The organism is Saccharothrix sp. NRRL B-16314, from assembly GCF_000716595.1.
Classification (GTDB): Bacteria; Actinomycetota; Actinomycetes; order Mycobacteriales; family Pseudonocardiaceae; genus Actinosynnema.
The window spans coordinates 624,366-679,679 of sequence record NZ_JNXC01000001.1 but is presented as its reverse complement, the minus strand read 5'-3'; the positions used below and the strand labels follow the sequence as shown (position 1 = coordinate 679,679).

Annotated in this window: 63 protein-coding genes (2 of these 63 running past the window's edge); 15 read left to right on the top strand and 48 right to left on the bottom strand. The window is 71.9% G+C overall.

Translation table 11 applies throughout. The features are described 5' to 3' along the window. Positions 1-291 carry the 3' portion of a PadR family transcriptional regulator gene (locus tag OQ02_RS03370; RefSeq protein ID WP_033436627.1) on the top strand. It extends 18 nt beyond the left edge of the window, so only the last 291 of its 309 coding nucleotides appear in the window; its start codon lies beyond the left edge, outside the window; it ends in the stop codon at positions 289-291. Then, a complete protein-coding gene (locus OQ02_RS03365) occupies positions 288-587 on the top strand; it encodes a hypothetical protein (RefSeq protein ID WP_033436626.1) in 300 nt (99 codons plus the stop codon). Before OQ02_RS03370 ends, OQ02_RS03365 begins: the two co-directional genes overlap by 4 nt. Positions 588-600: 13 nt before the next feature. Here the strand turns inward: OQ02_RS03365 and OQ02_RS03360 are convergent, their stop codons facing one another. After that, entirely contained in the window at positions 601-861 is a 261-nt protein-coding gene (locus tag OQ02_RS03360) for a DUF4229 domain-containing protein (protein WP_033436625.1), read from the bottom strand. Between the two features lie 11 nt (positions 862-872). Then, positions 873-1,340 carry an Lrp/AsnC family transcriptional regulator gene (locus tag OQ02_RS03355; protein WP_033436624.1) on the bottom strand — a complete coding sequence of 156 codons (468 nt, stop codon included), beginning with the start codon at positions 1,338-1,340 and terminating at the stop codon, positions 873-875. 169 nt (positions 1,341-1,509) lie between these two features. On the opposite strand from OQ02_RS03355, the gene OQ02_RS03350 reads away from it, so the two are divergent. Continuing rightward, complete coding sequence (locus tag OQ02_RS03350) at positions 1,510-1,728, top strand: BldC family transcriptional regulator (protein ID WP_442973567.1); 219 nt, start codon at positions 1,510-1,512, stop codon at positions 1,726-1,728. Between the two features lie 52 nt (positions 1,729-1,780). Next, positions 1,781-1,963, top strand: a complete 183-nt coding sequence (locus OQ02_RS03345; RefSeq protein WP_033436992.1) for a hypothetical protein — start codon at positions 1,781-1,783, stop codon at positions 1,961-1,963. Between the two features lie 61 nt (positions 1,964-2,024). Here OQ02_RS03345 and OQ02_RS39995 read toward each other — a convergent pair whose 3' ends face one another. From OQ02_RS39995 to OQ02_RS03325, 4 genes are all read right to left on the bottom strand, one after another. Then, positions 2,025-3,572, bottom strand: coding sequence for a nucleotide-binding protein (locus tag OQ02_RS39995; RefSeq protein WP_037329517.1), 1,548 nt, complete (start codon positions 3,570-3,572; stop codon positions 2,025-2,027). A 146-nt stretch (positions 3,573-3,718) separates the two neighbouring features. Further along, positions 3,719-4,660 carry a c-type cytochrome biogenesis protein CcsB gene (gene ccsB, locus OQ02_RS03335; protein ID WP_033436622.1) on the bottom strand — a complete coding sequence of 314 codons (942 nt, stop codon included), beginning with the start codon at positions 4,658-4,660 and terminating at the stop codon, positions 3,719-3,721. Then, positions 4,660-6,153, bottom strand: a complete 1,494-nt coding sequence (gene resB, locus OQ02_RS03330; protein WP_081915395.1) for a cytochrome c biogenesis protein ResB — start codon at positions 6,151-6,153, stop codon at positions 4,660-4,662. Before resB ends, ccsB begins: the two co-directional genes overlap by 1 nt. A 50-nt stretch (positions 6,154-6,203) precedes the next feature. Continuing rightward, positions 6,204-7,025, bottom strand: a complete 822-nt coding sequence (locus OQ02_RS03325; protein ID WP_442973566.1) for a cytochrome c biogenesis CcdA family protein — start codon at positions 7,023-7,025, stop codon at positions 6,204-6,206. 150 nt (positions 7,026-7,175) lie between these two features. Between OQ02_RS03325 and OQ02_RS03320 the strand changes: the two genes are divergently transcribed. Then, positions 7,176-8,171, top strand: a complete 996-nt coding sequence (locus OQ02_RS03320; protein ID WP_051771609.1) for a M64 family metallopeptidase — start codon at positions 7,176-7,178, stop codon at positions 8,169-8,171. Here the strand turns inward: OQ02_RS03320 and OQ02_RS03315 are convergent. The 18 genes from OQ02_RS03315 to OQ02_RS03230 form a co-directional block, all read right to left on the bottom strand. Next, complete coding sequence (locus tag OQ02_RS03315; RefSeq protein WP_033436619.1) at positions 8,146-8,724, bottom strand: TlpA disulfide reductase family protein; 579 nt, start codon at positions 8,722-8,724, stop codon at positions 8,146-8,148. The genes OQ02_RS03320 and OQ02_RS03315 overlap by 26 nt on opposite strands. Continuing rightward, entirely contained in the window at positions 8,721-9,329 is a 609-nt protein-coding gene (locus OQ02_RS03310) for a histidine phosphatase family protein (protein ID WP_033436989.1), read from the bottom strand. The genes OQ02_RS03315 and OQ02_RS03310 overlap by 4 nt, the downstream gene beginning before the upstream one ends. Positions 9,330-9,346: 17 nt before the next feature. Further along, positions 9,347-10,636 (bottom strand): glutamate-1-semialdehyde 2,1-aminomutase, encoded by a 1,290-nt coding sequence (hemL, locus tag OQ02_RS03305; RefSeq protein ID WP_033436988.1) that lies wholly within the window; start codon positions 10,634-10,636, stop codon positions 9,347-9,349. A gap of 11 nt (positions 10,637-10,647) precedes the next feature. After that, on the bottom strand, positions 10,648-10,983 hold the full coding sequence (locus tag OQ02_RS03300; protein WP_063747006.1) for a hypothetical protein: 336 nt from the start codon (positions 10,981-10,983) through the stop codon (positions 10,648-10,650). Between the two features lie 233 nt (positions 10,984-11,216). Next, positions 11,217-11,666 (bottom strand): hypothetical protein, encoded by a 450-nt coding sequence (locus tag OQ02_RS03295; protein WP_033436618.1) that lies wholly within the window; start codon positions 11,664-11,666, stop codon positions 11,217-11,219. Beyond that, positions 11,666-12,262 carry a hypothetical protein gene (locus OQ02_RS03290; RefSeq protein WP_033436617.1) on the bottom strand — a complete coding sequence of 199 codons (597 nt, stop codon included), beginning with the start codon at positions 12,260-12,262 and terminating at the stop codon, positions 11,666-11,668. The genes OQ02_RS03295 and OQ02_RS03290 overlap by 1 nt, the downstream gene beginning before the upstream one ends. A gap of 82 nt (positions 12,263-12,344) precedes the next feature. Next, positions 12,345-12,746 (bottom strand): hypothetical protein, encoded by a 402-nt coding sequence (locus OQ02_RS03285; protein WP_033436616.1) that lies wholly within the window; start codon positions 12,744-12,746, stop codon positions 12,345-12,347. Then, positions 12,743-13,243: a hypothetical protein gene (locus OQ02_RS03280; RefSeq protein ID WP_033436615.1), complete on the bottom strand. Its 501-nt coding sequence runs from the start codon at positions 13,241-13,243 to the stop codon at positions 12,743-12,745. Before OQ02_RS03280 ends, OQ02_RS03285 begins: the two co-directional genes overlap by 4 nt. A 75-nt stretch (positions 13,244-13,318) precedes the next feature. Continuing rightward, positions 13,319-13,936 (bottom strand): hypothetical protein, encoded by a 618-nt coding sequence (locus OQ02_RS03275; RefSeq protein ID WP_033436614.1) that lies wholly within the window; start codon positions 13,934-13,936, stop codon positions 13,319-13,321. 43 nt (positions 13,937-13,979) lie between these two features. Further along, positions 13,980-14,552, bottom strand: a complete 573-nt coding sequence (locus OQ02_RS03270; protein ID WP_033436613.1) for a hypothetical protein — start codon at positions 14,550-14,552, stop codon at positions 13,980-13,982. Continuing rightward, on the bottom strand, positions 14,549-15,526 hold the full coding sequence (gene hemB / locus OQ02_RS03265) for a porphobilinogen synthase (protein ID WP_081915343.1): 978 nt from the start codon (positions 15,524-15,526) through the stop codon (positions 14,549-14,551). Before hemB ends, OQ02_RS03270 begins: the two co-directional genes overlap by 4 nt. 63 nt (positions 15,527-15,589) lie before the next feature. Next, a complete protein-coding gene (locus OQ02_RS03260; protein WP_033436611.1) occupies positions 15,590-17,122 on the bottom strand; it encodes a uroporphyrinogen-III synthase in 1,533 nt (510 codons plus the stop codon). Positions 17,123-17,136: 14 nt separating this feature from the next. Continuing rightward, on the bottom strand, positions 17,137-18,090 hold the full coding sequence (hemC, locus tag OQ02_RS03255; RefSeq protein WP_033436610.1) for a hydroxymethylbilane synthase: 954 nt from the start codon (positions 18,088-18,090) through the stop codon (positions 17,137-17,139). Next, positions 18,087-19,430: a glutamyl-tRNA reductase gene (locus OQ02_RS03250; RefSeq protein WP_033436609.1), complete on the bottom strand. Its 1,344-nt coding sequence runs from the start codon at positions 19,428-19,430 to the stop codon at positions 18,087-18,089. The genes hemC and OQ02_RS03250 overlap by 4 nt, the downstream gene beginning before the upstream one ends. Before the next feature lie 34 nt (positions 19,431-19,464). Then, positions 19,465-20,235, bottom strand: a complete 771-nt coding sequence (locus OQ02_RS03245; RefSeq protein ID WP_033436608.1) for a redox-sensing transcriptional repressor Rex — start codon at positions 20,233-20,235, stop codon at positions 19,465-19,467. A gap of 190 nt (positions 20,236-20,425) precedes the next feature. Further along, on the bottom strand, positions 20,426-21,925 hold the full coding sequence (locus tag OQ02_RS03240; RefSeq protein ID WP_033436607.1) for a molybdopterin-dependent oxidoreductase: 1,500 nt from the start codon (positions 21,923-21,925) through the stop codon (positions 20,426-20,428). 72 nt (positions 21,926-21,997) lie between these two features. Next, the gene (locus OQ02_RS03235; protein WP_063746991.1) at positions 21,998-22,234 is read right to left on the bottom strand and encodes a glutaredoxin family protein; all 237 of its coding nucleotides are present in this window, start codon (positions 22,232-22,234) and stop codon (positions 21,998-22,000) included. A 5-nt stretch (positions 22,235-22,239) separates the two neighbouring features. Then, positions 22,240-23,742 (bottom strand): AMP-binding protein, encoded by a 1,503-nt coding sequence (locus OQ02_RS03230; RefSeq protein ID WP_033436985.1) that lies wholly within the window; start codon positions 23,740-23,742, stop codon positions 22,240-22,242. Between the two features lie 168 nt (positions 23,743-23,910). On the opposite strand from OQ02_RS03230, the gene OQ02_RS03225 reads away from it, so the two are divergent. The 3 genes from OQ02_RS03225 (at position 23,911) to OQ02_RS03215 (ending at position 26,724) form a co-directional block, all read left to right on the top strand. Continuing rightward, positions 23,911-24,564, top strand: a complete 654-nt coding sequence (locus tag OQ02_RS03225; protein ID WP_033436606.1) for a sigma-70 family RNA polymerase sigma factor — start codon at positions 23,911-23,913, stop codon at positions 24,562-24,564. A gap of 111 nt (positions 24,565-24,675) precedes the next feature. Continuing rightward, positions 24,676-25,794, top strand: a complete 1,119-nt coding sequence (locus OQ02_RS03220) for a DUF5667 domain-containing protein (protein ID WP_051771596.1) — start codon at positions 24,676-24,678, stop codon at positions 25,792-25,794. A gap of 39 nt (positions 25,795-25,833) precedes the next feature. Next, positions 25,834-26,724, top strand: coding sequence for an HAD family hydrolase (locus OQ02_RS03215; protein ID WP_033436605.1), 891 nt, complete (start codon positions 25,834-25,836; stop codon positions 26,722-26,724). A 198-nt stretch (positions 26,725-26,922) separates the two neighbouring features. Here OQ02_RS03215 and OQ02_RS03210 read toward each other — a convergent pair whose 3' ends face one another. From OQ02_RS03210 to OQ02_RS03155, 13 genes are all read right to left on the bottom strand, one after another. Continuing rightward, positions 26,923-27,918 (bottom strand): lysophospholipid acyltransferase family protein, encoded by a 996-nt coding sequence (locus OQ02_RS03210; RefSeq protein ID WP_033436983.1) that lies wholly within the window; start codon positions 27,916-27,918, stop codon positions 26,923-26,925. Between the two features lie 30 nt (positions 27,919-27,948). Beyond that, positions 27,949-28,986, bottom strand: coding sequence for an NAD-dependent epimerase/dehydratase family protein (locus tag OQ02_RS03205; RefSeq protein ID WP_033436604.1), 1,038 nt, complete (start codon positions 28,984-28,986; stop codon positions 27,949-27,951). Between the two features lie 267 nt (positions 28,987-29,253). Beyond that, a complete protein-coding gene (locus OQ02_RS42135; protein WP_015105422.1) occupies positions 29,254-29,355 on the bottom strand; it encodes a 30S ribosomal protein bS22 in 102 nt (33 codons plus the stop codon). Between the two features lie 122 nt (positions 29,356-29,477). Further along, positions 29,478-29,681: a helix-turn-helix domain-containing protein gene (locus OQ02_RS03200; protein ID WP_033436603.1), complete on the bottom strand. Its 204-nt coding sequence runs from the start codon at positions 29,679-29,681 to the stop codon at positions 29,478-29,480. Positions 29,682-29,801: 120 nt separating this feature from the next. Further along, on the bottom strand, positions 29,802-30,614 hold the full coding sequence (gene proC / locus OQ02_RS03195) for a pyrroline-5-carboxylate reductase (RefSeq protein ID WP_033436602.1): 813 nt from the start codon (positions 30,612-30,614) through the stop codon (positions 29,802-29,804). Positions 30,615-30,804: 190 nt separating this feature from the next. Continuing rightward, on the bottom strand, positions 30,805-31,611 hold the full coding sequence (locus tag OQ02_RS03190) for a thioesterase family protein (protein WP_081915342.1): 807 nt from the start codon (positions 31,609-31,611) through the stop codon (positions 30,805-30,807). Between the two features lie 8 nt (positions 31,612-31,619). After that, on the bottom strand, positions 31,620-32,543 hold the full coding sequence (locus OQ02_RS03185; RefSeq protein ID WP_033436982.1) for a proline dehydrogenase family protein: 924 nt from the start codon (positions 32,541-32,543) through the stop codon (positions 31,620-31,622). 248 nt (positions 32,544-32,791) lie between these two features. After that, a complete protein-coding gene (locus tag OQ02_RS03180; protein WP_033436600.1) occupies positions 32,792-33,577 on the bottom strand; it encodes a sugar phosphate isomerase/epimerase family protein in 786 nt (261 codons plus the stop codon). Then, entirely contained in the window at positions 33,574-34,803 is a 1,230-nt protein-coding gene (locus OQ02_RS42130; RefSeq protein WP_051771594.1) for a hypothetical protein, read from the bottom strand. The genes OQ02_RS03180 and OQ02_RS42130 overlap by 4 nt, the downstream gene beginning before the upstream one ends. Then, a complete protein-coding gene (locus tag OQ02_RS03170) occupies positions 34,803-35,813 on the bottom strand; it encodes a Ppx/GppA phosphatase family protein (RefSeq protein ID WP_033436980.1) in 1,011 nt (336 codons plus the stop codon). The genes OQ02_RS42130 and OQ02_RS03170 overlap by 1 nt, the downstream gene beginning before the upstream one ends. A 27-nt stretch (positions 35,814-35,840) precedes the next feature. Next, positions 35,841-36,521 carry a response regulator transcription factor gene (locus OQ02_RS03165; protein WP_033436599.1) on the bottom strand — a complete coding sequence of 227 codons (681 nt, stop codon included), beginning with the start codon at positions 36,519-36,521 and terminating at the stop codon, positions 35,841-35,843. Further along, on the bottom strand, positions 36,518-37,747 hold the full coding sequence (locus OQ02_RS03160) for an ATP-binding protein (RefSeq protein ID WP_033436598.1): 1,230 nt from the start codon (positions 37,745-37,747) through the stop codon (positions 36,518-36,520). Before OQ02_RS03160 ends, OQ02_RS03165 begins: the two co-directional genes overlap by 4 nt. Before the next feature lie 107 nt (positions 37,748-37,854). Next, complete coding sequence (locus tag OQ02_RS03155; RefSeq protein ID WP_033436597.1) at positions 37,855-38,670, bottom strand: oxidoreductase; 816 nt, start codon at positions 38,668-38,670, stop codon at positions 37,855-37,857. A 67-nt stretch (positions 38,671-38,737) separates the two neighbouring features. Between OQ02_RS03155 and OQ02_RS03150 the strand changes: the two genes are divergently transcribed. Then, the gene (locus OQ02_RS03150) at positions 38,738-39,373 is read left to right on the top strand and encodes a response regulator transcription factor (protein ID WP_033436979.1); all 636 of its coding nucleotides are present in this window, start codon (positions 38,738-38,740) and stop codon (positions 39,371-39,373) included. An 11-nt stretch (positions 39,374-39,384) separates the two neighbouring features. Here the strand turns inward: OQ02_RS03150 and OQ02_RS03145 are convergent, their stop codons facing one another. The 8 genes from OQ02_RS03145 to OQ02_RS03110 form a co-directional block, all read right to left on the bottom strand. Next, a complete protein-coding gene (locus OQ02_RS03145) occupies positions 39,385-40,131 on the bottom strand; it encodes a phosphoglyceromutase (RefSeq protein ID WP_033436596.1) in 747 nt (248 codons plus the stop codon). A 163-nt stretch (positions 40,132-40,294) separates the two neighbouring features. Beyond that, complete coding sequence (locus OQ02_RS03140; protein WP_033436595.1) at positions 40,295-40,543, bottom strand: hypothetical protein; 249 nt, start codon at positions 40,541-40,543, stop codon at positions 40,295-40,297. Positions 40,544-40,679: 136 nt separating this feature from the next. Continuing rightward, positions 40,680-42,251 carry a 4-coumarate--CoA ligase family protein gene (locus tag OQ02_RS03135; RefSeq protein ID WP_033436594.1) on the bottom strand — a complete coding sequence of 524 codons (1,572 nt, stop codon included), beginning with the start codon at positions 42,249-42,251 and terminating at the stop codon, positions 40,680-40,682. Positions 42,252-42,667: 416 nt separating this feature from the next. Then, on the bottom strand, positions 42,668-43,570 hold the full coding sequence (locus tag OQ02_RS03130) for a DUF4349 domain-containing protein (RefSeq protein WP_231499850.1): 903 nt from the start codon (positions 43,568-43,570) through the stop codon (positions 42,668-42,670). 62 nt (positions 43,571-43,632) lie between these two features. Then, positions 43,633-44,133: a YbjN domain-containing protein gene (locus OQ02_RS03125; protein ID WP_231499849.1), complete on the bottom strand. Its 501-nt coding sequence runs from the start codon at positions 44,131-44,133 to the stop codon at positions 43,633-43,635. Continuing rightward, complete coding sequence (gene mshA / locus OQ02_RS03120) at positions 44,130-45,383, bottom strand: D-inositol-3-phosphate glycosyltransferase (RefSeq protein ID WP_033436593.1); 1,254 nt, start codon at positions 45,381-45,383, stop codon at positions 44,130-44,132. The genes OQ02_RS03125 and mshA overlap by 4 nt, the downstream gene beginning before the upstream one ends. Continuing rightward, positions 45,380-46,177 carry an alpha/beta fold hydrolase gene (locus tag OQ02_RS03115; RefSeq protein WP_033436592.1) on the bottom strand — a complete coding sequence of 266 codons (798 nt, stop codon included), beginning with the start codon at positions 46,175-46,177 and terminating at the stop codon, positions 45,380-45,382. The genes mshA and OQ02_RS03115 overlap by 4 nt, the downstream gene beginning before the upstream one ends. A 68-nt stretch (positions 46,178-46,245) precedes the next feature. Further along, the gene (locus OQ02_RS03110; RefSeq protein ID WP_033436591.1) at positions 46,246-47,391 is read right to left on the bottom strand and encodes a L,D-transpeptidase; all 1,146 of its coding nucleotides are present in this window, start codon (positions 47,389-47,391) and stop codon (positions 46,246-46,248) included. Between the two features lie 79 nt (positions 47,392-47,470). On the opposite strand from OQ02_RS03110, the gene OQ02_RS03105 reads away from it, so the two are divergent. Then, entirely contained in the window at positions 47,471-48,202 is a 732-nt protein-coding gene (locus OQ02_RS03105) for an SDR family NAD(P)-dependent oxidoreductase (RefSeq protein ID WP_033436590.1), read from the top strand. On the opposite strand, the gene OQ02_RS03100 is transcribed toward OQ02_RS03105, so the two are convergent. Together OQ02_RS03100 and OQ02_RS03095 are read right to left on the bottom strand one after the other, a co-directional pair. Next, a complete protein-coding gene (locus OQ02_RS03100; RefSeq protein WP_033436976.1) occupies positions 48,156-49,151 on the bottom strand; it encodes a hypothetical protein in 996 nt (331 codons plus the stop codon). The genes OQ02_RS03105 and OQ02_RS03100 overlap by 47 nt on opposite strands. A 135-nt stretch (positions 49,152-49,286) precedes the next feature. Further along, positions 49,287-50,396: a UDP-N-acetylmuramate dehydrogenase gene (locus OQ02_RS03095; protein ID WP_051771588.1), complete on the bottom strand. Its 1,110-nt coding sequence runs from the start codon at positions 50,394-50,396 to the stop codon at positions 49,287-49,289. Here OQ02_RS03095 and OQ02_RS03090 point away from each other — a divergent pair. The 5 genes from OQ02_RS03090 to OQ02_RS03070 all read left to right on the top strand — a co-directional run bounded on the left by OQ02_RS03090 (position 50,395) and on the right by OQ02_RS03070 (position 54,454). Further along, complete coding sequence (locus OQ02_RS03090; protein WP_033436589.1) at positions 50,395-50,889, top strand: DUF2505 domain-containing protein; 495 nt, start codon at positions 50,395-50,397, stop codon at positions 50,887-50,889. The genes OQ02_RS03095 and OQ02_RS03090 overlap by 2 nt on opposite strands. Then, a complete protein-coding gene (locus OQ02_RS03085; RefSeq protein WP_033436588.1) occupies positions 50,868-51,674 on the top strand; it encodes a methylase in 807 nt (268 codons plus the stop codon). Before OQ02_RS03090 ends, OQ02_RS03085 begins: the two co-directional genes overlap by 22 nt. A 10-nt stretch (positions 51,675-51,684) precedes the next feature. Next, positions 51,685-52,419 (top strand): maleylpyruvate isomerase family mycothiol-dependent enzyme, encoded by a 735-nt coding sequence (locus tag OQ02_RS03080; protein ID WP_231499848.1) that lies wholly within the window; start codon positions 51,685-51,687, stop codon positions 52,417-52,419. Between the two features lie 11 nt (positions 52,420-52,430). After that, entirely contained in the window at positions 52,431-53,309 is an 879-nt protein-coding gene (gene purU, locus OQ02_RS03075; protein WP_033436973.1) for a formyltetrahydrofolate deformylase, read from the top strand. Between the two features lie 62 nt (positions 53,310-53,371). Next, the gene (locus OQ02_RS03070) at positions 53,372-54,454 is read left to right on the top strand and encodes an LOG family protein (RefSeq protein WP_033436587.1); all 1,083 of its coding nucleotides are present in this window, start codon (positions 53,372-53,374) and stop codon (positions 54,452-54,454) included. On the opposite strand, the gene OQ02_RS03065 is transcribed toward OQ02_RS03070, so the two are convergent. Next, positions 54,426-55,314, bottom strand: partial view of an amidase gene (locus OQ02_RS03065; RefSeq protein ID WP_197043200.1) — the 3' portion only. The gene runs 512 nt beyond the window's last position; only the last 889 of its 1,401 coding nucleotides appear in the window; its start codon lies beyond the right edge, outside the window; its stop codon occupies positions 54,426-54,428. The two genes, OQ02_RS03070 and OQ02_RS03065, sit on opposite strands and share 29 nt — an antisense overlap.

The following is a 55,314-nucleotide window of genomic DNA, read 5'->3' as shown; positions in this document are numbered from 1 at the left end:
ATCGGAGGGGCCACGGTCGACGTGCTGGGAGTGCTGCTCGGTAGCGACCAGCCGCGCTGGGGCCTGGAGATCATCAAGCTGACCGGACGCCCGTCCGGCAGCGTGTACCCGCTGCTCGACCGCCTGGAACGGGCCGGGTGGGTCACGTCGTCCTGGGACGACGACAGCGAACGCCGCGGCCCGCGCCGCCGGATGTACGTGCTCACCCCCGGAGGCGCCCGCGAGGCGATCAAGGTGTGCGCGAAGAAGGCCAGGCCCGTGCCCGCGACCCGACCGGAGGCCGCCCGATGACCCGATTCGCCCTGGCCGTGGTCAGAGCGGCGGCCACGCTGCTCCCACAGGCGCAGAGAGACCGTTACCTGGAGCAGTGGCGGGCCGACGTGGAGGGCGCCCGGGAGCTCGGCCTGAGCCCGCTGGGCGTGGCGTTCGGCGCGGTCCGCGTGGCGCACCGGGAACGAGGACCGGTGACGCTGCCGATCGGGGTGCTGGCGCTGGCCCTGCACCTGCGCGGGAGCACGAAGGTCGGCGCGGTGCTGGCCGTGATGGTGCTGGCGAACCTCGGCGGGGCGATCCTGCTGGTCGTCTAGCGGGGAGCCGGGGTCAGGCGGTGGTGTCGCCGCGCAACTGGGCGCGCAGCTTCTCGCGTTCGGCGCGGCGCACGGCCTGCTTCTCCTCCAGCCCCTGCGCGACCCGCGTCCGCAACCCGCGGAACACGAACAGCGACAGCGGCAGCGCCACCACCACACCGACGGCGAGGGCGACCAGGAGCGGCACGTTGGCGAGCACGAGCAGCGCGGTGACCGCGGCGACCATGCCCAGGCGCGCGCCGATGTAGAGCGTCACATCACGACCCAGGTGCACGGTTCACCAGGTTACGCGTCGCCCGCGGGACCGGCCGCCGCGGTGTTGGGACGGCCCTCGAACCGGGTGGACAGCACGACCGTCGTGCGGGTGCGCGCGACGCCCTGGATGCGCCGCAACCGCCCCAGCGCGCGCTCCAGGTCGTCCACCGTGGCGACCCGCACCTTGACGATGAACGACTCGTCACCCGCCACCCGGTAGCACGACTCGACCTCGACCAGCTCGGCCAGCGCGAGTGCCAGCTCGTCGTCGTCCGCCGTGTCCGTCGGGTGGATGCTGACCAGCGCGGTCACGCCGAGACCGACGGCGCTCGGGTCGACCACCGCGTGGTAGCCGACGATCACGCCGGTGGATTCGAGCTTGCCGACCCGCTCGTGCACGGCGGAGGCCGACAGGCCCACCTTGCGGCCCAGGTCGGCGTAGGTGGCCCGACCGTTCTCCCGCAGGGCGGCGATGATCTGGCGATCAAGAGCGTCCACCGGTCACAGGGTAGGCCCATGGGCGTTCGCGCACGCCGCGGGCGGCATGTCCGAACCGCGCGCTTCGTCCCTTACTACCTCTTTACCATCACCCAAGCGTTCGAGTACCCGACGGGTGGGATGCCACGATGCGTCCGGTACGTCTGTTCGCCACCGGGGAGGATTGACTGTGACCTTGACGCAGGGACACCAGGGGGAACGGCTGCTCACACCGGGTGAGGTCGCGACCTTGTTCCGGGTAGACCCGAAGACGGTGACCCGCTGGGCGACCGCGGGCCGCATCGGCTCGATCCGGACCCCGGGCGGCCACCGCCGGTTCCGCGAGTCCGAAGTCCAGCAGCTCCTGACGCAGCTGACCACCGAGGCGACCGAACCGGTCCGGCACTGAGGACGTGCACCTCCGCGACACGGGTAATCTCGTGGCAAAGGAGGTGGCGACCATGATCTACGTGCTCGCGATGATCGGTGCGCTCACCATCGCCGTGCTGCTGTGGCGTGCGTTCGGGCCGAACAGGGTCGAGATCGCCCCCGGCCGTCGTCGCGCGTTGGCACCGGACGACGACCCCGACTTCCTGCGCAAGCTCGGTGAACAGCGCAAGAAGAAGCCGGACGACGAAGAGTGACCGGGAAGGGGCCTCAGCGAGTGAGGCCCCTTGTCGTGCCGAAGCCCAGTCCGGGTAGCAGCTAGTTGTTGGGGAAGTCGTCGGCCACCGTGGCGGCGAGTTCCAGCAGGGCCAGGCGGGTCTCCGGGCCCAGCTTGTCCAGCTCGATCTCCGCGCCCTCTTCGAGGTGCGTGTCGAACGGGATGCGCACCACGGCGCGGCAGCGCTGCGCGAAGTGCGCGGCCAGCTTGTCCAGGTCGACCTTGCCCGAGCCCGGCCGCACCGAGTTGATCACCGCGACCGACTTGGCGACCAGGTCCCGGTAGCCGTGCGCGTCCAGCCAGTCCAGCGTCGCCGCCGACGTCTGCGCGCCGTCCACCGAGCCGGACGAGACGAGCACCAGCGAGTCGGCCTGGTCCAGCACGCCCTTCATGGCCGAGTGCATCAAACCGGTGCCGCAGTCGGTGAGGACGATGTTGTAGAACAGCTCCAGCAACGTGACCGTGCGCAGGTAGTCCTGGTCGCTGAACGCCTCCGACACCGCCGGGTCCTGCTCGGACGCCAGCACTTCGAGGCGGCTGGGCGACTGCGAGGTGTACGCGCGCACGTCGCTGTACCGGGTGATCTTCGAGGCGTCGCGCAGCAGGTGCCGCACGGTGGCCGTGGTCTCCCTCGGCACCTTCAGCGCCAGCGTGCCGCGGTCGGGGTTGGCGTCCACCGCGATCACGCGGTCGCCGCGCAGCGACGAGAACGTCGAGCCGAGCGTGGTCGTCGTCGTGGTCTTGCCGACGCCGCCCTTGAGGCTCAGCATCGCGATCTTGTAGCAGCCGCGCAGGGGCTGGTTGATCCGGGCGATCAGCTCACGCCGGCGCAGGTCGGCCGGGCTCTCGCCGAGGTTGACCAGGCCACCGGTGACCGAGTGCACGGTCTTGCGCCAGCCGGACTGCGGTGGGCGCTTCGCGCGCTTGATCAGCTGCTGCGAGGACATGTCGTTCGCGTTGGCCCGCTGGGGCTGCGGCGCGGCCTGGGGCTGGACGCTCTGCGGGAAGTTGTTGGGGAACCCGCCCTGGTACTGGTGCGGTCCCGACTGGTGCGGTCCCGGCTGGCCCGGCGCGGGGTAGGGGCCGGACTGGCCACCCGAGACCTGGTACGCGCCCGACTGGCCCGAGACCTGGTACGCCCCGGACTGCTGCCCGTGGACCTGGTACGGACCGGACTGCTGGCCCTGCACCTGGTACGGACCGGACTGCTGGCCCTGCACCTGGTACGAGCCGGACTGCTGCCCCTGCACCTGGTACGGACCGGACTGCGCCGGGAACCCGCCGGACGGCGGACCGGTCACCGGGCCGGACTGCGCCGGGTCGATGTAAACGGTGCCCGGGTCCGCGTACTGGGGCTCGGCGTACTGCGGATCGGCGTACTGCGGAGTCGGGTGCTGAGAACTCGGGTTCTGCGGAGTCGGGTGCTGAGGACTCGGGTTCTGAGGACTCTGGTTCTGGGCGTCGACGTAGTGGGCACCCGACCCCGGCTCGACCTGGTAGCCACCGGACTGGCTCGGGTTGGGCTGCTGCCCGTCCGCTCCGGCCGACTGGGGCCACGACGGCTCAGGATTCTCGTAGCGACCGGTCACCGCTGGGGTCCTCCCTGAGCAAAGCGGATCGAGACCTCCCCGACCCCACGCGTCCGACGGTAGTCGGCGACCAGTGGTTCCATCTCACTGGGTGTGTGCGCCCACCCACCCGCGCGGCGGGGCGCACGGCACGCATAAGTGATGGTCTACGGCGAGCCGACGCCCGCGTACGAGTGCAGCCCAGTCGTTACGAGGTTGATGAAGAACAGGTTGAACACGGTCAGCACGAAGCCGAGCGAGTTGATCCAGGCGGCGGGCCGGCCACGCCACCCGGCGGTGGCGCGCGCGTGCAGGTACGCCGCGTAGACGACCCACGACACGAACGCGACCGTCTCCTTCGGGTCCCAGCCCCAGAACCGGCCCCACGCCGCCTCGGCCCAGATCGCGCCGCAGATGATGCCGATGGTGAACAGCGGGAACGCGAACACCGTGCTGCGGTACGCGAGCCGGTCCAGCACGTCGGAATCGGGCAGCTTGCGGAACCGCGCGCGGCCCGAGGACTTCAGCAGGTACAGGACGCTGGCCACACCGGGCACCAGCAGCACGCCGCTGGACACCGAGATCACCGAGACGTGCACCACGAGCCAGTACGACTGGAGCGCGGGCTGCACGGGCGCGGCGTCGGCGTACAGGACGGTGCCGCCGAGGAACATCAGGATCACGATCGGCACCAGCACGAACCCGCCGAGCCGGCGCACCGGGAACATGCGGGACAGCACCAGCCACGTCACCACGGCCGCGAGCGTCAACAGCGAGCCGTACTCGTACATGTTGCCCCACGGCGCGCGTTCGGTCGCCAGGCCGCGCAGCACCAGGGAACCGAGTTGCAGCGCGGCGCCGAGCACGGTCAGCGCCGCACCCATGCCGCCCAGTCGCTCGGCGCGGGACACCTCCGGCTTGGTCACCCGGCCGGGCGTCCACGTGCCGTCGGCCTGGGTGCCGCCCGCCGCGACGAATTCGAGTTCCCTGGCCTTCACGGGCCGGGCGAACGCCGCTTCGCACAGGTACAGGACCGCGGCGAAGAAGTAGATCGCCACAGCGGCGCCGTACGTCCAGTCGCTGTACGTCGCCAAGGTCGCGGTCGGCATCAGCTCTCCTCCTCGTGGGCGAGCAAGTCCCGGGACACCGAGGTGAACTCCTCGCCGTAACCGGCCTGATCAGTGCGTGCGAGGCCGCCGACCTCGACAACGGTACGCCCGTCCCCGCCTGGTGCCGCCCGCACCCAGACGCGGCGGCGCTTGATGCTCAGCGACACACCCAGACCCAGGATGACCAGCACGGAGAACAGCAGCACCCACACCTGGGTCGGGTCGTGCGACACCTGCAGCGACACCCAGTCGCGGACGCCGTCGAAGCGGATCACGGTGCCGTCGTCGAGCGTCAGCTGCTCGCCCTGCCGGAGATTCTCCCGGGCGACCTTGGCCAGCTTGCCGTCCGCCACCATCTTCTGGTCGATGGAGAAGATGGACTGGCCGCGGCCGGAGTCGGTGCCGAGGTCGCCGCGGTAGACGTCGATCGCCACCGCCGGGTCGTTCGCCGCGGGGAAGCCGGAGTCCAGCAGCTCACCGCGGAAGACGGCGGTCGGCGCGAGCAGGCCGGTGATCGCGAGCTGGCTCTTGCGGCGCTGCTCGGCGTCCGGCACGTCCGGCGGGTCGAACTTCGTCGCGCCCTCGGACGCGAGCGTGACCTCGTTGACCGGTCGCCACTGGGTGGTGCCGGTGCGGGTCTGGCCGTTCGGGAAGGTGACCGTGAACAGCGGCGTGTAGCCGTGGCCGAGGAGGTAGACCCGGTCGCCCGCGGTGCGCAGGGGGCTGTTGACCTCCAGCGGGTACGGCCGCCAGGTGCCCGTCTCCAGGTCGGCGCCGGACTGGTACTGGATGTCCGCGCGGAAGCTCTCCGCCTGCCCGCTGTGCAGGTAGGCGGCGTCGAAGTCGTCCACCCGCACGCAGAACTGGTTCAGCTGCGTGCCGTCCACGCGCAGGCCGGGCCGGAACGTGTCGTAGTTGTAGACGCCCGAGTTGCAGAACTGGCCGCCGTTCGCCTGCACGATGACCTGGCCCTCGTAGCCGAGCATCTTGCCCAGCGCGAACGCGATCAGCAGGCCCAGCAGGGAGAAGTGGAAGACCAGGTTGCCGGTCTCGCGCAGGTAGCCGCGTTCGGCGCTGATCGTGCGGACGCCGTCCTCTTCCTCGGCGGTGACCTTGCGCCAGCCCTTGAGCCGCCGTTCGGCGTGCTCGATCACGGCCTGCGGGCTCGCCGTGGTCTCCGCCGTGGCGTGGTGCGGCATGCGGGCCAGGTTGCGCGGGGTGAGCACGGGCTTGGCCCGCATCTGCTTGAAGTACTCCCAGGTGCGCGGCAGCAGGCAGCCGACCAGGGACACGAACAGCAGCACGTAGATCGAGGAGAACCAGATGCTGGCGTAGACGTCGTAGAACTGGAGGTCGTCCAGGAACCGGCCCCACCAGCCGTTGTCCGCGATGTACTCGTCGACGCTGCGCGGGTTCAGCGACCGCTGCGGCAGGAGTGCGCCCGGCATCGCGCCGAGGGCCAGCAGGAACAGCAGGGTCAACGCGGTGCGCATGGCCGTGAGACCGCGCCACGTGTTGCGCAGGAAGGCGAGGACGGCTCTCACTACAACGGCAGTTTCAGGTCGTTGACGACGGCGTCGCGCAGCCAGCCGACGAAATCGCCCCACAGGCCGGTGACCAGGGCGATGCCGACCGCGATCAGCAGCGCGCCGCCGAACACCTGCACCTGGCGGACGTGGGTGCGGAGCCAGCCGGTCACCCGGACCGCCCAGCGCGCGCCCAGCGCGATGAGGATGAACGGCAGGCCGAGGCCGAGGCAGTACGCGAGCACCAGCACCGCGCCGCGGGCGGTGGCCGGACCGACCTCGCTGCTGCGGGCCAGCGCCATGACGCCCATCAGCGTCGGGCCGAGGCACGGGGTCCAGCCGAGCGCGAAGACGCCGCCCAGCAGTGGTGCGCCGATCAGGCCCGCGTTCGGGGTGCGGCGCACGCGGACGTCCCGCTGGAGGGCGGGTACGAGGCCGATGAACACCAGGCCCATGGCGATGGTGATGACGCCGCCGATGCGCTGGAGCAGGTCTTCCTGGAACCAGAACAGGTCGGTCAGGCCGAGCACCACGAACGACGTCAGGGAGAACACGACCGTGAAGCCGAGGACGAACAGCAGCGCCGCGCCCGCGACCCGCCAGCGGCCGGTCTTCCGGTCCTCGCCGTCGGCGACCGCGGGTGCGTCCGCCCCGACCAGGCCCGCGAGGTACGCGAGGTAGCCCGGCACCAGCGGGACGACGCAGGGCGAGGCGAACGAGATCGCCCCGGCGAGCACCGCCACCCCGGTCGCGAGCAGGATCGGGCCCGAGGTGGCCAGATCGGTCGGGTTCACGTCGTCCAGGGTAGGTAGACGTGACTTGACGCCGTCCACCGGCATCCCTTATGGGCGACCCACATCACACGGGGGAAGCGCACCACGGCCAGCAGCGCAGCGTGTGAGACGGCGGCCCTCTTACCCGATCGAGTGGTGCCTTAAACCCGACCATCCACCCTTGTGGGTGATCAGCCCACTTCATAGCGTGACGGCATGCGCGCACACCGGCTCACCCTGCCCGTGCTGGCTGTCGCCTTCGCCGTCGTCGCCGTGCCCCTGCCCGGCGACGCCGCGGAGCCGACGCCGACCGCACCGCCCGAGGTCGAGTGGGTGGAGGTCTTCTCGCCGGACGGCGCGATCTCCCGCACCCCGGTGCCGCGCATCGTCGAATCCGCCGCCGAACCCGCCGACGTGGCGGCCGACGTCGTCCCCGTGCAGCAGACCGGCCCGTCCGACCAGCGGTTCGACCTGGTGTTCGTCGGCGACGGCTACACGGCCGCCGAACTCGACGCCTTCCACACCCACGTGGTGGACAAGTGGACCGAGCTGGCCGCCGTGGAGCCGTTCGAGTCCTACCGCCAGTACTTCAACGTCTGGCAGGTCGACGTCGTGTCGAACGAGTCCGGCGTGGACCACGACCCCGCTCTCGGCAGCGACCGCGACACCGCCCTGGACATGGGCTTCTGGTGCCAGGGCCGGGACGTCCAGACCGAACGCCTGCTGTGCGTGAACCAGACCAAGGCGGCCCAGTTCGCCGCCCTCGCACCGCAGGCCGACCAGGTCATCGCGCTCGGCAACACGGCCAAGTACGGCGGCGCGGGCGGTGGCGTGGCGACCGCGGCCGGTGCGAACGACCAGGCCGGGCAGATCGCGGTGCACGAGCTGGGGCACTCGATCGGCGGGCTGGCCGACGAGTACGACTACCCGTACGACCGGTACAGCGGCGGCGAGCCGACCGAGGTCAACGTCACCGCGGACCCCGCCGGCGCGAAGTGGTCCGCCTACCTGGGGCGGACCTCGCCCGACGGCGGCGTGGTCGGCGCGTTCGAAGGCGCCCGCTACCACCTGACCGGCCTGTACCGGCCCACCGAGAACTCGATCATGCGGACGCTCGGCCGCGAGTTCAACCTCGTCGGCCGGGACGCCATGGTCGAGGCGTTCGAGGAGAAGGTCCCCGAACTCGCTACGCCTCCGCGGCCAGCTCCTTGACCAGCGGCAGCAGGTCGGACGCGATCACGCCGCCGAGGAACGCCGCCGCAACGCGGTGCTGCTTGTCCAGCACGAACGTGGACGGCACGGTGTTCGGCGGCAGCCCGCGGAACGAGAGCATCACCCGCCCGGACTCGTCGTAGATCGACGGGTACGTCAGGCCGCGGTTGGTCATGAAGTCGCGCGGCGACTCGGTCGAGTTCTCCTTGACGTCGATGCCCAGCACCTGCACGCCCAGCGGCCCGGTCTCGTCCTGCACCTTCTGGAGCTCCGGCGCCTCCGTACGGCACGGCGGGCACCAGGCGCCCCAGAGGTTCACCACCACGACCTTGCCCTGGTAGTCGTCCAGGGAGATCGTCTTGTCGTCCTCCATCAGGCTCGGGCCGGTCAGTCCCTTGATGCCCTTGCGCTCGTCGCCGTCGTAGCGGAGCCGCGTCTCGCCGTTCGGCGCGACGAGCTGGAACTCCGACCCGACCACCGGCTCGTCCCCACCGGACGTGCAGGACGTGACCAGCAACAACGCCGCCAGCAGCGCCGCCTTGACCACTCTCATGCCCCGGTCACCCTCGGGTTCGTCGCGCCGACCGGTTCCGTGTAGACCACGCGGACCAGCTGCTCCCCGTCGAACACCAGGCTCGTCAACGACGCCAGCGAGCACTCCCGCCGACGCGGGTCGTGCCACATCCGCTTGCCCTCCAGGAACCGCCGCAGCGTCCAGATCGGCAGCTGGTGGGACACGCACACCGCCTCGTGGCCCTCGGCCTCCGCCCGCGCCCGCTGGACCGCGCCGAGCATCCGGTGCGCGATCTCCAGGTACGGCTCGCCCCACGACGGACGGAACGGGTTCACCAGCTTCGGCCAGTGCTGCGGCGAGCGGAGCGCGCCGTCGCCGACGGCCACCCGCAGGCCCTCGAACTGGTTGTCCGCCTCGATCAGCCGGTCGTCGGTGGCCAGTTCCAGCCGGTGCGAGTCGGCGATCGGTGAGGCGGTCTGCTGCGCCCGGTCCAGCGGTGACGCCACGACGTGCGCGATGTCGTGGTCGGCCAGGTGCTCGGCCACCGTCAGCGCCTGCTTCTGGCCGCGTTCGGACAGCTTGAAGCCCGGCAGGCGGCCGTACAGGATGCCCGTCGGGTTGTGCACCTCGCCGTGCCTGAGCATGTGGATGACGGTCCGTGTCACGTTGTCGCCTCCGCGGCGGCCCGAGCGGCGTGCGGCAGGGCGTCCGCGATCACCTGGAAGTCCTCGTCGGTCATGGCCGCGTTGACGAACCACGCCTCGTAGGCGCTCGGCGGCGGGTACACGCCCCGTTCCAGCAGGGCGTGGAAGAACGGTGGGAAGCGCCACGTCTCGGCCGCCTGCGCGCCCGCGTAGTCGGTCACCTCGTCCTCGGTGAAGAACACGCTGACCAGGTTGCCCGCGAACTGCACCCGGTGCCGCACGCCCGCGTCGGTGAGCGCGGCGGTGAACAGCGCGCCGAGACGGGTCGCGTTGGCGTCGAGGAGGCGGTAGACGTCGTGGGTCGCGGCGCGCAGCGTGGCCAGGCCCGCCGCCACCGCGACGGGGTTGCCGGACAGCGTGCCCGCCTGGTAGACCGGGCCCGCCGGTGCGAGCTTCGCCATCACGTCGGACCGGCCGCCGAACGCCGCCGCGGGCAGGCCGCCGGACATCACCTTGCCGAACGTGTAGAGGTCGCCCTCGACGTTCTCCAGGCCGTACCAGCCGGCGTAGGACACGCGGAAGCCGGTCATGACCTCGTCCATGATCAGCAGCGCGCCGTTGGCCCGGCACAGCTCCTTGAGCTCGGCGTTGTGCTTGGGCGCGATCGCACCCATGTTGCCCGCCGCGGCCTCGGTGATCACGCACGCGATCTCGCCGTCGTTCTCGGCGAACGCCTGCCGGACGGCCTCGATGTCGTTGTACGGCAGCACCAGCGTGTCCGCGGCCTGCGCGCCGGTGACCCCCGGCGAGGTCGGCAGGCCGAGCGTGGCGACGCCGGAGCCCGCCTGGGCGAGCAGCGCGTCCACGTGGCCGTGGTAGCAGCCGGCGAACTTGACGATCTTGCGGCGGCCGGTGAACCCGCGGGCCAGCCGGATCGCGCTCATGGTGGCCTCGGTGCCGGAGTTGACCAGCCGGACCTGGTGCACGGGGTCGACCCGGTCGATGATCTCCTCGGCCAGCTCGATCTCGCCCTCGGTGGGCGTGCCGAACGACAGGCCGTGCACGGCCGCGTCCCGGACCGCCTTCACGACGTCCGGGTGGGCGTGCCCGAGGATCATCGGGCCCCACGACGACACCAGGTCGACGTACCGGTTGCCGTCGGCGTCCCACAGGTGCGGGCCCTCGCCGCGGACCATGAACCTCGGCGTGCCGCCGACCGAGTGGAAGGCCCGGACCGGGGAGTTCACGCCACCTGGGATCACCGCCGCCGCGCGCTCGAACAGTTCCTGGGATCGCGTCGCTGTCACGGGGTCCAGTCTCACACGTCGGGTTCTTCGACCTGCTTCCGACCACGGGTGCGGACCGCGAGCACGGTCTGGCGGACCGCGTCGAGCAGCAGGACGCCGGCCACGGTGACCAGGCCGACCGACGCGCCGATCCAGTTGCCCCTGAACCGGGTCGACTCCAGCGGCGGCTGGTCGGGCACGGGGAAGCTGTAGTGGACGACACCCTGGTGCCAGCACCACACGGCGGCCGGCACGAGCAGCGCCACGAGCACCACCTCGCCCACGGCGATGTACGCGCGCTTCGGCTGGTGCAGCGTGGGCTCGCCGGTTTCCGGCTCGGTCTCGGTGTCGACGGTGGCCGCAGTCACGTCGGTCAGCTTCTCACGTCCCCGACCCTCCTGCTCCGAACCAGCCGGCCGCAGCTCGCCCTGCTCCGAACCACCCTGTCCCGAACCACCACGCTCCGGACCGCTGGGCACTGGGCCACCGCGCTCCGGGCCAACGGGGTCCAGGCCAGCGGGGTCCGGGCCAGCGCGCTCCGGACCATCGCGCTCTGGGCCACCAGGCTCCAGACCGCCGGCCTCCGGGTTCGCCGCGCTCGTCACCGGCCGTCAGCGCCCTTCAGCTCCAGCAGCCTCGCCATCCCGGTCCGCAACGCGTCCGCGTCCCGCGCCCAGCCCATCACCACCGTGCCGTCGACCAGCCGGATCGGCACCGCCTCCGTGCCACGGGGCAGGTCCCAGCCACCGCCCAGCACCTTCACCCCGGCCCGCGGCTCGACGCCGTCGACCGTCTCGACGTCCCCGATCGCCAGCTCCTCCCGCCCCTGGTGCAGCGCGACCGGCGTCAGGCGTACGGCGTAGAGCCGCCGCCGCCCCTGCACCCACAGCACCGTGGGCAGGAACAACCCGAGCGCCACCACGAACCACAACAGCGGCCGGAACGTGCCGGTCAGCCCTTCGACCCCCACCCCGAGCAGGGCGAACACCGGACCCCACAGCAGGGGCCACCAGGACGCGCCCGACTCGACGTACAGCGTGGGCTGGTCCACTAGCCGAGGTTCCCCGCGAAGAACTGCCTGGTACCCGGCAGGAAGCTGCACACCGCCGCCGCCGCGGGCAGCACCAGCCGCGACACGATCACCACCCACGCGACCGTCTCGGTCCCACCGTCCCGGGCCGCGACGATCGCGGCGGCGAGCGCGAAGACACCGATCACCATCGAGCCGCCGACCAGGGCGAGCCGCGCGTGGTAGCTGCCACCCACGAACGCCACCGCGCCCAGCACCCCGCCGATGCCGAGGCACCCGGTGAAGAACAACGTCATGATCGTGCCGAACCCGTCGAACCCGTCCTCGGCCAACGTCCGCAGCACCGTGCCCACGGGCCACGACAACGCCGCCAGCAACCACAGCACGAACGCCACCACGACCGCCCGCGGCCGGACGAGCGCCGTGGTGAACTGGTCGACGTTCCGCATCTGGCCGGGGAACTGCGGGCCGGGGTAGTGCTGACCGGGGAACTGGCCTGGGAACCGGCCGGACGGCTGCGGCCCGGCCTGCGGGTAGTCCACCGGCCGCATGGACTGCCCGTACTGGTCGAAGGGCTGCTGCCCGTGCTGCTCCGGCCCGGAAGGTGGATGGGTCATCCCGTCACCGCCGGGCGGAAGGGGCGTGATCTCGCGGGGCGAGGTGAACGGGTCCGTTCGGACATGGGCATCTCCGCGGGGTTCAGTGCTGCTTCACCCACTGTGCCGTACCGCGCAGCCAGGTGAGGGCCAATCCGACAGCGATCAGCAACAACGTCACCGTGTTCACCGCGCTCGCCCCCGGCAGCACGATCCACAGCACGTGCAGCACGGCCACTCCGGTGAGCACGCCGCGGGCCCACCGCCGGCCCAGCTTCAGCAGCCAGCCGAACAGGCCGTAGCCGAGCGCGAAGCCCACCGCGACGATGGTCAACTGCGCCAGGATGCCGGTCACGTTCGCCGGGTCGTCGCCGGCGCGGACCGCCGACTCCTCCAGCTCGTCGCGCCGCAACCACAGGTAGATGTTCGTCAGCAGGCCGAACGCACCCAGCGCGAACCACACGCCGACCGCACCGCGCACCACCGCCGGCGGCTGCCCGGTCATCCGGCCTCTTTCACGGCGTCGAAGTACGCCTTCGAGGCGGGCAAGTACATCGTCACCACGGCAGCGGCCACCACCAGCGTGATGACCAGGCTGAACTCGGGCATGGCGAGGAACATCCCGTACAGGAACACGACCGGTGCCATCACGGTCAACGCGATCCGCGTCCAACCGCGCCCGGTCCGGCTCTTGATCGCGAAGAACACGATGAGGCCACCCACGACCAGCGCGCCGATCAGGACGATCATCAGCAGACCGGTCGCCCCCGCCTGGAGCTGATCCTCGGTGAAGTCCCGGCCCCGGTTGGCCTGACGGGCGCTTTCGACCAACGCGTCGCGCTGGGTCACCAGGAACAGCGAGGACACGAGGAGCAGCCCGGCGGCCGTCAGCCACAGCCAGAAGGACAGCGTCAACTCCCGGGGCCGCGTCAGGGCGGGCTCGGCGGACGAGTCGGCCCGGCTCCCTGGTGGCGGTTCGTCGGGGTCGTGAGGGGTCGTCACGCCTGGGAACGCTAGGGCGGGCTCGGGGTGCTGTCCACCACGACAGGCGGTGGACAGCACACCTGTTACCTCAGGTCAGCTCGCCTTGAAGTAGTAGTTCGAGTCCGACTTGAACATGAAGACGATGGCGCCGATGATCACAGCCAGCTGTGCCACGCCCAGCAGGCCCTGGATCGCACCCATGGCGCCGATCGCGAACAGCAGGCCGATCGCGAGCAGGCCGATCAGGCCGAAGAGGATGGAGAGGCCGCCGAGCACGGTCAGCAGGATCCGGGCCCAGTTGGCGCCCTTGCGCATCTGCATCACGACCAGGATCCACACCAGCGAGATCGCCAGGCTGAAGATCAGCGAGCCGTAGCTCGGCTCGATCTCGACACCCGAGGCGTCGAGGTTGAGCGACTCCAGGGTCTGCTTGGCCAGCGCCTCGGCGGTGAAGAAGCCGATCAGGTTCGCCAGGATGCCGATGCCCGCGGCGATGAGCCACAGCAGGTACGCCGTGTCGACGGACTTCGGGCGCGCGGGCGCGTTGAGCTCGCTCTGGCTCAGCGGCGGCGCGGCCGGCGGGTAGCCACCCTGCTGGGGGTACCCACCCTGCTGGGGGTAGCCGGGCTGCTGCTGCGGGTAACCGGGCTGCTGGGGCTGCCCGCCCTGGTTGTAGCCGCCCTGGTTGTAAGGGTCGTTCGGATTGGTCATGCGACGGACGGTAGGTGGACTGCGCCACTCCGTCGACCAGAAATCACAATCCGTTAGCTACATGTGGTGGATTGACGCTGACGGAACGCACTGATCTGAAGTACCCGGAAACTGATGGCCGGTACATCAGCACGATGACCGTCGCGTCGATGACCATCGTCACCCCGCTCAGCACCAGCACGACGGGGCTCACCGCGAACTCGGCCAGTGCCAACCCGCCCGCGGCGACCGCGAGCAGCTGCAGCGAACCGAAGGCGACCCCGATGCCCGCGAGCACGGTCACCACGATCCGCGCCCAGTTCAGCCCGGCCGCCATCTTGTTCGCGAACAGGGCGTAGACCAGCACGAACGCGATCGCCAGCAGCAGCCCGAACCCGATGGCGCCGGTCATCGCCGCGTCCAGCTCGTCCTGACCGGCCTTCATCCCGCGCGCCACCAGGTCCTCGCGCAGCATCGCGATCAGCGTCTCGCGGTCGGAGAGCTGGTGCAGGAAGCGGCCCATGCCGACGACGGCGCTGAGGATGAACAGCCACCGCGCCAGGTCGATCGGCTTGGGCGGCGTCGGCTTCGGCGGCTTGGCGCGCTTGCCGGGCTTGGACCGGTTCGGCGCGGTCATTCCCGGTCCAGCCAGGCGGCGGCTTCCACGGCCCAGTACGTGAGCACGATGTCCGCGCCGGCCCGGCGGATCGACGTCAGCGTCTCCAGCACGGTCCGCTCGCGCTCGATCCAGCCGTTGCGGGCCGCGGCCTCGACCATCGCGTACTCGCCGGAGATCTGGTACGCCGCGACCGGCACGTCGGAGATCTCGGCGACGGCCTTGAGCACGTCCAGGTACGGCAGCGCCGGCTTGACCATGACCATGTCGGCGCCCTCGGCCAGGTCGAGCGCGACCTCGCGGAGCGCTTCACGGGCGTTCGCAGGGTCCTGCTGGTAGGTCTTGCGGTCGCCCTGGAGCTGCGACTCGACCGCCTCGCGGAACGGTCCGTAGAGGGCGGACGCGTACTTGGCGCTGTAGGCGAGGATGCCGGTGTCGGTGAGCCCGGCCTCGTCCAGCGCGGTGCGGATGAACCCGATCTGGCCGTCCATCATCCCGCTGGGCCCGACCACGTGGGCCCCGGCCTGCGCCTGGGCCACGGCCATCTCGCCGTAGACCTCCAGCGTGGCGTCGTTGTCGACCGCGCCGTCGGGCGTGAGCACGCCGCAGTGGCCGTGGTCGGTGAACTCGTCCAGGCAGCAGTCGGACATGAGGACGGTGGCGTCGCCGAGTTCGTGGCGGAGGTCGCGCAGGGCGGCGTTCAGGATGCCGTCCGGGTCGGTCGCGCCGGAGCCGACCGCGTCCCGCTCGGCGGGCACGCCGAACAGCATCAGCCCGCCCACACCGGCCTGCACCGCCTCGACCGCGGCCTTGCGCAGCGACTCGCGGGTGTGCTGGACCACACCGGGCATGCTCTTGATCTCGACCGGCGCGTCCGCGCCTTCCTTGACGAACATGGGCAGCACCAGCTGCCTGGGGCGCACGGTCGTCTCGCCGACCAGGCGGCGCATGGCCGGCGTGGTGCGCAGGCGACGGGGGCGGTGGGCTGGGAACACGGTGGTACTCCCTGGAACGAGGTCGGGGCCGCACGAAGGCGACCCCGACTCACTTCGAACTTCTTACGACCGGCGCAAGCGCTTGGTCTTGCGCGGTGGCGGTAGGGCGCCTTCGGCGCGCAGCCTCGCGGCGTGCTGCGCCAGGGCGTCCACCAGGGCCGGGACGTTGGCGTCCTCCGGCTGCACGTCGACCCGGAGGCCGAACTCGCGTGCCGTCTCCGCGGTCTGCGGGCCGATGCACGCCACCAGTGTGCGCGCATGCGGCTTGCCCGCGATGCCGACCAGGTTCCGGACCGTGGACGACGAGGTGAAGCACACCGCGTCGAACCCGCCGGACTTGATCATCTCGCGGGTGTCCGCGGGCGGCGGGGCGGCGCGGACGGTCCGGTAGGCCGTCACGTCGTCGATCTCCCAGCCGCGTTCGCGCAGACCGGCCGCCAGGGTCTCGGTGGCGATGTCCGCTCGCGGGAGCAGGACGCGATCCACCGGGTCCAGTATGTCGTCGTACGGCGGGAAGTCGGCCAGCAAGCCCTCGGACGACTGCTCGCCGGACGGGACCAGCTCCGGGATGATCCCGAACGAGCGCACCTTCGCCGCCGTCGACTCGCCGACGCAGGCGATCTTCACGCCGGAGAACGCGCGGGCGTCCAGGCCGAACTCGCGGAACTTCTCCCACACGGCGCGCACGGCGTTGGTCGAGGTGAAGACGACCCACTGGTAGCGGCCGTCGACCAGGCCCTTCACCGAGCGCTCCATCTGCGCCGGGCTGCGCGGGGGCTCGACCGAGATGGTCGGCACCTCCACCGGGATGGCGCCGTGCGCGTGCAGCCGGTCGCTCATCGCGCCCGCCTGCTCCTTCGTGCGCGGCACCAGGACCCGCCAGCCGTACAGGGCTCGCGACTCCCACCAGGAGAGCTTCGGGCGTCCGGCGACGGCGGCTCCGACCGTGACGACCAGCGGGCCGCCCAGGTCACCGGCGTCGGCGGCCAGGGACGCCAGCGTGGTGTCCACCGTGCGCTGGCCGAAGCCGGTGCCGTCGCAGGTCACCGCGACCGGGGTCTGCGGCGCCAGGCCGTTCTCCACCAGGGAGGACGCGGCCTCGGCCAGGTGACCGCCGGTGGCGTGCAGCACGAGCGTGCCGGGCGCGGACGCCAAGCCGGACCACTCCACCACGCCGCGGACGTCGGCTTCGGTGTGGACGGCGCCGAGGGCGACACCCGCGTAGGCGGGCACCGCGGTGCCGGCGGGCACGCCGGGAACGACGTCGAAGGCGATCGTGGTGCGGGAGACGGCCTGCGCCTCCTTCACCACCGAGTCCTGCGTGAGCGGGTCACCGGCGACCAGTCGGACCACGGCGTGGCCGTTCTTCGCCTCGGCGACCAGGTCCTTCGCCACGTCGGCGGGGTCGCCCACGGCGGGTCGGATCTCGACGCCGTCGGGTACCAGCGCCACCACCTCGGCCGGGACGTCCGGGTCCGTGACCACCAGCTCCGCCTTGTGGAGCAGGTCTCGGGCCCGGACCGTGAGCAGCCCGGTGTCGCCCGGACCTGAGCCGACGAACGCGACTCGGCCGGGGGTCTTGCGTGCGCGGGTCATCAGGGCACTCCCCATCAACTACGCCCCGCCGGCGACGCGGTGGCGTGGCCGGAGAGGTCGAGCAACTCGGCGGCCAGCGCGCGGCCGAGTTCCTCTGCTGCGGTCAAGTCACCGGTGGCGGACGCACGGAGGAGGTCGCCATCCTCCGTCGCCATGACCCCGCGCAGGGACAGTCGGAGAACGACTCGCGTCGACCCGTCCGCGTCTTCAGCGAGGTCTTCCACCACATCGGCCAGTGCGCCGACCGGCGCGCTGCAACCAGCTTCGAGCGCGGCCAACAAGGCGCGCTCGGCGGCGACAGCGGCCCTACTGGCCGAATCGTCCAGAGTGGACTGGAGGAGGTGCTCGGTGTCGACGTCGTCGACCCGGCACTCCACCGCGAGGGCGCCCTGTGCGGGCGCGGGGAGCATCTGGATGGGCTCCAGGGTCTCGGTGATCTCGGCGGTCCGGCCCAGGCGGGCCAGACCGGCGCGGGCGAGGACGACGGCGTCCAGCTCACCGTCGACCACCTTGCGGATCCGGGTGTCGACGTTGCCCCGGAGCGGGACCACCTCGATGCCCAGGCCGAGTGCGTCGAGCTGCGCGGCGCGGCGCGGCGAGCCGGTGCCCACCTTCGAGCCGGTGGGCAGCTCGCCCAGCGTCAGGCCGTCCCGGGCGACCAGCGCGTCGCGCGGGTCCTCGCGGGGCGGCACAGCGGCCAGCGACAGGCGCGGGTCGCGAGCCGTGGGCAGGTCCTTGTACGAGTGGACGGCGACGTCGATCTCACCGTTGGCGAGCGCGTCGCGCAGCGCCGAGGTGAACACCCCGATGCCGATCTCGGCGATGGGGGCGGACGAGCGGTCGCCGGGGGTGGAGATCGTGACGATCTCCACGGCCGCGCCTGCCTCGCGCAGCGCGTCGGCCACGTGGCCGGTCTGCGCGAGCGCCAGGGCGCTGCCGCGGGTGCCGATCCTCAGGGTGCGGTTCACCGCTTCTCACCTTTGGGTTGCGTCGAATGGGGTGTGCTGACGGCGGACGGCGCCTGCGGGTCGAGCCCGAACAGCTCGCGCAGCGCCTCGGCGTAGCCGGCGCCACCGGGCGCCGCGGCCAGCTCCTTCACCCGCACCGTGGGGGCGTGCAGGAGCTTGTCCACCACCCGGCGCACGGTCTTGGTCAGCTCGTCTCGCACCGCGCCGTCCAGCTCGGGCAGCCGCGAGTCGAGCCGCAGCAGCTCGGCGTCCACGACCTCGGCGGCCCGCTTGCGCAGTGCCGTGACGGTCGGCGTGACCTCGGCCGAGCGCTGCCCCGCCAGGTAGGCGCGGACCTCCTCGGCCACGATCTCCGCCGCGCGCAGCGTGTCCTGCCCGGTCGGGGCGTCGGACAGCCTGCGCTGGAGGGTTTCCAGGTCGACCACGCGGACGCCGTCGAGCAGCGTCGCGGCCTGGTCGACGTCCTTGGGCAGGCCGAGGTCGCAGACGACCAGCGGCCGGTGCGGCTCGCGTTCGCCGATCAGCTCGGCGCCGATGACCGTGCCGACCGAGCCGGTGCAGGCGAACAGCACGTCCGCCCCGGCGATCTCGTCGGCCAGGTCGTCGAGGCCGGTCGACCTGGCGTCGACGCCGTCCGCGCGCAGGGCCGTGGCCAGGCGTTCGCCGTTGGCGGCGGTGCGGTTGGCGACGACGACCTCGCCGATGCCGGCGCGGCGCAGGTGCGCGGCGGCCAGGCCGCCCATCGAGCCCGCGCCGACGATCAGCGCCTTGCGCCCGTCGAGGCCCGCCGTGCCGCCCGAGGCACGCCGCAGCACCTCGTCCGCGTCTCTCAGCGCCTCGGAGACGACGGACGCGCCGGCGTGGTCGATGTCGGTGTCGGTGTGCACGCGCTTGCCGACCCGCAACGCGCGCTGGATCAGCTCGTGCAGCGTGCGGCCGACCACGCCCGCCTCGTCGGCGGCGTTGTACGAGTTGCGCAGCTGACCGAGGATCTGGGCCTCGCCGACCACCATCGAGTCCAGGCCGCCGGCCACCGAGAACAGGTGCTCGACCGCGGCGGCCGAGTAGTGCACGTACAGGTGTTCGAACAGCTCGACGGGCTCGGCGCCGGCCTGGCGGGCCAGCACCTCGACAACCTCGTTCATGCCGCCGTGGAACGTCTCGACGACCGCGTACACCTCGACCCGGTTGCAGGTCGACAGGAGCACGGCCTCGGACACGCTCGGCGCCTTCAGCAGCTGGTCGAGGACCTTGAGGCGGTCGGCGTCGGCCACGGCGACGCGCTCCAGCACGGGAACCGGGGTGGTCCGGTGGGAAAGCCCGACGACAAGGATGCTCATGCCGTCACCACCGATCGGCTCACTACCCGCACGATCACGGGCGAATCACCACCCCGTCCACACCGATGCCGTTGACCACGTCGCCGGCGGCCTCGTCAGCCCGTCGCGCCACGTGGAACGACAGGATCTGCATTTCGACCGCCAGGTCGACCTTGCGCACTTCGACGTAGTCCGGCACTTGGAGCACGACGGGTGCGAAGTTCAGGATGCACTGGACTCCGGCGGATACCAAACGGTCGCAGACCGCCTGAGCTGCCTGCGGCGGTGTCGCGATGACGCCGATCGACACCTCGCGTTCCGCGCAGACCGTCGTGATGTCGTCGATGTGGTTGACCGGTATGCCGCCTACCGGCACTCCCGTCAGATCCGGGTCGACGTCGAACAGCGCGCCGACCGGGAAACCGCGGCTCGGAAAGCCGCCGTAATTCGCGAGCGCGTGACCAAGATTACCGATCCCGACGACCGCGACCGAGTGCTTGCGGGTGAGGCCGAGGATCCGCTCGATGTGACCCACCAGCACCTCGACGTCGTAGCCGACGCCGCGCGTGCCGTACGAGCCGATGTAGGAGAGGTCCTTGCGGAGCTTCGCCGAGTTGACCCCGGCCGCACCCGCCAGTTCCTCGCTGGAGATCGTCGTCACGCCCTGCTCGACCATGCCGGACAGGACGCGGAGGTAGACCGCGAGCCGCGCCACCGCCGCCTCGGGGATCGCGCGGGCCCGCTCCCGGACGTCGGCGGGCGCTTCCGCTCCGGCCACCCCCGGGCGGGTCACGACACCGTCACCCTCGCCCCGCTGAGCCGCCACGCTGGTACTCCTCGACATCCGTCGCACTGACCCGCCGGGCACCTTCACCAGCGGTGTGATGCACCCACCGTACCGCTTGTGAACGCTTGCACAAAGTTGACGGTCCGGACCCCTGCCTGCGTCGTCGGCTCCCGGAACGCCTTTGCGCTCCCCGTCTCACGTTGGGGTGAACCCCGCAGGTCCGGGCGTGTCATTCGACGGTGAAGAAGACCGAGTGCCAGCCGGTCGCGCCGTCCGGCAGGGGGTCGAGGCGGGCCTGGGGCTGGGTGGCACCGGCCTTGTCGGTGGCGCGTGACTCGATCGTGTGGCCGCCGCGCGGCAGGTCGAGTTCGACCCGCCACATCCGCCAGGTCGAGTCGCTGACGTCGGCGGACAGCGCCGCGGTCCGCCACGGGCCGTTGTCGACCCGGACCTCCACCCGGGCCACGCCGGTGGGCTGGGCCCACGCCACGCCGGTCGCCACGACCCGGCCGGACACCTTCGACTGGCGCCGGGGGCTGTCGATCCGGGACATCACCTTCACCGGCGCCTCCCGCGCCCACCGGCGCTCCAGCCAGTACGCCTGCCGGTCGGCGAACGTGGTCAGCTCCAGGTCGACCACCCACTTCGTGGCCGAGACGTAGCCGTACAGGCCGGGCACGACCAGCCGGGCCGGGAAGCCGTGCTCCACCGGCAGCGGCTCGCCGTTCATGCCCAGCGCGATCAGCGCGCCCCGGTCCGGCTCCAGCACCACGGCGGTCGGCGTGCCCGCCGTCCAGCCGTCCACGCTGGTGGAGAACAGCTGGTCGGCGTCCAGGTGCACGCCCGCCTCCAGCAGCACGTCGCGCAGCGGCACGCCGACGAAGTTCGCGGTGGAGATGTACGGCCCGCCGACCTCGTTGGACACGCAGACCAGGGTGACGGCGCGTTCCACCAGGTCACGCCGCCGCAGGTCGTCGTAGCGGAGGGTCAGCTCGCGGTCGACCATGCCGTGCACCCGCAGCACCCAGTCCTCGGCGCGCACCCTCGGCACGCTCAGGGCCGTGTCGATCCGGTAGAAGTCCTCGTTCGGGGTGATGAACGTCGGCGTGCCTTCGGCGGCGAAGTCCGCGTCCGCCGGGATCGCCGGCGCTGGTGCGCTGGGCGTGAGGTCGCCGACGGCACGACGGGACGCTTCGACGTCCACCCGGCCGCCGATCAGCTGCCCCGTGAGGCCGACCAGCCCGGTGCCGACCACCGTCGCGCCCGACGCGATGAGGAACGTGCGCCTGCCCTCGACGGTCGAGGTCTCCGACGCCTTGCCGTGCAGCCACCGGAAGACCGCGACCCCGGCGGCGAGGCTCGCGATCGGGGCGAGGACGCCGAGTTGTCCCAGGTCGGGCCGGTAGAGCACGGCGACGACGCCGAGCAGGCCGATCACCACCGCCAGGACCGTGCCGGGCGTAGGGGAACGGCGCGAGAGCAGCCCGGCGACCGCGGCCAGAACGACGAGCACCACCGCCATGCCGAGCAGCAGCACGAGCTTGTCGGAGGTGCCGAAGGCGCGGACCGCGAAGTCCTTCACCGCGCTCGGGGTGAAGTCGATCGCGGTGTTGCCCACGGCGAGGAACGGCGAGGCCGACGGCCCGACCAGCCCCGCGACGAGGTGCCCGGCGGCGAGGGCGGCGGCCACGCCGACGATTCCGATGAGGGCGGCGGTCCAGCGGTTCATGAGTCGATTCGACACCCGATGGCGGCCGGTGCGCCGATTTCGTAAGCGCCCGGTAATCGCCCGCCGGCGGCGTCAGCGCAGGGCGGCCCGCAGCCGGTCCTCCTCGACGGACCAGTACCCGTGCTCCTCGCCGTCGACCAGGATCACCGGCACCCGGTCGCCGTACTCGGCGCGCAGCTCGCGGTCCGCGTCGACGTCCTGGACGTCCCACGGCACGCCCAGCTCGCCGCAGATCCGCTCCAGGTCGGCTTTGGCCTGCTCACAGGCGTGGCAGTCGACCCGGCTCATCAAGGTGACGTGGTGGCTCACGCCGTTCAGGCTAGGGGTTGCCGCAGCCGGGACCGCGCCAGCTTCCCCGTCGGCGAGTGCGGCAGGGTGTTGGCGAACTCGACCACCGTCGGCACCTTGAACTTCGCCAGCCGCCCGGCGCAGTGGTCCCGCACCGCGTCCTCGGTCAGCTCGGCGCCCTCGGCCGGCACCACCACGACCTTGACCGCCTCGCCGGTCCGCTCGTCCGGCACGCCGACCGCCGCCGCCTCGGCCACCCCGTCCAGCTCGGCCAAAACGTGCTCGACCTCGTGCGGGTAGACGTTGAAGCCGTTGACGATGATCAGGTCGTTGGCCCGGTCGACCAGGTGCAGGTCGCCCTCCTCGTCCAGGTAGCCGACGTCGCCGGTGCGGAACCAGCCGTCGGCGTCCGGGCCGTGCGCGCCGTCCGGCCAGTACCCGCTGAACAGGTTGTCGCCCCTGGCCGCGACCAGGCCGGTGCCGGGCTCGTCCTCGTCCTGGTCGAGCGGACGGCCGTCGGTGTCGACGAGGCGCACCTCCACGCCCGGCAGCGCCCGGCCGACCGAACCGCCCTTCGGCACGCCGCCGGCCAGCGTCGTGGTCAGCACCGGGCCCGTCTCGGTGAGCCCGTAGCCCTCGTAGACGGGCAGGCCGACCGCCTCGCGCATGGCGTCCAGCAGGCCGGGCGCCAGCGGCGCGGCACCGGACGTGAAGAGGCGGACCGTGGCCAGGTCCTCGCGCAGCCGGTCCACCGGCCGGGTCAGGATCGCCGCGTACATCGGGGGCACGCCGACCACCGTGGTCACCCGGTGCTCGCGGATCGCGGTCAGCGCCGCGTCCGGGTCGAACCGCTCCAGCAGCACGGCCGTCGCGCCCGCGCCCGCGACCTGGAGCAGCCCCGGGCCGAGCCCGTAGACGTGGAACAGCGGCAGCGCCAGCAGCACCCGGTCGCCCGGCGTCACGGGGGCGGGACGCAGGGACGCGCACTGCCGGACGTTCGCCAGCAGCGCCCGGTGCGAGAGCATCGCGCCGCGCGGTGCGCCGGACGTGCCGGAGGTGTAGCCGAGCACCGCCAGGTCCTCGCCCGAGCCGATGGCGGCGAACTCCTCGCCGGGCTCCGCGGTCGGGTCCGCGGTCGGGGCGGGCAGCACCTCGACGTCCGCGCCGCCGCCGTCACCGACGAGCAGCTTCGCGCCGCTGTCCGCGACCAGTCTTTGCAGCTCACGGGCCGGTTGTCCCGGTCCGGCCGGAACGAGGACACCTCCGGCGCGCAGCACGCCGAACACCGCGACGCAGTACGCGACACCGGCCGGCAGCCGCACGACCACCCGGTCGCCCGGCTCCACGCCCGCACGCGCCAGGCGGTGCGCCTCGGCGTCGACGGCGGCGTCGAGTTCGGCCCAGGTGTGGCTGGTCGGGGCACTCCGATCGCCGGAGGCCGTGACATCGACCAGTGCGACGTGCTTGGGTCCACGGTGCGCGGAAGCGCGAACCAGGTCGGCGATGTTGCTTGCGGAAGTGGTCAACATGACCTCCTGGTGAACCACAGCGGATCTCCGCGCAGTCTGTCACGCGGGAGCGGCGTCACGCAGTGGCTCCGCCCCCGTCCCCGATTCGACCCCACTTGCCGCTACCTACTACGGAGTAACAACACGTATGCTGCCGGCACGGCGACCCTGTGGAGGTGCCGCGAGCCGATGACCGCACGGGCACGCGAGAACTCCGTCCGAACGATCCGGACGCTGCGCTCCAGGTGGAGCGCGGGAGGGCAGTCCAGCACGATCGAGAGCGTGGAGAGCAACGCGGCGACCGAGCCGTGGAACCTGGTCCGCGCCGCTCAGGGCGGCGACACGGACGCGTTCGGCGCGCTCTACGACCGGTACGTCGACGTGGTGTACCGGTACGTGCTGTTCCGGGTCGGCGACCGCACGCTCGCGGAGGACGTCACCAGTGAGACGTTCCTGCGCGCGCTCCGCAGCATCGGGTCGATCAGCTACCAGGGCCGCGACGTCGGCGCCTGGTTCGTCACGATCGCGCGGAACATCGTCTTCGACCACGTGAAATCCAGCCGGTACCGGTTGGAGGTCACGACGGCCGAACTCGCGGACAACCGCGAGGTCACCGACGGCCCCGAGCAGGAAGTCCTCACCGACGCCACGAACGCCGAACTGCTCCGCTGCGTCGCCCAACTGGGCGACGACCAGCGCGAATGCATCACCCTTCGGTTCATCCAGGGGTTGTCCGTGGCGGAGACGGCGGCCAGGATGGGCCGCAACGAGGGTGCGATCAAGGCCCTCCAGCACCGAGCGGTGCGCCGGTTGGCCCAACTGCTGCCCACGTGGCTGCGGTGACCGCCGTCGCACCGCTCGTGCCCGCGTAACCCCGGGCCGTCCCGGGTCGTTACTCGGGCAGGATCCTCGGCGCACGGTCGTCGGGACGGTGCGGGACGGTTGGCCAGCGGGATGGTGGGCAGAGGTATCACGCCGCTATGGCGTCACAGGCAGCGCGAGCAGTTCGCCCGCGCCATCGACGCACGCCCCGATCCGGCCCGCCCCGGTGCCGTCGAGCCCGACCCGGCGGGCGGTGAGTTCGCCGAAGAGCTGGCCGTGGTCGCACTGCTGCGGAAAGCCGCAGTCACGAGCGGACCGGACGAGGCCGCGAAGGCCCGGATGCGGGCCAGGGTGCTCGGCGCGACCGCACCGCCGCCCACCAAGTTCGACCAGCCCAAGGAAGAGCTGCGCCGGCACCGCACGGGAGCCCGCGGCCGATTAGCGGTGGCCCTCGCCGCCGCGCTGTGCCTGCTGCTGTCGCTGACCGGGATGAGCCTGCTGCTCAGCCAGGACGCGCTGCCGGGTGACGCGCTGTACGGCGTCAAGCGCACCGCCGAGACGGCTTCGCTCGGCCTCACCTTCGGCGAGGAGTCGAAGGGCTACAAGCGCCTGGAGTTCGCCGCCGCGCGCGTCGCGGAGCTGGAGACGCTGGTCGACCGGTACCGCGAGCCCGCCGGCGGACCGCTCGGCGGCTACCTGACCGCGCTGACCGACTTCGACGCCGACGCCGCGGCCGGTTCCCGCGTGCTGGCCGCGTTCGGGTCGAACTCGGATCAGCGCGCCCTAGCGGAGCTGCGCGATTGGGCTCTCGCGCAGGAGACCCGGCTGGCCGGGCTGCGGGCCGCGCTGCCCGCCGAGGCCGCCGATCGGGCCGGGACGTCGCTGGATCTGCTCGACCGGATCGCCCAGCGCGCGTCCGCGTTGCAGGCCCGGACGGACTGCGTGTCCGTGACCTCGGGGCAGGTCGACCAGGTCGGCCCGGTGCCGGCCGAGGACGAGTGCGTGCCCCAGCCGGTGGTGCCCGGCACGGCACCGGAACACCGGCCGTCCGCACCCGACGCCACGTCCGCCGTCGCGCCGACCACGTCCGGCGGTGTGCCCGGCGGCACGTCGACCGGCGTGCCGAGCGTCGGGGTGCCGCCTTCGACGCTGACGACGCCGTCCGCGCCGTCGATCTCCACGAGCGGTCCGGCGCTGCCCGTACCCACGTTGCCGCTCCCGTCGCTGCCCCTGCCCGGCCTCGGCGGCTGATCGCTACCCTGTCCCCATCGGACCGCGGGAGGCGCTGACGTGGTGAAAAGGCGTGTGGTGGAGGGCTCGGCCGAGCGGGAGAGACTCGCCGCGCTGGCCGGTGAGGCTTCGGCCGCTGCCGCGCTGGCGGTGGTCGGCCCGCCTGGGAGCGCGTCCACCGACCTCACCGCGGCGGCTTTCTTCGACGTCGACAACACGATGATGATGGGCGCGTCGATCTTCCACTTCGCCCGCGGGCTCGCCGCGCGCAAGTACTTCAAGAACTCCGACCTGGCCGGGTTCGCGTGGCAGCAGCTCAAGTTCCGGGTCGGTGGGCGGGAGGACCCGCAGAGCGTCGCCGCGTCCCGCGAGCAGGCGTTGTCGTTCGTGGCCGGCCGGTCGGTGGCGGAGTTGGTCTCGCTCGGCGAGGAGATCTACGACGAGCTGATGGCGGACCGGATCTGGACCGGCACGCAGGCGTTGGCGCAGATGCACCTGGACGCCGGGCAGCGGGTGTGGCTGGTGACGGCGACGCCGGTGGAGCTGGCGCAGATCATCGCCAAGCGGCTGGGGCTGACGGGTGCGCTGGGGACGGTGTCGGAGAACACCGACGGCATCTACACCGGTCGGCTGGTCGGCGACCTGCTGCACGGTCGGGCGAAGGCGCACGCGGTGCGGGCGCTGGCGGCGAAGGAAGGGCTCGACCTGCGGCGGTGCACGGCGTACTCGGACTCGGTGAACGACGTGCCGATGCTGTCGGTGGTCGGCACGGCGGTCGCGGTGAACCCGGACTCGGGACTCCGCGAGACCGCCCGCAAGCGGGGCTGGGAGATCCGCGACTTCCGCACCGGCCGCAAGGCGGCGAAGATCGGCGTCCCGTCGGTCCTGGGCGCGGGCGCCCTCGCGGGCGCGGTAGCCGCCACCCTCGCCTACCGCCGCCGCGACCGCTGACCCCGCCCACAACCGCCGACCGCCGACCGCCGACCGCCCCACCCTGCCTGCACACCGCGCTGCCTGCCCACCGCGCTGCCGCTGCCTCCCGCCGGCACTAGGCCGGACTCAGCCACTGCGCTGCCGCTGCCTCCCGCCGGCACTAGGCCGGACTCAGCCCACTGCGCTGCCGTGCCCCGCCGACACCCGGGCCGGTACTCAGCCCAGGAAGACGTTCCGACGCTGCGTGAGCAGTCGGTACAGGGTCTGCTGGATGGTCTCCCGCACCTGGTCGGTCAGGTTGAACACCAGCATCGGGTCGTCCGCCGCGTGCTCGCCGTACACGTCCGTCCGGATCGGCTCGCCGAACTCGATGTACCACTTCGACGGCAACGGGATGGCGCCCAGCGGCCCGAGCAACGGGAAGAACGGCGTCACCGGGAAGTACGGCAGCCCCAGCAGCCTCGCCAGCGACCTGATGTCGCCGATCTTCGGGTAGATCTCCTCCGCGCCCACGATCGAGCACGGGATGATCGGCACACCGGTGTTCAGCGCCGCCGACACGAACCCGCCCCGCCCGAACCGCTGGAGCTTGTACCGGTCCTTGAACGGCTTCCCGATGCCCTTGAAGCCCTCCGGCCACACGCCGACCAGCTCACCGGAGCCGAGCAGCCGTTCCGCGTCCGGGTTGCACGCCAGCGTCTGCCCCGACTTGCGCGCCAGCGCACCCAGCACCGACGTCTTGAACACCAGGTCCGCGCCCAGCATCCGCAGGTGACGGTGCTTCGGGTGGTCCGCCCGCATCGCGAACGCAGTCATCGTCGCGTCCAGCGGCAGCGTGCCGGAGTGGTTGGCGACGATCAGCGCGCCGCCCTCGCCCGGCACGTTGTGCATGCCGATCGTCTCCACCCGGAACCACTTCTCGTACAGCGGCCGGAGCGGCGGCATCAGGACGTGGTCGGTCAAGTCGGGGTCGAAGCCGAACTCGTCCACCTCGTAGTCGCCCTGGAGGCGTCTGCGGGCGAACGTCAGCAGCTCCGCCAGACGCCGCTCCCACGCTGCGGGCTCACGCCCCGGCTCCCCCGACAGCTCCTCCGGCACTTCGTCCGCGGGCTCGGGAACGACGGCCGGGGGTCGCGCCTGGACCGCGCCGCGCCGTCGTCGGGGTGCCTCCCGGTCCGCACCGTGCAGCGGGATCACCCGTGCCTCTGCCACCGCGTCCACCTCCTCGCCGTCCACCGGCGCCTAACGGAACCTGGCGGCCAGGTCGAGCACGCCCCGCTCGACCGAAGCCACCACCTCGGGATCGATCAGCGGACGCAGGGCGCGCCCGCTCACGTAGTCGTCGAACGCCTGCTGGGTCGTCCACCTCGGGGTGAAGCCGAACTCCTGCTTCAGCAGCGTCGTGTCCACCACCCGGCCCCAGTTGAGGAACCTCATCTGGTCCGGGGAGAAGTCCACCAGCCTGGCACCGCGGAACAACCTGCCCACGGTCGGCACCGACGCGCTCGGCACCCGCAGGTTGACCCGCCCGGCCCGGCGGATGGCCTGGGACAGCATCAGCACGCCGTCACCGCCCACGTTGTACACGCCGGGCAGGTCGTGCAGCGCCGCCCGTTCCAGGACGGCCAGCGCGTCCTCGGAGTGCAGCAACTGCACCCTGGCGTCGTAGCCCAGCACCGTCGGCACGACCGGCAGGGCGAAGTACCTGGTCAGCACCGTGTCGATGCGCGGGCCGATGAAGTTGGTGAACCTCAGCGCGGTGACGTCGACGTCCGGCCGGCGCCGGGCGAACCCGCGCACGTACCCCTCGACCTCGACCGCGTCCTTGGCGTACCCGCTGGACGGCAGGTCCTTCGGCCCCATGTCCTCGGTGAACACCGCCGGGTCGCGTGAACTCGACCCGTACACCGCGCTGGTCGACTTCACCACCAGCTTGCGCACGTGCGGCGACTTCTGGCACGCGGCCAGCAGCTGCATCGTGCCGATGACGTTCATCTCCTTCATCGCGGTGCGGCCGGTCGGCCCGGCCGGGTTCGCGGTCACCGACGCGTGCACGACCGTGTCGACCTGCGCGGTGGCGATGACCTTGGCGATGAGGGGGTTGCGGATGTCGGCGCGCACGAACTCGGCGCGGCCCATGCGGCGCAGCAGGTCACGCGACGGCGGCTCGGTGTCGACGCCGAGGACCCGGTCGACGTCCGGGTTCGCCGCGAAGCGCGCGGCGAGGTGACCGCCGAGGAACCGGCTGCAACCGGTGACGAGAACGACCTTGGGCGCCATGCGACTCCCTGTGCGGGTGGTGCGACTCGTCGATGCTAGCCGGGAACCGGAGGCGACCCGGGACGAGGAGCGGCGTCTTGACGCAGGTCACCAGGGCTTCACCGGACAATCACCCGGATGGCGGCTCCGACGGCCGGTGCGCGCGGGCCGGGATGGCCGGTGCGCGCGGGCCGGGGCGGCCGGTGCGCGCGGGCCGGGGCGGAACGACAACACCGCCAGTCCCACGGCTGGTCGCCGGGGGACTGGCGGTGCGAGAACCCGCAGGGGTTACTTGCCGCGCTTCCTGCGCTGGACCCGCGTCTTGCGCAGCAACTTGCGGTGCTTCTTCTTCGACATGCGCTTGCGGCGCTTCTTGATGACCGAGCCCATGCGGGTTCCTTCACTACTAGACGTTGGTGGTCTCCACGCGCCGGTGGAAACACCCGTCAAGAGGGCGCGCCGACACCAGGCACGAACGGCCTATCACTTTACCCGCCGCTCCGAGCCCGGCCTCACCCGGCGTCGAAGTAGGCGTTCCGCAGGTACTCGTGGACCGCCTTCTCCGGCACCCTGAACGACTTGCCGACGCGCACCGCCGTCAGCTCACCGGAGTGAACCAGCCGGTACACCGTCATCTTCGACACGCGCATCATCAGCGCGACCTCGGCGACCGTCAGGAACCTGACTTGGCCGAGCGACTTCTCCTCCGCAGGCATGGATCACCGCGTCCTTCGACACGCGTCGTGCCGTCGGCTTCCCCACCGACGGTTCGACACGCACGTGCTCCCTTGAGGGTAACGGGACAGGTGGGACTGGTGCGACGGCCAATGGCGGTATCAGTCCGCCTCGTGGTCCCGTCCCAGTTCCACCGAACGGTCGCGAGCTGCTTCGATGGCCGCCAGCATGGCCGCGCGGACGCCGTGCTTCTCCAGCTCGCGGATGGCCATGATGGTGGTGCCGGCGGGTGACGTGACGGCTTCGCGGAGGATGACGGGGTGCTGGTCGCCTTCGTTCAGCATGGTGGCCGCGCCGACCGCCGACTGGATGATGAGCCGGCCCGCGAGGTCGCGCGGGATGCCGAGCAGGATGCCCGCGTCGATCATGGCCTCGACCAGGTAGAAGAAGTAGGCCGGGCCGGAGCCGGACAGGGCCGTGACGGCGTCCTGCTGGCTCTCCGGGACGCGCGCGACCTGGCCGACGGTGCGCAGCAGCTCCTCGACCAGGTTCAGGTGCTCGTCGGTGGCGTACCGGCCGGCCGAGATGGCGCTCATCGCCTCGCCGACGACCATCGGGGTGTTCGGCATGACCCGGACGACGGGGGTGCTGTCGGGGAGCCTGCGCTCGTACAGGGACGTCGGGAGGCCCGCGCACAGCGAGACGACCAGGGTGCCGGGCTTGATCACCGGCGCCAGCTCGTCCAGCAGGGGTTCGATGTCCTGCGGCTTGACCGCGACCACGAGCACGTCGGCCCGCTGCGCGGCGCCCGGCACGTCGAGGCCTTCCACCCCGTACTGCGCCGTCAGCGCTGCCGCGCGGTCCGGGTGCTTCTCGGTGAAGAGCAGCTCGTCGGCCTTGCGGCCCCCTTGCAGGAGCCCGGACAGCAGGGCTTCACCGATCTTGCCAGCCCCCAACACGGCGATGGTCGTCATGCCCCAAGCCTGCCACGCCCACCCCGCGCGAGCCGTACCTCCCGAGCGCGCGAGTCCAACGCCCAAAACCCGTGAGTCCTACGTTCAGAACGCGTGAGTCCTACGTTCAGAACGCGTGAGTCCAACGTTCGGAACACCCGAATTCAACGCTCAGGACGCGGGAGAGCTCCGGTCAGGCACGGCGGGCCGGTCAGCCCGCCGGCGTCAACGCCAGCTGCCGCGCCTGGCACACCAGCCGCCCGGAGGAGTCGATCACCACGGCGTCCTCGTCGAACCACTGCCCGTGCACCGCGCTGCACGACACCCGCACGCGCAGCCACCCCGGCGCCGGGTGCGCCCGCAGCAACGACGTCATCTGCACCGTCGGCGACCACCCGAACCGACCCAGGTTGAACGTCACCGGCATCGAGATGTCCCCGGCGATCAGCGCGAAGTACGGATCCGGCCGCTCACCCAGCGGACGAACCCACAGCCGCAGCACCAACGGGTCGCCCACGCGTCCCTCCAGGAACCCGGCGCCCTCCTTGTCCAGCCGCACGTCGCACACCGACCCGAGCTTGTACACGCCACCGGACCCCGTGGACGCCAGGTCGATCGCGTCGGCGGGCGGCGCGGCGGCCATGTCCGGCAGGTCGACGTAGTCCGGCACGCCGTCGGGCATCCGCCCGACCGTCACCACCGCCTCGACGCAGCTGCGCCCGCGCTGCTCCAGCGACGACGTCACCACGGTCGCCGTCCGCCCGGCCTTGCGCACCTGCGTCCGCAGCAGCACCGGCCCCACCTCCGGCGCGCGCAGGAACTGCGTGCTCACCGCCAGCGGCGCGAGGTCGTCGGGGCCGGGCACCGCCGCCCGCGCGCTGTCCACCGCTGCCCGCGCGACCAGGGCCAGCAGGAACCCGCCGTGCGGCTTGGGACCGACCGTCCACTCGGCGGGCAGGGACGCGGTGTACGTGCCGTCGCCCAGGGGGCGGACCGCACTGGCTACCGAGAAGGACACAGGGCTCCTCACGAACGGCCGACCAGCGAGCGCAGGAAGAAGGCGACGTTCGCCGGCCGTTCGGCGAGCCGGCGCATCAGGTACCCGTACCACTGCTCGCCGAACGGCACGTAGACGCGCACGACGTGCCCCTCCGCCGCGAGGTGCAGCTGCTCGCCGGTGCGGACGCCGTACAGCATCTGGAACTCGAAGTCCTCGACCGCCTTGTCGTACCAGCGGGCGCGTTCGCCGATGATCTCGATCAGCCGCGGGTCGTGGGTGGCGAACATCGGGTAACCGGAGCCGGCCAGCAGGACGTTGGCGCAGCGCACGTAGTTGAGGTCGACCTCGTGCGGGTCGACGTAGGTCACCGACGCGGGTTCGGCGTACGCGCCCTTGCACAGCCGGACGCGGGTGTCCGCGAGCTCGCGGCAGTCGTCCAGGGTGCGGCGCAGGTACGCCTGGAGCACCGTGCCGACCGTCGGCCAGTGGCGGCGCAGTTCGGCGAGCACGCGCAGGGTGGCGTCGGTGGTGGTGTGGTCTTCCATGTCGACGGTGACCGTGGTGGCGGCTTGTTCGGCCGCCGCGCAGATGCGGGACGCGTTGTCCAGCGCCGAGGTCTCGCTCAGGGCCAGGCCGACGGCGGACAGCTTCACGCTGACTTCGGCGTCGGCGGCCAGACCCACGTCGTGCAGCTGGTCCAGCAGCTCCAGGTACGCGCGCACGGTGCGTTCGGCCGTCGCGCGGTCGGTGGTGTCCTCGCCCAGGTAGTCCAGGGTGACGCGCAGGCTGTGCCGACCGACGAGTTCGCTGGTCGCGTCGATCGCGTCGGTGATCTTCTCGCCGGCCACGAACCGGCGCACGACGTCACGGCTGACCGGCGCGGTCGCGACGACCCGGCGCACCGTGTCGTTGCCCGCAGCCGCGAGGATCAACGTGCGCAACGGATTCACGATCAAGACCCTAGCCGCTGGGGTGAGCCGGAGCGGATGTGGAGTTCGGGGCCGACCTGCCCGACCCGCCTGAACACCGCGTTCACCGTGCGGGAACGCACGACCCACGGTGCCTGAACGGTGAGGGCGCGGTGCCCGAGCACAGGGCGCGCGATGTTCCGAGCGTTGAATTCAGGGGTCCTGAACGTAGGACACGGGTGTTCGGAACGTAGGACTCACGCGTTCTGAACGTAGGACTCACGCGGGGGTCAGAGGTGGAGGCGGGCGAAGAGGAGGGACTCGGCGAGCAGTTCGGCGCGTTCGACGGTGGTGCGGGCGCGACGGGTGTTGACCTCCAGCACGACCTGGCCGGTGAAGCCGGTGCTGGTCAGGTGGGACAGCAGCTCGCCGCACGGCTGAGTGCCCCGCCCCGGCACCAGGTGCTCGTCCTTCGGCAGGCCCGAACCGTCCGCCAGGTGCACGTGGGTGAGCCCGTCGCCCATGCGCTTGGCCAGCTCCATCACGTCCGCGTGCGCGGCCGAAGCGTGCGACAGGTCCAGCGTGTAGTGCCGGTGCCCGACGTCCGTCGGGTCGATCGACGGCCGGAACGCCGTGACCTGCACCGATCGCCCCCGCCCCAGGGCGCGTCGCACCGGGAACATGTTCTCCACCGCGATCGCGACCCCGCTGGCGTCCTCCAACGACGCCACCAGGTCGGCGAACCCGTCCGCGTACTTCCGCTGCCACAGGAACGGCGGGTGCAGCACGACCGTCCGCGCGCCCAGGTCGCTCGCCGCCTGCACGCTCCGCCGCAGCCGCTCGGCCGGGTCGGGCGACCACACCCGCTGGCTGATCAGCAGGCACGGCGCGTGCACGGCCAGCACCGGCACCCCGCTGCTCTTCGCCAGCCGGTCGAGCGCCTTCACGTCCTGGCTGATCGGGTCGGCCCAGACCATGACCTCGACGCCGTCGTAGCCCAGGTCCGCGGCGGCCTGGAACGCGGCGCCCGCGGGTTGCGGCCACACGGCCGCGGTGGACAGCCCGACCGGGATCAAGACTTCACCAGGAGCATCGCCGCCGGCGAGACCGTGACGATCAACCCCACCAGCACGGCCAGGACGGTGGTCTGGAGGTCGTCCGCACGACGGATCTTGCGGACCACCATCACCAGGCCCACGGTCACGCCGAGCGCCACGACCAGCGCCGCGGGGGCGGCAGTGCGCCACAGGAAGCTGAAGCCGAGCCACAGCGCCGCGCCGCCGAGCACGCCGACCGCGAGCTGGCCGATCATGACCAGCCACTCCTTGCCGGCCGAGCGCTCGACCGGCTCCTCGTCGTCCTCGACGTCGGCCAGCCCGGCGGGCTCGTCCTCGAAGTCACGCCGCTGGGACTCGCGCCGCTCGGGCTCGCGCCGCGGGAAGTCACGGCGCTGGTAGTCGTCGGCGGCGTCGTCCTCCTCGTCCAGGTCGACGTACTGGTGGAACTGGGTGCTCTCCTGCTCCGCGGCCCCTTCGGGCTCGTCGTCGTCGCCGAACCAGTCCTCGGGGGTCTGGTCGGGGAACGGCTCGGGCAGCCTCGGCGGCGCGGGCGGCACGATCAGCACCGACTCGGTCGGCAACGACTCCAGCGGCACGTTCGGCGTGAGCTTGTCCGTGATGCGCGGCATCACCTCGGTGACCGGCTCCCGCGCGGGCGGCTTCGCCAACGGCGGCGCGCCAGGTGGCGCGACAGGCGGCGCCGGTCGCAGGTTCGACGGCTTGACCTGCGGTTTCGACAGGTTGGGCCGGGACTTCTCAGCCGGGTAGTCGGCCACGATCGGCGGGACGACCCGCGTCTCCTCGGCCGGGTCGACGTCCGGCGCGCGGCGACGGCCGGATTCGGCCTTCGACGGCTCCAGCCGCGAGAGGTCCGGTCTGGACAGCTGTTCGGGCCGGGCTGCCGGCGGCGGCGCGACGGGAGGCGGCGGCGCGACCGGCGGCTGGTAGGCCGTGCGCTCGGTCTCGACGCCTCGCTGCCGCTGCGACCGCGCGGGCGGCGACTGCGGGGGCGACGGAGCCGGTGGCGGCGGCGGTGGTGGCGCAGCGGGCTCGTCGCGGATCGGCATCAGCCGGCCGCTGTCCGAGTTGACCCGGTCGATGATGGCCTGCGGACCGGTCTCCGAGGCCTCTTCGGCACGGCGGCGTCGCCGACGCGGCGTCACCTCGCCGGAGCCCGCGCCGTATTGGGCGAGCAACTCCGCGACGGTGCGCTGGGTCTGCTCCGACTCGCTCTCTCGACTCATCAACTCCACCGTGCCCCGTGGCGGCCAGTCCGTCCAGTGTCACCCGTCGTGCGGGCGCGACCCGGCATGCTGCCCTGGTCCGAGCCATTAGTGTGGTCCAGCCGACGCAGGATGACACCTTCCCGAAGTGCCCAGGGGCAAATCTCCAGCTCGCCGAGTGACAGGGCTCGCATCGTGGCCTCCGCCACGAGAGCCCCCGCGACGAGCTGGTGGGCCCGGCTCGCGCTCACCCCTTCGAGATCGGCCAGGTCGGCCGCGGACATCCGGGAGACGAACGCGACGAGCTGCCGCAGACCGGCGTCCGTGAGCACGCGCCGTGCCTGGGGACCGGCCGACGACGGTGCCGCGCCGGTCAACCGGGCGAGCGTGCGGAACGTCTTCGACGTCGCCACCACCCGGTCGGGCGTGCCCACCCGGCGGATCTTCTTCGCCACCGGCGCCAGCTGCCCGGCCAGCCACTCGGTGGTCTCGTTCACCTCGGCCCGGCTCGGCGGGTCGTTGCGGAACCGGGTCCGGGTCAGCCTGCCCGCGCCGAGCGGCACCGAGAACGCCTCCTCGGGCTCCTCGTCCACGCCGACCGCCAGCTCGAGCGACCCGCCGCCGATGTCCAGGCACAGCAGCCGCCCGGCGGACCACCCGTACCAGCGGCGCACCGCGAGGAACGTGTACCGCGCCTCGTCCTCGCCGGTCAGCACCTGGAGGTCGACGCCGGTCTCGGCGCGCACCCGCTCCAGCACGTCGACGGAGTTGCCCGCCTCGCGCACCGCGGACGTCGCGAACGCCATCAGGTCCTCGCAGCCCAGTCGCTCCGCCGCCGCCTTGGACGCGGCGACGGCGCGCACCAGCTGGTCGGCGCCCGCACGGCCGAGCATGCCGGAGCCGTCCAGCTGCTCCGCGAGGCGCAGCACGGACTTCTCCGAACTCATCGGCGTCGGGTGGGCACCCCGATGAGCGTCCACCACCAAGAGGTGGACGGTGTTGGACCCGACATCAAGCACCCCTAGGCGCACGCGGTGCACCGTACCCGGTCGGGATTGTCAGGATTCGAACTTGTAGCCCAGTCCGCGCACGGTCACCAGGTGACGCGGGGTCGACGGGTCCGGCTCGATCTTCGAGCGCAGCCGCTTGACGTGCACGTCAAGGGTTTTGGTGTCCCCGACGTAGTCCGCGCCCCACACCCGGTCGATCAGTTGGCCACGGGTCAACACCCGGCCGACGTTGCGCAGCAGGTACTCCAGGAGGTCGAACTCCTTCAGCGGGAGGTTCACCTCGCCGCCGTCCACCGTCACCACGTGCCGCTCGACGTCCATCCGCACCGGCCCCGCCTCCAGGACCTGCGGCAACAGCTCCTCGGACTCGCCGCCGCGGCGGAGCACCGCGCGGATCCTGGCGATCAGCTCACGCGCCGAGTACGGCTTCGTCACGTAGTCGTCCGCGCCGAGCTCCAGGCCGACGACCTTGTCGATCTCGCTGTCCCGGGCGGTCACCATGATCACCGGCACGGCGGACCGGGCGCGCAGCTGCTTGCACACGTCCGTGCCGCTCATGCCGGGCAGCATCAGGTCGAGCAGCACGATGTCGGCGCCGTTGCGGTCGAACTCCTCCAACGCCTCCTGGCCGGTGGCCGCGAGCGCCGCGGTGAAGCCCTCCTTGCGCAGCAGGAAGGCGAGCGGATCGGCGAAGGACTCCTCGTCCTCCACGATGAGCACCCTGGTCACAGCTCTCCTCCGTGTTTGCTGACCGCACCGCTCGGCACGGGTCTCGCCGTTTCCTGTCTGGCCGTTTCCTGCTTGGCCAAGTCCTGCCTGGGCAGGTCCTGAGTGGGCTCTTCCTCGTCGGGGTGAGCCGGGATGCGGAGGGTGAACGTGGAACCGGTGCCCGGCAGGCTCCACAGCTTCACCTCGCCGCCGTGGTTGTTGGCGACGTGCTTGACGATGGCCAGCCCGAGCCCGGTGCCGCCCGTCGCGCGGGACCGGGCCTTGTCGACCCGGTAGAAGCGCTCGAACACCCGGATCTGCTGGTCCTCGGCGATGCCGATGCCGCGGTCGGTGACGGCGATCTCGACGAACCCGTCGACGAGCTTGCGGCTGATCGACACCGGGCTGCCCGGCGGCGAGTACGCGACCGCGTTCTCCAGCAGGTTGCTCAACGCCGTGACCAGCAACGTCCGGTCGCCCTCGACCTCGAGGCCGCCGGGCTCGTCGGTGGTGATCTGGATGCCGGCGGACTCGGCGGCCAGCCTGGACCGGCTCAACGCCTCGTCCACGACCACGTCGACGTCCACCCGGCTGAGCTCCGGCAGCTTCTCCGCGCCCTGCAACCGGGACAGCGCGATCAGCTCGGTCACCAGCGTGCCCAGCCGGGTGGCCTCCTGCATCATCTTGGCGCTGAACCGGCGGACCTCCTCCTGATCGTCCGCGGCGTCCAGCACCGCCTCGGCCAGCAGCGCCAGCGCGCCGACCGGTGTCTTCAGCTCGTGGCTGACGTTGGCCACGAAGTCGCGCCTGGTCGCCTCCAGCCGGACCGACTCGGACTCGTCGGTGGCGTCGACCACGACGAACCCCTCGGTCAGCACCTTGACCGTGGCGTGCACGGCCGCCGGTTGGCGTCCCTTCACGACCTCCAGCGTCGACAGGTCGACCGAGATGACGCCGCCGTGGCGGCGGGCCAGCTCGGCGGCCCGCCTGGCCCGGTCGTCCACCCGGTTGTTCCGCACGACGCCCAGCTCTTCGGCACGGGCGTTGTGCAGGACGACGTCGCCGAAACCGTTCAGCACGACGATGCCGTCGGGGGACGAGCGGACGACCATGGCCATCAGATCGGCGACGGTGAGGCCTTTGGGGCGGTTCTCGCCGGGACGCGCACTCGTGCGTCCGATGAGAAACGCCATGCCGCCGATCAGCAGAGCGCCGATCGACAGGACGAAGTAACCCGTTGCGGTCACGAGCGCATCGTAAGCAGGTCAGGGCGGGTACGGCCTAGAGCGGAAGCCTGGTTCGTGACTCCCGCGACATGTCCGGAGGCGATGTTTTCCCTTCGGACGGCCGCAGTTCACCCAATCGTGTCCAATCGGGTCAGGTCCTGTTCGGACAGGTGCAGTTCCGCGGAAGCCAGGTTCTCCTCCAGATGACGCACGGAGGACGTGCCGGGGATCAGGAGCACGTTCGGCGCCCGGTGCAGCAGCCACGCCAGGGCGACCTGGCGGCCGGTCGCCCGGTGCCGGGCGGCGACCTCCTCCAGGACGTCGTGCTGGACCGGCGTGAAGCCGCCGAGCGGGAAGAACGGCACGTACGCGATGCCCTCGGCGGTGGTGCGGTCGAGCACCTTCTCGTCGGTGCGGTCGGCGACGTTGTAGAGGTTCTGCACGCACACCACCGGCGCGATGGCCAACGCCTGGTCCAGGTGGTGCTCCCGGACGTTGCTCAGGCCGAGGTCGCGGATCAGGCCCTGCTCGCGCAGCTCGGCGAGGACGGTGAAGGGCTCTTCGACGGACGCCGGGTCGTGCTCGCCGCCGATCCGGAGGTTGACCACGTCGAGCCGTTCCAGGCCGAGGTGGCGGAGGTTGTCGTGCACGGCGTCACGCAGCTCACGCGGCTCACGCGCGGTGACCCAGCTCGTGTCCGGCGTGCGGCGGTAGCCGACCTTCGTGACGATCGTCAGGCCCTCCGGGTAGGGGTGCAGGGCGGCCTTGATGAGCTCGTTGACCACGTGCGGGCCGTAGAAGTCGCTGGTGTCGATGTGGTCCACGCCCAGCTCGACGGCGCGGCGCAGGACGGCCTTCGCGTTGTCCGGGTCGACGGGCGGGCCGTAGACGCCGGTGCCGGTGAGCTGCATGGCGCCGTAGCCGACTCGGTTCAGGTTCAACATGCGGTCCACGATCGCCGTCCGCGATCACGGCCGCGCCGATTGGCACTTAGCTGCCATGCTCGACGCCATGGGGACGGTGACCGTGGTGCGCGGCGAGGCCGAGCTGTACGAGCGGACGGCGCACCTTTTCGCCGCGACGGAGCAGGAGCTGCTGTGCGCGGCGAACGCGCTGCGCACGTGGACGGGCACCCACCCGCGCACCGGCATCGCGCGGCACCGCCCGGGTCTGCGGGTGCGCAAGCTGTTCCGGCTGAGCACCATGCTCGACCCGAGGTGGGGGCCGCACGCGCGGATCATGGCCGAGCACGGCGCGGACGTGCGGGTCAGCGCGCACGACGTGAACGAGACGATCGTGCTGGACGGCCGGGTGGTGATCCTGGCGGGCGACGAGTCGCACGGCGCGCGCAGCTACAGCGTGATCACGCAGCCCGAGGTGGTGCACGGGATCACGTCGCTGTTCGAGGCGGCGTGGCGGTCCGGGACCGAGCTGGCCGTGCACGAGGCGGACATGGACGAGCTGCGGGCGTTCGCGCCCAGGGTGCTGGACGCGTTGAACAAGGGCTGGACGGACGCGACGGCGGCACGCGCGCTCGGGATGTCCTTGCGCACGTACCGCCGTCGCGTGGCGGAGCTGATGACCGCTCTGGGCGCGTCGTCCCGCTTCCAGGCGGGCGCCCGCGCCCGTGAACTGGGCCTGGTCTGAGTCGAGCCGGGTTACCGGCCCTGGTTGGCCACGGCCTTGATCGCGTCGGCCGCCGCGTCCGGGTCGAGGTACTGACCGCCCGGCTTGAGCGGCTGGAGGTCTTCGTCGAGGTCGTAGCGCAGCGGGATGCCGGTGGGGATGTTCAGGCCCGCGATGGCCTCGTCCGAGACGCCGTCGAGGTGCTTGACGAGGGCGCGCAGCGAGTTGCCGTGCGCGGCGACGAGGACCGTCTTGCCCGCGCGCAGGTCCGGCACGATCTCCGACTCCCAGTACGGGATCATCCGCTTGACCACGTCGAGCAGGCACTCGGTGAGCGGCAGGTCCGGGCCGAGGTCCGCGTAGCGCGGGTCCGCGTCCTGGCTGAACTCGGTGCCGGGCTCGATCGGCGGCGGCGGGGTGTCGTACGAGCGGCGCCAGAGCATGAACTGCTCCTCGCCGAACTCGTCCAGGGTCTGCTTCTTGTTCTTGCCCTGCAGCGCGCCGTAGTGGCGCTCGTTCAGCCGCCAGTCCCGGCGGACCGGGATCCAGTGCCGGTCGGCCGCGTCGAGCGCGAGGTTGGCGGTGCCGATGGCCCGCCGCAACAACGACGTGTGCACCACCTCGGGCAGCACGCCCGCTTCGCGAAGCAGCACGCCGCCGCGCTTCGCCTCGTTCACGCCCTTCTCCGAGAGGGGGACGTCCACCCAGCCGGTGAACAGGTTCTCCGCGTTCCAGACGCTCTCGCCGTGGCGGAGCAGCACCAGGGTTCCGACAGCCATGGCCGTCAGCCTGCCAGATGCGCCCGCCCTGTTCACGAGGGTGGTCGCTGTGAGCTTGATCGGTGCAGCTCGGCGCACCCGGAACGGCTTCGGGGAACGACTCCGGAAACGGCTCCGGGCCAGGCCGCGAACGGCCCGGCCCGGAACTGCCGCAACGATCCGATCAGGTGTTGACGAGGCCGCCGAGGACGCCGCCCGCGACGCCGTTCACCACCTTGCCGAGCACCTGGCTGACGATCGGCACGCCCTCGACGCCGGCGAGACCGCCGAGGCCCGCCTTCTGGTCGACGGTGGCGACGGACTTCGACAGCCCCTGGGTCACGTCGGCCTCGGCCGCGTTGGCTCCCGGCGCCCCGAGCAGGACCACAGCGGTGGCGCCGACCGCGACGGCCAGCTTTCCAAGCATGCGCATGCGTATGTTCTCCGATGTGTGGATGCGTGATTTGCACCCGACATGATTGTGACGACCCGCCGAGCCGGCACGGCGATCAGCCGACAACAACACCATCGGGTGGTAATTGCACCCGTCGGAGGACAAGAACCGTCGATCAGCCCTGTGAGCTGGCCTCCCGTGCCCGGAGGTCCTTGCGGAGGATCTTGCCCGAGGCGGACTTCGGGATCGCCTCGATGAATTCCACCACCCGCACCTTCTTGTGCGGCGCGACCTGGGACGCGACGAACTCCATCACGCCGGCGGCGTCGAGCGACGCATTCTGCTGGAGCACGACGAAAGCCTTCGGGACTTCCTCGCCCTCCTCGTCGCGCACCCCGACGACGGCGGCGTCGGCGATGTCCGGGTGGGTCAGGAGCAGGGCCTCCAGCTCGGCCGGCGGCACCTGGTAGCCCTTGTACTTGATCAGCTCCTTGACCCGGTCCACGATGCTGACCAGACCACCCGCGTCGATCACCGCCACGTCACCGGTGTGGAGCCAGCCGTCGTCGTCCAGCGTCACGGCCGTGGCGTCCGGGTTGTTCAGGTACCCCTTCATCACGTTCGGCCCGCGGCACAGGAGTTCGCCGCGCTCGCCGACGCCGACGTCCTCACCGGTGGCCGGGTCGACGAAGCGGCACTCCATGTTCGGCGCGATCACGCCCACCGTGCCGACCGGGATGTCGTCGCGGCTGTCCGGGATCGCGTGGCTGACCGGGCTCATCTCCGTCATCCCGTAGCCCTGCGACACGCGGCACCCGAGGCGCTTGGCCACGGCCGCCGCCAGGTCCTCGTCCAGCGGCGCGGCGCCGGAGAAGACCGTGCCGATGCCGGACAGGTCGTACTGGTCGACCAGCGGGTGCTTGGCCAACGCCACGGCCACCGGCGGCGCGATGTAGACGCGGTCGGTCCGGTGGTCCTGGATCACCCGCAGGAACTCGGGCAGGTCGAACTTCGGCAGCGTCACCACCGTCGCACCGGCGTTCAGCCCGCAGTTCATCAGCACCTGCATGCCGTAGATGTGGAAGAACGGCAGCACAGCGAGGATCTTCGTCTCGGGACCGACGGCCAGCAGCGGCCCGCACTGGACGATGTTGGCCACCAGGTTCCGGTGGGTCAGCATCACGCCCTTGGCGCGGCCGGTCGTCCCGGACGAGTACGGCAGCACCGCCACGTCCTCGGCCGGGTCGATCGACACCGCCGGCACCGGCGCGTCGTTGGCCAGCAACGACGAGAGGTTCGGGTATCCGTCGGCCTGGTCCAGCACGACGACGTCGGCGACACCGGCCTTCTCGGCGCCCGGCGCGGCGTTGGGCAGCAGCACGGACACCGTGAAGAGCATCTTCGCGCCCGCGTCGGCCAGCTGGTGCGCGACCTCGTCCGCCGTGTACAGGGCGTTGATGGTGGTCGCCGTGGCGCCCGCGCGGAGGATGCCGTGGAACACGACGGCGTAGTACGGGGTGTTCGGGCTCAGGATGCCGACGACGTCGCCCTTGCCGATCCCCTTCGCGGCCAGCGCCGCGGCGAGGCGGTCGACCGCGCCGGCCAGTTGCCGGTAGGTCAGCGACGCGCCCGAGGTGCCGTCGACCAGGGCGACCCGGTCGGCGCGGTCGCCGAGGTCGGCGAACAGGAGCTCGTGCAGCGAGACGTCCGGGACCGCGACATCGGGGAACGGACTGCGGAAGACCATGCGGCTGCCTCATTCATCCGGGGGCCGTGATCCCGTCATCGTGAGTCAACCCACACCGCCGGTCAAGGTCGTCGAAGATCACGCTACGCCGTTACTTAATTCGGCTAAGAACAACACGAATGGACTAGCGCCGGCTCTTGTGGTGATCGCCGGCGATCTGCCAAGTTGGCAGAGCCCCGCAGGTCGGCTCCCACGCACTCCGACGACCGGCGCGGCACGAACCGCGGCTTGCCATCCCCCCGTCGGGCCGCGGCCCGCTCTGGAAAACCGGGCTCCCCCCGCCCGGATCCACCGCAGCGGGGACTGTCGCGGGGCGGCTTGAGCTCGTGAATCCCCCTCTCTCCCAAGCCGCCCCGCGCTCCCGCGCGATGTTGCTCTCAGTAGACTTCTCGCCAGGAACCACTACCCCTATGGGGCTACGGCGTCGCGGCCGTGACTGCGGGTTCCACGGCCGTCCTGCGCCGCCGGCGACGCCACCACAGGTACCCGAACGCGGGCACGCCGAGCACCACCGCGAACGGCAGCACGCCGCCCAGCACCACCAGCAGCCAGCCGAACGCCGCCAGCAACGCCTCCCAACCACCGGCGAACGCGCTCAGGAAGTTGTTCTCCTCCTCCGCCACGACCACCGGCGCGCGCTGCGACGACATCACGACCGTCAACGTCGACATGGCGACTTGACCCTTCAGCGTCTCGTACCGGCGCTGCAACGACTCCAGCTCGGACTGCCGCTTGGTCAGCTCGGCCTCGACGTCGGTGATCTCCGCCGTGGTGGACGCCCGGTCCAGCAGCCCGCGCACCCGCTCCACGCTGGCCCGCTGGTTGGCCAACCGGGCCTCGACGTCCACGACCTGCTCGGTCACGTCCTCGGTCTGCAGCTCACGCCGGGAGACCTCGACGCCCTCCAGCCGGCCGATGGACTCCAGCACCTGGTCCAGCCGGTCGCCGGGCACCTTCACCGTCACCGAAGCGCTCTGCGCCTGCGACCTCTCCTGCGCCGAGTACCCGCCCTCCGCGATGGCCAGGCCCTTGACCTGCGCCAACACCGCGGTGACGTCCGTCGCGCGCAGCTCGACCGTCGCGGTGCGCACGAGCTGCCGGTTCTGCTGCGCCGACGAACCCGCCTGCTGGGCCTCGCCGGCCCCGGCCTTGCCCGCGGACTCCTGCTTCGGCGTCCCGCCGCCCGGCTGCGCGTTCTGCTGCGCCGGCACGGGCGCGGCCATGTCGGCCGCCGACCCCGACGAGGACGAATCCGCTCCGCACCCGGCCAGCGCCACCACCGCGAACGCGGCGACCGCCAGCCCCACCCGTCTGCCCACTTGCCCTCCCTCGGTTCACCGGTGGGACGGGACTCGGGCTCACCGCAGTTGCGCGGGTGCGATCACGATTCGGACACCAGGTGGCGGAACGCCTGGAGGTTGGCCAGCGGCTCGCCGCGCGAGACCCGCCAGTCCCACTCCCGCTGGATGGCGCCGGCGAACCCGATCTCCAGCAGCGTGTTGAAGTCGCCGTCGGCCGCCTCGACCACCTGCCCGAGTACGCGGTCCAGCTCGTCGGGCGTCACGGCGTGCGGCGCGATCCGGCCGACCAGGTAGATGTCACCGGTCGTGTCGATCGTGTAGTGCACGCCGTACAGCTTCGCGTTGCGCCGCAACAAGAACCGGTAGACGTCCTCGTGCGCCTCGTCGGGCTTGCGGCACACGAACGCCTCCACGACCAGCGCGTGCCGGCCGGCCACGAGCCAGCAGTTCGTCTGGAGCTTCTTCGTGCCGGGCAGGGTCACGAAGAACCGGCCCGGTCCCTTGCGGTCGTACCCGAGCTCCCGTTCGTCCAAAGTGGACCGGATGACGTCGTCCAGGTCCTGTTCCGGTTCCCGGCTCAAGCGAACACCTCCTCGCGGAACACATCGCGTGCTTCGGCGTACCCCGCGAGGAGTGAATCAGTCGTCCGGTCCCACGAGAACCTGCGGGCGTGGCCGACCGCGTTGCCGGCCAGCTCCTCCCGGTAGCCGGGGTTCAGCACGACGTCGGACAGCGCCCGCGCCCACGGCTCGGCGTCGTGGCCGTCCACCAGCGCGCCGGACACGCCGTCGCGAACGGCCACCGGCAGCCCGCCGACGGACGCCGCGACGACCGGTGTGCCGCACGCCTGCGCCTCCAGCGCGACCAGGCCGAACGACTCGTTGTAGCTGGGCACGGCGACCACGTCGGCCGCCCGGTAGATCCGCGCCAGGTCCGCGCCGCCCTGCGGTGGCAGGAACCGCACCACGTCGGAGATCCGCAGTTCCGCCGCGAGCCGCACCAGCTGGTCCGGCGTCTTCATGCCCGAGCCGGACGGCCCACCGACGATCAGGACGACCAGCCGCGACCGCAGCGCCGGCTCGCGCGCGAGCATCTCGGCGGCGGCGCGCAGCAGCACGTCCGGCGCCTTCAACGGCTGGATGCGCCCCACGAACGCGAGCACGACGGACTCCGGCCCCAGCCCCAACGCCGACCGCGCGGCCTCCCGGTCGCCCGGCCGGAATCGCTCCAGGTCGACGCCCGGCGGCACCACCAGCACCTTGTCCGGGTCCGCGTCGTACAGCTTGATCAGCTCGGCGGCTTCGACGTCGGTGTTGGCGAGCAGCCGGTCCGCCTCGGTGACGACCTGCTCCTCGCCGATCACCCGCATCCGGGGCTCGGGCGTGTCGGCCGCGGCCAGCGCCAGGTTCTTGACCTTCGCCAGGGTGTGCGCGGTGTGCACCAGCGGCACGGCCCAGCGTTCCCGGGCCAGCCAGCCGACCTGGCCGGACAGCCAGTAGTGGGAGTGGACGACGTCGTAGTGGCCCGGCTCGTGCCGTGCCTCGGCGCGCAGCACGCCCGCGGCGAACGCGCAGAGCTGACCGGGCAGCTCCTCCTTGCCCAGGCCCTCGAACGGGCCCGCCACCACGTGCCTGACCTTCACGCCCGGCGCGAGCTCGGCGACCGGCGGCAGGTCCGACGAGGTGGCCCGGGTGAAGATCTCCACCTCGATGCCGCGCTGCGCCATCCGCGTCGCGGTCTGCACGATGTAGACGTTCATGCCGCCCGCGTCGCCCGTGCCGGGCTGCTCCAGCGGCGAGGTGTGCACGGAGAGCACGGCGACCCGCTTCACCGGGAGACCTCCGCGACGAAGCCGGCCAGGTCGGCGGCGAACCGTTCGGGCTGTTCGAGGAACGGCGCGTGTCCCGTGCGGTCGTAGCGGCGCAAGTCGGCTCCGGGGATCATGGCTGCCGCGTACTCGCCGGCGGCCGGGTCGACCACCTCGTCGGCGGTGCCGTGCACCACCAGTGTCGGCTTGTCGACCGCCTTCAGCACGGCGGCGCTCTCCACGTCGCGCTTGAACATCTCGCGGCGCACCCGCGGCGGGACGCGCAGCGCCGTGCCCAGCATCCGCTGCACCAGCTCGCCGGGGACACCAGGCGCCTGGTCGCGGTAGAACCCGGTCAACGCGGGCACCGCCACCGCCGGGTCCTCCGACAACGAGTCCGGCAGCATGGCCTTCGACAACCGGCCGGTGAGCCCGCCGGGCCGGCCCTCGCCCAGCTCGGTGAGCGCGCCGACCAGCACCACCCCGGACACCCCCGCCGTGCCGTGCGCGCGCAGGTAGTCGGTGATCACCAACCCGCCGTAGGACCAGCCGACCAGCACCGCAGGCCTGCCGACGTGGTCGAGCACCGCGCGCAGGTCGGCGGCCCAGGCGGCCGAGTCGCGGTAGCCGCCCTCGGTGACCTCCGAGTCGCCGTGACCGCGCAGGTCGAGCGCGTACGAGCGGTACGGCGGATCAGGCGGCCACACCTCCCCGGACTGGGCCCAACCGTGCACCAGCACTACCGCCGGGGCGTCCACCGGGCCCGCTTCGCGGACCGCCAGCCGGACGCCACCGGCGTCGAGGAGAGTGTTCTGCACGATCTAGGACAACGCTCGGGTCATCCTGTCGCTTCCCGACGCAAGCGGATTTCTGCCGTGGCAGTCCGTCACAGCGCGGACATGGTCTGCCACTGGGCCCAGGGGATCTGCCAGTCGTACCAGTCGAACTGCGGCGGGAGGGTGGTGATCGAGCCGGTGACCTCGACCGGGTCGCCCACGAGCGCGCTGTCGTAGTACGCCTTGGCGTCGGCCTCCAGCAGGTTCGCGCAGCCGTGCGAGGTGTTGTTCTTGCCGATGTTCGCCGCGTTGTCGTTGTTCTCGTGGATGAACTCGCCGTGGTTGGAGAACCGGACGGCCCACTTCTTCACCACGTTGGTGTAGCCGTAGCGCGGGTTGTCGAAGCTGAACTGCGGGTCCTTCTGCATCACCACGAACGTGCCGTTGGGCGTGGTCAGCTCCGGGTCCGCGTCCTTGCCGAACGACGCCGGGTAGGACGCCACGGTCTGCCCGTCGCGCTGCACCACGAGCTGGTGCGACGGCGTGTCGATCTTCACGACCTGGTTGCGGCCGATGGTGAAGTCGCTGGTCACGTCCGCGCGGCCGAACGCGCCGCCACCGTAGGGGACGCCGTAGAGCTTCGCCTCGACGTGGACCCGGGTGTTCGCGGGCCAGTACTTCTCCGGCCGGTAGTGCACGGCGCGGGAGTTCAGCCAACCCCAGCTGCCCTGCACGCCCGCCGAGTTGGTGACCGTCAGCGCCTTCTCCACGGTGGCCCGGTCGGCGACGTCCGCGTCGAACTCGACCTTGATCGGGACCGCGACACCCATCGTCTGGTTGTCGCCGGGGAACAGCGTGGCGCGCACCTGGACGGCCGGCGTGATGGTGCTGAACGTGCCCGTGAGGTCGACCGGCCTGCCGTCGGTGCCGGTGGCCCGGCCCGCGTACGTGTAGCTCTTGCCGTAGCCCAGCGGCTCGGTGCTCGACCAGGACTTCTTGTCGTCGGCGAGCTTGCCCTTGACGGGCTGCCCCTCGGGGTTGGTGAGCTTGACCTCGTCGATGACGCCCTCGGCCACCGTGACCTGCACCGGCACGGTCACCGGCACGTCGGCCGCGCCGTCGGCGGGCGCGGTGGTGACCTTCGCCACCGGCGGGTTGTCGCCGCCCACCGGTTTGGCCGTGCCCTGTTCCACCTGCGCCGAGCAGCCGGCCAGCAGGGCCAAGCCGACCAGCAGAGCCGCCAATCTCCTGTGCACGTTACGACCTCCCGATCGAAGGACGTCCCGCACGGCGTTCGGTGTGGGTGATCTGCATCACACACCTAGGATCGCCTGCGTGAACCGTCCTATCGCAGTCGTGACCGGAGCCAGCGCGGGCATCGGTGAGGCCACCGCCCGCAGGCTCGCCGCCGAGGGCTTCCACGTGGTGCTGGGCGCCCGGCGGATCGACCGCCTCCAGGCTATCGCGGACGAGATCGGGGGCACGGCGGTCGAGCTGGACGTCACGTCCGCGCCGTCGGTGGAGGCGTTCGTCGACGCCGTCCCCGCCGCCCGGGTGCTGGTCAACAACGCCGGCGGCGCGCGTGGCATGTCCACCGTGGCGCAAGCCGACGAGGAGCACTGGCGGTGGATGTGGGAGACGAACGTGCTGGGCACGCTGCGGGTCACCAAGGGCCTGCTGCCGAAGCTCATCGCCTCCGGTGACGGGCACGTGGTCACCGTGACCTCGGTCGCCGCCTTCGAGGCCTACGACAACGGTTCCGGGTACACGTCGGCCAAGCACGCGCAGTCGGCGCTGCACCGGACGCTGCGCGGTGAGCTGCTGGGGCAGCCGGTGCGGGTGACCGAAATCCTGCCGGGCATGGTGGAGACGGACTTCTCGGTGAACCGGTTCGACGGCGACGCCGAGCGGGCCGCCGCCGTCTACCAGGGCGTGACCCCGCTGACCGCGGACGACGTGGCGGACGTGATCGCGTTCGCGGTGACCAGGCCCTCGCACGTGAACCTCGACCAGATCGTGCTCAAGCCCCGGGCGCAGGCGTCGGCGAGCCGCGTGCACCGGGCGTGAGCAGGTCGACGTCGAGCTGGTCGAGCACCGGGCCGATGGGGTTCGCGAAACCGCGGTGCGGGCTGCCGCCGCAGTAGAGGCCGACCACCCGGTTGCCGTCGTCGAGCAGGACGGCGCCCGAGTCGCCGTGGTCGGCGAACCCCGGCGTCTCGACCCGGATCTGGTCGTACAGGGTGCGGACGCCGATGCCGACGCCGAAGTCCAGCCTGATCACGGCGTCCGTCGAGGCGACCAGGCCTTCGGTGACGGCCGTCGTCCGGCCGCGCTTGCGCACGCGCCGGCCGACCCGCGCCTCGGCTTGGCCCAGCACGGGGCCCAGCCCCACGACGTCCAGCCGCACGCACGGCGTGGTGAGCATGATCGCGGCGGCGTCCACCGCGCCGGCCAGGGCGGCCCGCGCCAGCGCGCCGACGCGGTCGTGCACCGGGTGCCCGCCGTCGACCCGGGACGGGTGCACCATCGGGTCACCGACCGCCCAGGCGTCGTCCACGCAGGCCACGTGGAACGACGTCAGCGCCATGACCATGTGCCGGCGGCGCGGCGTGACGAACGCGCCCAACGTCCCGGCGATCACGTAGTCGTCCACTTCGGGGACGTCCGGCGGCACGAACCGGATCGCCCGGCTCGGCCCGATCCCGATCCCGCCCAGCAGCAGCTCGTGCCGCTCCGCCCCGCTCACGCCTTCGGGTGACGCGATGGTGTGGTGCGGCGAGAACGAGTCCTCGACCACGTCGGTCGGCACGCCCAGCACGTCCGGCGGGATGGTGAACTGGGCGGCCGGGCCCTTGCGGCGGACGAACACGACGATGGCCGACTCGCCGGTCGGCCGACCGGCGACGGTCTTCTCGCCGAGGTCCACACCCACCACGCCGGGCCGGCTCAGGAAGTCGTCCTCAACCAGCTTCTTGATCGGCCTGATCGCCGCTCGCTCGTCGTCCGGGTAGGCCATGGCGACCTCCAACGGGTGCCCCTACCACCATGAAACGCGCGGAGTGAGGTTTCGTCACACGCAGTCACCCGTTCGGCTGTCCAGCCGACACGGTGGAGGACGGGCCCGGCAGGTCGCGGCGGCCGGTCCGCGGGCTCACCGCAGGTCGCAGGACACCAACACCGGCTCCGGGCGCAGCTCCACGCCGAACGCCGTCCGCACCCCGTCGCGCACCTCGCGCGCCAGGTCCAGCAGGTCCTCGGTCGACGCCCCGCCGCGGTTCGTCAACGCCAGGGTGTGCTTGCCCGACAGCGCCACCCGACCGCCCGGCCCGCGGTACCCGCGGTGGAAGCCGGCGCGTTCGATCAGCCACGCCGCCGACAGCTTCGAGAACCCGGCGCCCGCCGGGTACGTCGGCACGTCCACGTGCGACCCGAGCCGCTCGGCGATCCGGATCAGCACCCCGGTCAACGTCGAGTCGTCCACCAGCGGGTTGGTGAAGAACGAGCCCGCGCTCCACGTGTCGTGGTCCGTCGCGTCCAGCACCATGCCCTTGCCGCGCCGCAGTTCCAGCACCGCCTTGCGGGCCGCGTCGGCGGGCACCCGGTCGCCCGGCGCCACGCCCAGCACCCGCGCCAGCTCGGCGTACCGGATAGGCGCGGACTGACCGCCCGCCGTCAGCGCGAAGCGTGCCCGCAGCACCACCGCGTGGTCCGTGCCCTTCAGCACGCTCGTCCGGTAGGCCAGCCCCAGCCCGTCGGCGGGCACCTGGTGCACCCGGCCGGTGCGGCGGTCCAGCAGGTCGACCGAGGTCAGCACCTGCGCCACCTCCACGCCGTACGCGCCGACGTTCTGCACGGGCGTCGCGCCGACCAGGCCGGGGATGCCGGACAGGCACTCCAGCCCGCCCAGGCCCTGCGCCACGGCCTCCGCGACGACCGAGTCCCAGTCCTCGCCCGCCTCGACGGTGAGCTGCACCAGCCCGTCGCCCAGCGGGTCGAGCCGACGGCCGGCCGTGCCGACCCGCACCACCGTGCCGGCGAACCCGGCGTCCGCGACCACGAGGTTCGACCCGCCGCCGAGCAGCAGCAGCGGTTCACCGGACGCGTCCAACTCGCGCACGGTCTCGACCAGCTCGGCGGCCGTGGTGGCGCGCGTGAACCTCGCCGCGGGGCCACCGAGCCTGAGCGTGGTGCACTCGGCCAGCGGCACACGGGTACTGGAGGGCGGGGTTGTCACGACCGTGAACGGTAGCCTCCGCGACATGGCACGCCGCATCGAGCACCGAACCACGTCCCGCCGGCCCGCGCGGGACGTGTACGCAGCGCTGGTGGACGAGACGCACCTGCGCGACCGGCTGGCCGCGCTGGGCGGCACGGACCCGGAACTGGTCGCCTTCACGACCACGGGCACGAGCACGTCGTACCAGCTCAAGCAGGGTGTCCCGGCCGACAAGCTGCCGTCGGTGGCACGCGGTCTGCTCGGCGGCGACCTCGTCATCGACCGCGCCGAGTCGTGGACCGAGGCCGGTTACGCGGGCACGGTCGAGGTGACGCTGAACGGCGTTCCGGGCCGGCTGGACGGCACGATCACGCTCGCCGACACCGCGAGTGGGAGTGAACTCACCCTCACGGGTCAGGTAAAAGTAGGCATCCCGCTCATGGGCGGGAAGCTGGAGACGTTGATCGCCGAGCAGGTCGCCCTGCTGCTGGACAAGGAAACCGAGTTCACCGCCGAATGGCTCGATCGCCGCGCCTAGCCGCGGGCCGGGCACGCGCGCTCGGCCTGCCCACGAGGGGCACGACCAACCCGAACCGCCTGCGCCGGGTCGACCGGTGGGTCGCGCACGCCTACCGCGACCTGCTGCTGTCCCACGACCAGCCGCTGGTGGTGGACCTCGGCTACGGGTCGTCGCCCGTCACCACGGTCGAACTGGCCTCCAGGCTCGGCAAGGTCGCCCCGGACGTCCGGGTGCTCGGCCTGGAGCTGGACGCGGACCGGGTCGCCGCGGGCAAGGAGGTCGCCGACCCGCCGCGGCTGGACTTCCGGCGCGGCGGGTTCGAGCTGGCCGGCGCCCGCCCGGTGCTGCTGCGCGCGTTCAACGTGCTGCGCCAGTACACCGAGGAGCAGGCGGCGGAGGCGTGGGACACCATGGTCGGCCGCCTCGCGCCGGGCGGTGTGCTGGTCGAGGGCACGTGCGACGAGATCGGCCGCCGCTGCTCCTGGGTCGCGCTGACCGCCGAAGGACCGCGAACGTTCACGCTGTCGTGCCTGCCCGCCGACCTGGAAGCACCGGGCGACCTGGCCGAACGGCTGCCTAAGGCGTTGATCCACCACAACGTTCCCGGCGAGAAGGTGCACGCGCTGCTGAGCGAGCTGGACGCGTGCTGGGCGACGGCCGCGCCGTTCGCCCCCTACGGGCCGCGTGCCCGCTGGGTGGAGTCGGTGCGGCTGCTGGCCGCGCGCGGCTGGCCGGTGCTGGACGACCGGAAGCGCTGGAGGCTCGGCGAGGTCACCGTGTCGTGGGACGTCGTGAGTCCCTAGGCTGTGTGGAGTGGACCACGCGGACTTCGTGCAGCAGATGAGGACCCAGTACGCAGCACTCCGGGACGCGGCCGTGGCCGCCGGGCCGGACGCGCCGGTGCCGACGTGCCCGGGGTGGACGGTGCGCAACCTGGTCGACCACGTCGCGCGGGTGCACTCGTGGGCGTTGCGGGCCCTGCACACCGCGCCGGGCGCCGAGTGGCCCCACGCCGACGAGCGGCCCGCGGACTGGGACGACCTGCTCCCGTGGTGGGAGGCGAAGTTCGCCGAGCTGGCGGACACGCTGGCCGGCAGCCCGTCGAACACGCCCGCGTGGTCGTTCTCCGAGGCGGAGGACTTCGGCTTCTGGTCCCGCCGGCAGGCGCACGAGACGGCGATCCACCGGCTGGACGCCGAGCACGCCCTGCACGGCTCGGACGTGCCGTCGCTGCTGTTCGACGTGGAGTTCGCGGCGGACGGCGTCGACGAGTACCTGACCCGGATGATGGTGCGCGCCGCCGAGCGCAAGCCGGTCGAACTGGCCGGCCGGGTGCTGTTCCACGCCGCGGACGCCGGTCGTGCCTGGGAGGTGCGGCTCACGCCGGGCGAGCCGCCGGAGGTCGGCCCGATCACCGGTTCGGCCACCGACGAGGACGCCACCGTCGCGGGCACCGCCGACGCGCTGTACCGGGCGGCGTGGGCGCGGCCGAGCGGAGCCATCACATCCGGTGACAGGTCGCTGCTGGACGGGCTGCCGCGACCGTAGATACTTCGGTGGTGTCCCTGCCTGAACGCCGCTACGTGATCACCTTCGGCTGCCGTGACCGGACCGGCATCGTGGCCAGGATCTCCTCGTTCCTGGCGGAGCACGGCGGGTGGATCGTCGAAGCGGCCTACCACACCGACCCGACCACCAGCTGGTTCTTCACCCGCCAGGAGGTCCGGGCGGACTCGCTGCCGTTCGGCGTGGACGAGCTGCGGACCCGGTTCACCGAGGTGGCCCGGGAACTGGGCGCGCTGCCCGGTTCCTGGCGGGTCACGGACACCGCCGAGCGCAAGCGCGTGGTGATCCTGGTGTCGAAGGACAAGCACTGCCTGTACGACCTGCTGGGCCGGGTGGCGGCGCAGGAGCTGGACGTGGACGTGTCGGCGGTCATCGGCAACCACGCTGGGATGGCCTGGATCACCCGCGCGCACGGCATCCCGTTCCACCACGTGCCGTTCCCGGTGAACGACCCGGAGGGCAAGCAGGCGGCGTTCGCGCAGCTGCGGCAGCTGGTCGACGCGCACGAGCCGCACGCGGTGGTGCTGGCGCGGTTCATGCAGATCCTGCCCGCGGAGCTGTGCGCGGACTGGGCCGGGCGGGCGCTGAACATCCACCACAGCTTCCTGCCGTCGTTCGTCGGCGCGCGGCCGTACCACCAGGCGCACAGCCGTGGCGTGAAGCTGATCGGGGCGACCTGCCACTACGTGACGGCGGACCTCGACGAGGGCCCGATCATCGAGCAGGACGTGATCCGGGTGGACCACGCCGACTCGGTCGGCGACATGGTCCGCAAGGGCCGTGACATCGAGAAGGTGGTGCTGGCGCGCGGTCTGCGCTGGCACCTCGAAGACCGGGTGCTGGTGCACGGGAACCAGACCGTCATCTTCTGAGGGCCCGTGCGGGCACCGCGGAAACGGCCGTGCGCGGCCGGCGCGGGTCGTAGGCTGCGCCGGTGCGCACCGAGTTCACCGATCCCGACCAGGTCCGCGCGGCGGGCGACCTGAAGCACGCCGTGCTCGTGGGTCTCGACCTGAGCGACGAAGACCTGGGCGTGCCGATGGACGGCGCGCTGTTCCTCGGCTGCACGCTCTCGCCGGTCGGGCAACGGCGCGCGGCGGCGGCCGGTGCGCTGGTGTTCCCGGCGATCCCGAACCTGCCGTACGACGTGTACCGGTCGCGGCTCTACACGCCGGCCGAGCTGTTCGCCGGGTTCGACCCGGCCGACCCGGTCTCCTACGCGAAGACCCCGGACGCCCTGATCTACCAGCACAGCCGGGCGCAGGGCCACAACCCGGACCCGCTGCACGCGCTGGCCGAACGCCTGCACGACCACGCGATCACCGACGCGTTGGCGGACGCGCTGCTCGGCACTCCGGTCGCGGTGATGGGCGGGCACGCGCTGGGCCGGGACACGGACGGCTACCGGCGGGCCGTGCGGCTGGGCGCGGCGCTCGGCGACGCCGGGTTCACCGTGCTGACCGGCGGCGGACCGGGCGTGATGGAGGCCGTGCCGCTGGGCGTGCGGGTCGGCGTGGACGAGCCGACGCTGAAGGACTTGGCCCGCGCGCCGAAGTTCGGCGACGACGCCGCGTCCATCGGCCGCTGGATCGCCGCGTGCCCCACCGACCTGCCGACGTCCGACCCGTCCGGTTCCGGCAAGCCGCGCACCATCGGCATCCCGACCTGGTTCTACGGCCACGAACCGCCGAACCCGGCGTGCGAGCTGCACGCCAAGTACTTCGCCAACTCGGTGCGCGAAGAGGGCCTGCTCACCGTCGCCACCGGCGGCATCATCTACACGCCGGGCAGCGCGGGCACCGTGCAGGAGGTCTTCCAGGACTACTGCCAGAACCACTACGGCTCGGTCGGCCCGGCCGCGCCGATGGTGTTCCTGGGCAAGGACTTCTGGGTGGACGAGGTGCCGGCCGCACCACTGGTCCGCAAGCTGGCCGAGGGCCGCGAGGCGGAGCGGTGGATCCTCGTCACCGACGACGTCGACGAGGCGGTCAGCTTCCTGCGGGCGTACGCGGCGTGATCACCCGCTCCACCACCTCCGCCGCGTCCAGGCACACGTCCTCGCGGTAGGACCGCCCGATCAGCTGGACGCCGACCGGCAGCCCGTCGACCACCCCGGTCGGCACGGCCACCGCGGGCAGGCCCGCGAAGCTGGTCGCGGTGCACAGCCGCATCGCGCCGGTCACCAGGTCGTGCCCCGCGCGCGAGCGCGACTCCAGCCCCGGCTCGGGCGGCCGCGCGGTGAACACCGGCCCGAGCACCAGCGGGAACCGGTCCAGGAACTCCGCCCACGCCCGCTTCACGCCCAGCAGCACGCCGGTGAGCCGCAGGTACTCGGCGACGTCCACCGGCTCGGCCTTCGCCATCGACAGCTCGATGTACCGGTGGCCTTCCGCGCCGAGCAGCGTGCGCACCACCGGCCAGCTCGGCGTGAACTCGGTCATCAGCATGTGCCCGTACGCCGACAGCGCCTCGTCCAGCATCGGCACGTCGGCCTCGACCACCTCGTACCCGGCGTCCGACAGCACCCCGGCGGCGTCCTCGACCGCGGCCCGCACGACCGGGTCGACCCCCGTGCGGCCGGGATCGGCGACCACGGCCACCCGACGCGGCACCGGCGACCCGGTCAGCGGCACGGGCACCGCCCTCGGGTCGCGCGGCGACGTGCCCGCCAGCGCACCGAACGCCAACCGCAGGTCGCCGACGGTCCGGGCGAGCGGCCCGTCCACCACGAACAGCTGCGCGCCCAGCGGCGGGTCGTCCGGACCGAGCCGGTGGTCGGCCGGGAACCGCCCGTAGGTCGGCTTCAACCCGGCCACGCCGCAGAACGCCGCCGGGATCCGCACCGAACCGCCGGAGTCGTTGCCCAGCCCCAACCCG

Bases quoted from the DNA above. Each gene is read 5' to 3' on its own strand.
- OQ02_RS03365 (WP_033436626.1), top strand. From the start codon at position 288: ATGACCCGATTCGCCCTGGCCGTGGTCAGAGCGGCGGCCACGCTGCTC.
- OQ02_RS03345 (WP_033436992.1), top strand. From the start codon at position 1,781: ATGATCTACGTGCTCGCGATGATCGGTGCGCTCACCATCGCCGTGCTG.
- ccsB (WP_033436622.1), bottom strand. From the start codon at position 4,660: ATGCCGACCGCGACCTTGGCGACGTACAGCGACTGGACGTACGGCGCC.
- resB (WP_081915395.1), bottom strand. From the start codon at position 6,153: ATGCGCACCGCGTTGACCCTGCTGTTCCTGCTGGCCCTCGGCGCGATG.
- OQ02_RS03325 (WP_442973566.1), bottom strand. From the start codon at position 7,025: ATGCCGGTGGACGGCGTCAAGTCACGTCTACCTACCCTGGACGACGTG.
- OQ02_RS03320 (WP_051771609.1), top strand. From the start codon at position 7,176: ATGCGCGCACACCGGCTCACCCTGCCCGTGCTGGCTGTCGCCTTCGCC.
- OQ02_RS03315 (WP_033436619.1), bottom strand. From the start codon at position 8,724: ATGAGAGTGGTCAAGGCGGCGCTGCTGGCGGCGTTGTTGCTGGTCACG.
- OQ02_RS03310 (WP_033436989.1), bottom strand. From the start codon at position 9,329: ATGCTCAGGCACGGCGAGGTGCACAACCCGACGGGCATCCTGTACGGC.
- OQ02_RS03290 (WP_033436617.1), bottom strand. From the start codon at position 12,262: ATGACCCATCCACCTTCCGGGCCGGAGCAGCACGGGCAGCAGCCCTTC.
- OQ02_RS03285 (WP_033436616.1), bottom strand. From the start codon at position 12,746: ATGACCGGGCAGCCGCCGGCGGTGGTGCGCGGTGCGGTCGGCGTGTGG.
- OQ02_RS03275 (WP_033436614.1), bottom strand. From the start codon at position 13,936: ATGACCAATCCGAACGACCCTTACAACCAGGGCGGCTACAACCAGGGC.
- OQ02_RS03270 (WP_033436613.1), bottom strand. From the start codon at position 14,552: ATGACCGCGCCGAACCGGTCCAAGCCCGGCAAGCGCGCCAAGCCGCCG.
- OQ02_RS03260 (WP_033436611.1), bottom strand. From the start codon at position 17,122: ATGACCCGCGCACGCAAGACCCCCGGCCGAGTCGCGTTCGTCGGCTCA.
- OQ02_RS03250 (WP_033436609.1), bottom strand. From the start codon at position 19,430: ATGAGCATCCTTGTCGTCGGGCTTTCCCACCGGACCACCCCGGTTCCC.
- OQ02_RS03240 (WP_033436607.1), bottom strand. From the start codon at position 21,925: ATGAACCGCTGGACCGCCGCCCTCATCGGAATCGTCGGCGTGGCCGCC.
- OQ02_RS03230 (WP_033436985.1), bottom strand. From the start codon at position 23,742: ATGTTGACCACTTCCGCAAGCAACATCGCCGACCTGGTTCGCGCTTCC.
- OQ02_RS03225 (WP_033436606.1), top strand. From the start codon at position 23,911: ATGACCGCACGGGCACGCGAGAACTCCGTCCGAACGATCCGGACGCTG.
- OQ02_RS03220 (WP_051771596.1), top strand. From the start codon at position 24,676: ATGGTGGGCAGAGGTATCACGCCGCTATGGCGTCACAGGCAGCGCGAG.
- OQ02_RS03205 (WP_033436604.1), bottom strand. From the start codon at position 28,986: ATGGCGCCCAAGGTCGTTCTCGTCACCGGTTGCAGCCGGTTCCTCGGC.
- OQ02_RS42135 (WP_015105422.1), bottom strand. From the start codon at position 29,355: ATGGGCTCGGTCATCAAGAAGCGCCGCAAGCGCATGTCGAAGAAGAAG.
- OQ02_RS03200 (WP_033436603.1), bottom strand. From the start codon at position 29,681: ATGCCTGCGGAGGAGAAGTCGCTCGGCCAAGTCAGGTTCCTGACGGTC.
- proC (WP_033436602.1), bottom strand. From the start codon at position 30,614: ATGACGACCATCGCCGTGTTGGGGGCTGGCAAGATCGGTGAAGCCCTG.
- OQ02_RS42130 (WP_051771594.1), bottom strand. From the start codon at position 34,803: ATGAGTCGAGAGAGCGAGTCGGAGCAGACCCAGCGCACCGTCGCGGAG.
- OQ02_RS03155 (WP_033436597.1), bottom strand. From the start codon at position 38,670: ATGTTGAACCTGAACCGAGTCGGCTACGGCGCCATGCAGCTCACCGGC.
- OQ02_RS03150 (WP_033436979.1), top strand. From the start codon at position 38,738: ATGGGGACGGTGACCGTGGTGCGCGGCGAGGCCGAGCTGTACGAGCGG.
- OQ02_RS03145 (WP_033436596.1), bottom strand. From the start codon at position 40,131: ATGGCTGTCGGAACCCTGGTGCTGCTCCGCCACGGCGAGAGCGTCTGG.
- OQ02_RS03140 (WP_033436595.1), bottom strand. From the start codon at position 40,543: ATGCGCATGCTTGGAAAGCTGGCCGTCGCGGTCGGCGCCACCGCTGTG.
- OQ02_RS03135 (WP_033436594.1), bottom strand. From the start codon at position 42,251: ATGGTCTTCCGCAGTCCGTTCCCCGATGTCGCGGTCCCGGACGTCTCG.
- OQ02_RS03100 (WP_033436976.1), bottom strand. From the start codon at position 49,151: ATGGCCTACCCGGACGACGAGCGAGCGGCGATCAGGCCGATCAAGAAG.
- OQ02_RS03090 (WP_033436589.1), top strand. From the start codon at position 50,395: ATGGCACGCCGCATCGAGCACCGAACCACGTCCCGCCGGCCCGCGCGG.
- OQ02_RS03095 (WP_051771588.1), bottom strand. From the start codon at position 50,396: ATGTCGCGGAGGCTACCGTTCACGGTCGTGACAACCCCGCCCTCCAGT.
- OQ02_RS03085 (WP_033436588.1), top strand. From the start codon at position 50,868: ATGGCTCGATCGCCGCGCCTAGCCGCGGGCCGGGCACGCGCGCTCGGC.